At 67.8% G+C, this 56,156-nt stretch carries 52 protein-coding genes and 1 tRNA gene (2 of these 53 cut by a window edge); 35 read left to right on the forward strand and 18 right to left on the reverse strand.

Annotation, left to right across the window (positions count from 1 at the left end; translation table 11 throughout):
* From ACW7G2_RS08260 to secF, 7 genes are all read left to right on the forward strand, one after another.
* Positions 1-1,035, forward strand: partial view of a Fe(3+) ABC transporter substrate-binding protein gene (locus ACW7G2_RS08260; RefSeq protein ID WP_456974618.1) — the 3' portion only. 69 nt of this gene lie to the left of the window's left edge; 1,035 of the gene's 1,104 nt are visible here — the last part of the coding sequence; its start codon lies beyond the left edge, outside the window; its stop codon occupies positions 1,033-1,035.
* A 7-nt stretch (positions 1,036-1,042) separates the two neighbouring features.
* Positions 1,043-2,755: an ABC transporter permease gene (locus ACW7G2_RS08265; protein WP_456974620.1), complete on the forward strand. Its 1,713-nt coding sequence runs from the start codon at positions 1,043-1,045 to the stop codon at positions 2,753-2,755.
* Positions 2,752-3,789, forward strand: coding sequence for an ABC transporter ATP-binding protein (locus ACW7G2_RS08270; RefSeq protein WP_456974622.1), 1,038 nt, complete (start codon positions 2,752-2,754; stop codon positions 3,787-3,789). The genes ACW7G2_RS08265 and ACW7G2_RS08270 overlap by 4 nt, the downstream gene beginning before the upstream one ends.
* Entirely contained in the window at positions 3,786-4,916 is a 1,131-nt protein-coding gene (gene tgt / locus ACW7G2_RS08275) for a tRNA guanosine(34) transglycosylase Tgt (RefSeq protein ID WP_456974624.1), read from the forward strand. Before ACW7G2_RS08270 ends, tgt begins: the two co-directional genes overlap by 4 nt.
* 104 nt (positions 4,917-5,020) lie before the next feature.
* Complete coding sequence (gene yajC, locus ACW7G2_RS08280; RefSeq protein WP_456974626.1) at positions 5,021-5,356, forward strand: preprotein translocase subunit YajC; 336 nt, start codon at positions 5,021-5,023, stop codon at positions 5,354-5,356.
* A gap of 62 nt (positions 5,357-5,418) precedes the next feature.
* Positions 5,419-7,284, forward strand: a complete 1,866-nt coding sequence (gene secD, locus ACW7G2_RS08285; protein WP_456974628.1) for a protein translocase subunit SecD — start codon at positions 5,419-5,421, stop codon at positions 7,282-7,284.
* Positions 7,285-7,300: 16 nt separating this feature from the next.
* A complete protein-coding gene (gene secF / locus ACW7G2_RS08290; protein ID WP_456974630.1) occupies positions 7,301-8,266 on the forward strand; it encodes a protein translocase subunit SecF in 966 nt (321 codons plus the stop codon).
* A gap of 245 nt (positions 8,267-8,511) precedes the next feature.
* Here secF and ACW7G2_RS08295 read toward each other — a convergent pair whose 3' ends face one another.
* Positions 8,512-9,366, reverse strand: coding sequence for an inositol monophosphatase family protein (locus ACW7G2_RS08295; RefSeq protein ID WP_456974632.1), 855 nt, complete (start codon positions 9,364-9,366; stop codon positions 8,512-8,514).
* An 86-nt stretch (positions 9,367-9,452) separates the two neighbouring features.
* On the opposite strand from ACW7G2_RS08295, the gene ACW7G2_RS08300 reads away from it, so the two are divergent.
* The 3 genes from ACW7G2_RS08300 to ACW7G2_RS08310 all read left to right on the forward strand — a co-directional run bounded on the left by ACW7G2_RS08300 (position 9,453) and on the right by ACW7G2_RS08310 (position 13,353).
* Positions 9,453-10,241: an RNA methyltransferase gene (locus ACW7G2_RS08300; RefSeq protein ID WP_456974634.1), complete on the forward strand. Its 789-nt coding sequence runs from the start codon at positions 9,453-9,455 to the stop codon at positions 10,239-10,241.
* Positions 10,242-10,315: 74 nt separating this feature from the next.
* Complete coding sequence (locus ACW7G2_RS08305; protein ID WP_456974891.1) at positions 10,316-11,242, forward strand: phosphate/phosphite/phosphonate ABC transporter substrate-binding protein; 927 nt, start codon at positions 10,316-10,318, stop codon at positions 11,240-11,242.
* Positions 11,239-13,353 carry a putative bifunctional diguanylate cyclase/phosphodiesterase gene (locus ACW7G2_RS08310; RefSeq protein WP_456974636.1) on the forward strand — a complete coding sequence of 705 codons (2,115 nt, stop codon included), beginning with the start codon at positions 11,239-11,241 and terminating at the stop codon, positions 13,351-13,353. The genes ACW7G2_RS08305 and ACW7G2_RS08310 overlap by 4 nt, the downstream gene beginning before the upstream one ends.
* Here the strand turns inward: ACW7G2_RS08310 and ACW7G2_RS08315 are convergent.
* Positions 13,350-13,955 (reverse strand): exopolysaccharide biosynthesis protein, encoded by a 606-nt coding sequence (locus ACW7G2_RS08315; RefSeq protein WP_456974638.1) that lies wholly within the window; start codon positions 13,953-13,955, stop codon positions 13,350-13,352. The genes ACW7G2_RS08310 and ACW7G2_RS08315 overlap by 4 nt on opposite strands.
* A gap of 91 nt (positions 13,956-14,046) precedes the next feature.
* Entirely contained in the window at positions 14,047-15,378 is a 1,332-nt protein-coding gene (locus ACW7G2_RS08320; RefSeq protein ID WP_456974640.1) for a hemolysin family protein, read from the reverse strand.
* A 333-nt stretch (positions 15,379-15,711) separates the two neighbouring features.
* Here ACW7G2_RS08320 and ACW7G2_RS08325 point away from each other — a divergent pair, with 333 nt between their 5' ends.
* The 4 genes from ACW7G2_RS08325 (at position 15,712) to ACW7G2_RS08340 (ending at position 18,653) form a co-directional block, all read left to right on the forward strand.
* On the forward strand, positions 15,712-16,338 hold the full coding sequence (locus tag ACW7G2_RS08325; RefSeq protein WP_456974642.1) for a DUF47 domain-containing protein: 627 nt from the start codon (positions 15,712-15,714) through the stop codon (positions 16,336-16,338).
* A gap of 12 nt (positions 16,339-16,350) precedes the next feature.
* The gene (locus ACW7G2_RS08330; protein ID WP_456974644.1) at positions 16,351-17,478 is read left to right on the forward strand and encodes an anion permease; all 1,128 of its coding nucleotides are present in this window, start codon (positions 16,351-16,353) and stop codon (positions 17,476-17,478) included.
* A 53-nt stretch (positions 17,479-17,531) separates the two neighbouring features.
* Positions 17,532-17,912, forward strand: coding sequence for an MGMT family protein (locus ACW7G2_RS08335; RefSeq protein ID WP_456974646.1), 381 nt, complete (start codon positions 17,532-17,534; stop codon positions 17,910-17,912).
* A gap of 87 nt (positions 17,913-17,999) precedes the next feature.
* On the forward strand, positions 18,000-18,653 hold the full coding sequence (locus ACW7G2_RS08340; RefSeq protein WP_456974648.1) for a rhomboid family intramembrane serine protease: 654 nt from the start codon (positions 18,000-18,002) through the stop codon (positions 18,651-18,653).
* Positions 18,654-18,660: 7 nt separating this feature from the next.
* Here the strand turns inward: ACW7G2_RS08340 and ACW7G2_RS08345 are convergent, their stop codons facing one another.
* Complete coding sequence (locus tag ACW7G2_RS08345) at positions 18,661-20,682, reverse strand: M13 family metallopeptidase (RefSeq protein ID WP_456974650.1); 2,022 nt, start codon at positions 20,680-20,682, stop codon at positions 18,661-18,663.
* Between the two features lie 400 nt (positions 20,683-21,082).
* On the opposite strand from ACW7G2_RS08345, the gene ACW7G2_RS08350 reads away from it, so the two are divergent.
* Positions 21,083-22,411, forward strand: a complete 1,329-nt coding sequence (locus ACW7G2_RS08350; protein ID WP_456974652.1) for a DEAD/DEAH box helicase — start codon at positions 21,083-21,085, stop codon at positions 22,409-22,411.
* A gap of 96 nt (positions 22,412-22,507) precedes the next feature.
* Here the strand turns inward: ACW7G2_RS08350 and ACW7G2_RS08355 are convergent, their stop codons facing one another.
* Positions 22,508-24,547, reverse strand: coding sequence for a bifunctional serine/threonine-protein kinase/formylglycine-generating enzyme family protein (locus ACW7G2_RS08355; RefSeq protein WP_456974654.1), 2,040 nt, complete (start codon positions 24,545-24,547; stop codon positions 22,508-22,510).
* Positions 24,548-24,678: 131 nt separating this feature from the next.
* On the opposite strand from ACW7G2_RS08355, the gene ACW7G2_RS08360 reads away from it, so the two are divergent.
* Positions 24,679-26,040 carry a hypothetical protein gene (locus ACW7G2_RS08360; protein WP_456974656.1) on the forward strand — a complete coding sequence of 454 codons (1,362 nt, stop codon included), beginning with the start codon at positions 24,679-24,681 and terminating at the stop codon, positions 26,038-26,040.
* A 10-nt stretch (positions 26,041-26,050) separates the two neighbouring features.
* Here the strand turns inward: ACW7G2_RS08360 and ACW7G2_RS08365 are convergent, their stop codons facing one another.
* Both ACW7G2_RS08365 and trxA read right to left on the reverse strand, forming a co-directional pair.
* On the reverse strand, positions 26,051-26,500 hold the full coding sequence (locus ACW7G2_RS08365; RefSeq protein WP_456974658.1) for a DUF4442 domain-containing protein: 450 nt from the start codon (positions 26,498-26,500) through the stop codon (positions 26,051-26,053).
* A gap of 8 nt (positions 26,501-26,508) precedes the next feature.
* Positions 26,509-27,396: a thioredoxin gene (trxA, locus tag ACW7G2_RS08370; RefSeq protein WP_456974893.1), complete on the reverse strand. Its 888-nt coding sequence runs from the start codon at positions 27,394-27,396 to the stop codon at positions 26,509-26,511.
* Positions 27,397-27,639: 243 nt separating this feature from the next.
* Here trxA and ACW7G2_RS08375 point away from each other — a divergent pair, with 243 nt between their 5' ends.
* Complete coding sequence (locus tag ACW7G2_RS08375; protein WP_456974660.1) at positions 27,640-27,858, forward strand: helix-turn-helix transcriptional regulator; 219 nt, start codon at positions 27,640-27,642, stop codon at positions 27,856-27,858.
* Positions 27,855-28,436 (forward strand): DUF998 domain-containing protein, encoded by a 582-nt coding sequence (locus ACW7G2_RS08380; protein ID WP_456974662.1) that lies wholly within the window; start codon positions 27,855-27,857, stop codon positions 28,434-28,436. Before ACW7G2_RS08375 ends, ACW7G2_RS08380 begins: the two co-directional genes overlap by 4 nt.
* A gap of 312 nt (positions 28,437-28,748) precedes the next feature.
* Here ACW7G2_RS08380 and ACW7G2_RS08385 read toward each other — a convergent pair whose 3' ends face one another.
* Together ACW7G2_RS08385 and ACW7G2_RS08390 are read right to left on the reverse strand one after the other, a co-directional pair.
* Complete coding sequence (locus ACW7G2_RS08385; protein WP_456974664.1) at positions 28,749-29,000, reverse strand: SemiSWEET transporter; 252 nt, start codon at positions 28,998-29,000, stop codon at positions 28,749-28,751.
* Positions 28,997-29,128, reverse strand: coding sequence for a hypothetical protein (locus tag ACW7G2_RS08390; protein WP_456974666.1), 132 nt, complete (start codon positions 29,126-29,128; stop codon positions 28,997-28,999). The genes ACW7G2_RS08385 and ACW7G2_RS08390 overlap by 4 nt, the downstream gene beginning before the upstream one ends.
* 150 nt (positions 29,129-29,278) lie before the next feature.
* On the opposite strand from ACW7G2_RS08390, the gene leuS reads away from it, so the two are divergent.
* The 6 genes from leuS to rlmH all read left to right on the forward strand — a co-directional run bounded on the left by leuS (position 29,279) and on the right by rlmH (position 35,335).
* Positions 29,279-32,038: a leucine--tRNA ligase gene (gene leuS, locus ACW7G2_RS08395; protein WP_456974668.1), complete on the forward strand. Its 2,760-nt coding sequence runs from the start codon at positions 29,279-29,281 to the stop codon at positions 32,036-32,038.
* A gap of 91 nt (positions 32,039-32,129) precedes the next feature.
* A complete protein-coding gene (locus ACW7G2_RS08400; protein ID WP_456974670.1) occupies positions 32,130-32,630 on the forward strand; it encodes an LPS-assembly lipoprotein LptE in 501 nt (166 codons plus the stop codon).
* A complete protein-coding gene (gene holA, locus ACW7G2_RS08405; protein WP_456974672.1) occupies positions 32,627-33,694 on the forward strand; it encodes a DNA polymerase III subunit delta in 1,068 nt (355 codons plus the stop codon). Before ACW7G2_RS08400 ends, holA begins: the two co-directional genes overlap by 4 nt.
* Positions 33,694-34,368, forward strand: a complete 675-nt coding sequence (gene nadD / locus ACW7G2_RS08410) for a nicotinate-nucleotide adenylyltransferase (RefSeq protein WP_456974674.1) — start codon at positions 33,694-33,696, stop codon at positions 34,366-34,368. The genes holA and nadD overlap by 1 nt, the downstream gene beginning before the upstream one ends.
* A 28-nt stretch (positions 34,369-34,396) precedes the next feature.
* On the forward strand, positions 34,397-34,819 hold the full coding sequence (gene rsfS / locus ACW7G2_RS08415) for a ribosome silencing factor (protein ID WP_456974676.1): 423 nt from the start codon (positions 34,397-34,399) through the stop codon (positions 34,817-34,819).
* Between the two features lie 45 nt (positions 34,820-34,864).
* The gene (rlmH, locus tag ACW7G2_RS08420) at positions 34,865-35,335 is read left to right on the forward strand and encodes a 23S rRNA (pseudouridine(1915)-N(3))-methyltransferase RlmH (RefSeq protein WP_456974678.1); all 471 of its coding nucleotides are present in this window, start codon (positions 34,865-34,867) and stop codon (positions 35,333-35,335) included.
* 9 nt (positions 35,336-35,344) lie between these two features.
* Here the strand turns inward: rlmH and ACW7G2_RS08425 are convergent, their stop codons facing one another.
* Together ACW7G2_RS08425 and ACW7G2_RS08430 are read right to left on the reverse strand one after the other, a co-directional pair.
* Entirely contained in the window at positions 35,345-35,548 is a 204-nt protein-coding gene (locus tag ACW7G2_RS08425; RefSeq protein WP_456974680.1) for a hypothetical protein, read from the reverse strand.
* 14 nt (positions 35,549-35,562) lie between these two features.
* Positions 35,563-36,294 carry an SIMPL domain-containing protein gene (locus tag ACW7G2_RS08430; RefSeq protein ID WP_456974682.1) on the reverse strand — a complete coding sequence of 244 codons (732 nt, stop codon included), beginning with the start codon at positions 36,292-36,294 and terminating at the stop codon, positions 35,563-35,565.
* Positions 36,295-36,417: 123 nt separating this feature from the next.
* On the opposite strand from ACW7G2_RS08430, the gene ACW7G2_RS08435 reads away from it, so the two are divergent.
* From ACW7G2_RS08435 to tldD, 4 genes are all read left to right on the forward strand, one after another.
* Positions 36,418-37,044: a Maf family protein gene (locus ACW7G2_RS08435; RefSeq protein WP_456974684.1), complete on the forward strand. Its 627-nt coding sequence runs from the start codon at positions 36,418-36,420 to the stop codon at positions 37,042-37,044.
* The gene (gene rng / locus ACW7G2_RS08440) at positions 37,041-38,531 is read left to right on the forward strand and encodes a ribonuclease G (RefSeq protein ID WP_456974686.1); all 1,491 of its coding nucleotides are present in this window, start codon (positions 37,041-37,043) and stop codon (positions 38,529-38,531) included. The genes ACW7G2_RS08435 and rng overlap by 4 nt, the downstream gene beginning before the upstream one ends.
* A gap of 21 nt (positions 38,532-38,552) precedes the next feature.
* Positions 38,553-42,392 (forward strand): YhdP family protein, encoded by a 3,840-nt coding sequence (locus ACW7G2_RS08445; RefSeq protein ID WP_456974688.1) that lies wholly within the window; start codon positions 38,553-38,555, stop codon positions 42,390-42,392.
* Between the two features lie 81 nt (positions 42,393-42,473).
* Positions 42,474-43,925: a metalloprotease TldD gene (tldD, locus tag ACW7G2_RS08450; protein WP_456974690.1), complete on the forward strand. Its 1,452-nt coding sequence runs from the start codon at positions 42,474-42,476 to the stop codon at positions 43,923-43,925.
* A 24-nt stretch (positions 43,926-43,949) separates the two neighbouring features.
* On the opposite strand, the gene yjgA is transcribed toward tldD, so the two are convergent.
* Positions 43,950-44,492 carry a ribosome biogenesis factor YjgA gene (gene yjgA, locus ACW7G2_RS08455; protein ID WP_456974692.1) on the reverse strand — a complete coding sequence of 181 codons (543 nt, stop codon included), beginning with the start codon at positions 44,490-44,492 and terminating at the stop codon, positions 43,950-43,952.
* 55 nt (positions 44,493-44,547) lie between these two features.
* Between yjgA and pmbA the strand changes: the two genes are divergently transcribed.
* Positions 44,548-45,951, forward strand: coding sequence for a metalloprotease PmbA (gene pmbA / locus ACW7G2_RS08460; protein WP_456974694.1), 1,404 nt, complete (start codon positions 44,548-44,550; stop codon positions 45,949-45,951).
* Between the two features lie 48 nt (positions 45,952-45,999).
* A complete protein-coding gene (locus tag ACW7G2_RS08465) occupies positions 46,000-46,470 on the forward strand; it encodes a DUF4870 domain-containing protein (protein WP_456974696.1) in 471 nt (156 codons plus the stop codon).
* Positions 46,471-46,516: 46 nt separating this feature from the next.
* On the opposite strand, the gene ACW7G2_RS08470 is transcribed toward ACW7G2_RS08465, so the two are convergent.
* Positions 46,517-47,830 carry a M48 family metalloprotease gene (locus ACW7G2_RS08470; protein WP_456974698.1) on the reverse strand — a complete coding sequence of 438 codons (1,314 nt, stop codon included), beginning with the start codon at positions 47,828-47,830 and terminating at the stop codon, positions 46,517-46,519.
* On the reverse strand, positions 47,806-49,626 hold the full coding sequence (locus ACW7G2_RS08475; protein WP_456974700.1) for a CHASE2 domain-containing protein: 1,821 nt from the start codon (positions 49,624-49,626) through the stop codon (positions 47,806-47,808). The genes ACW7G2_RS08470 and ACW7G2_RS08475 overlap by 25 nt, the downstream gene beginning before the upstream one ends.
* A 334-nt stretch (positions 49,627-49,960) precedes the next feature.
* Here ACW7G2_RS08475 and ACW7G2_RS08480 point away from each other — a divergent pair, with 334 nt between their 5' ends.
* The gene (locus ACW7G2_RS08480; RefSeq protein WP_456974702.1) at positions 49,961-50,731 is read left to right on the forward strand and encodes a class I SAM-dependent methyltransferase; all 771 of its coding nucleotides are present in this window, start codon (positions 49,961-49,963) and stop codon (positions 50,729-50,731) included.
* 78 nt (positions 50,732-50,809) lie between these two features.
* Here the strand turns inward: ACW7G2_RS08480 and ACW7G2_RS08485 are convergent, their stop codons facing one another.
* The 3 genes from ACW7G2_RS08485 to ACW7G2_RS08495 form a co-directional block, all read right to left on the reverse strand.
* Positions 50,810-51,712, reverse strand: a complete 903-nt coding sequence (locus tag ACW7G2_RS08485) for a polyprenyl synthetase family protein (protein ID WP_456974704.1) — start codon at positions 51,710-51,712, stop codon at positions 50,810-50,812.
* Positions 51,705-51,965 (reverse strand): exodeoxyribonuclease VII small subunit, encoded by a 261-nt coding sequence (locus ACW7G2_RS08490; protein WP_456974705.1) that lies wholly within the window; start codon positions 51,963-51,965, stop codon positions 51,705-51,707. The genes ACW7G2_RS08485 and ACW7G2_RS08490 overlap by 8 nt, the downstream gene beginning before the upstream one ends.
* Before the next feature lie 441 nt (positions 51,966-52,406).
* Positions 52,407-52,497 (reverse strand) — tRNA-Ser (locus ACW7G2_RS08495).
* A gap of 124 nt (positions 52,498-52,621) precedes the next feature.
* On the opposite strand from ACW7G2_RS08495, the gene ACW7G2_RS08500 reads away from it, so the two are divergent.
* Positions 52,622-53,026, forward strand: a complete 405-nt coding sequence (locus ACW7G2_RS08500) for a DUF6165 family protein (protein WP_456974707.1) — start codon at positions 52,622-52,624, stop codon at positions 53,024-53,026.
* On the opposite strand, the gene ACW7G2_RS08505 is transcribed toward ACW7G2_RS08500, so the two are convergent.
* Entirely contained in the window at positions 53,023-54,102 is a 1,080-nt protein-coding gene (locus tag ACW7G2_RS08505) for a glycosyltransferase family 9 protein (protein ID WP_456974709.1), read from the reverse strand. The genes ACW7G2_RS08500 and ACW7G2_RS08505 overlap by 4 nt on opposite strands.
* Positions 54,103-54,123: 21 nt before the next feature.
* On the opposite strand from ACW7G2_RS08505, the gene ACW7G2_RS08510 reads away from it, so the two are divergent.
* The 3 genes in view from ACW7G2_RS08510 to moaA are tightly spaced (at most 2 nt apart) and all read left to right on the forward strand, a layout consistent with a single transcriptional unit that may run on beyond the window.
* Positions 54,124-54,876 (forward strand): 3-deoxy-D-manno-octulosonic acid kinase, encoded by a 753-nt coding sequence (locus ACW7G2_RS08510; RefSeq protein WP_456974711.1) that lies wholly within the window; start codon positions 54,124-54,126, stop codon positions 54,874-54,876.
* Positions 54,877-54,878: 2 nt separating this feature from the next.
* A complete protein-coding gene (locus ACW7G2_RS08515) occupies positions 54,879-55,637 on the forward strand; it encodes an MBL fold metallo-hydrolase (RefSeq protein ID WP_456974713.1) in 759 nt (252 codons plus the stop codon).
* Positions 55,634-56,156, forward strand: partial view of a GTP 3',8-cyclase MoaA gene (gene moaA, locus ACW7G2_RS08520; protein WP_456974715.1) — the 5' portion only. 506 nt of this gene lie beyond the right edge of the window; 523 of the gene's 1,029 nt are visible here — the first part of the coding sequence; the start codon lies at positions 55,634-55,636; its stop codon lies beyond the right edge, outside the window. Before ACW7G2_RS08515 ends, moaA begins: the two co-directional genes overlap by 4 nt.

Raw genomic sequence — 56,156 nt, forward strand, 5'->3', positions numbered from 1 at the left:
CTGCTGCTGGCCGCGTGCGGGGGGCAGCAGGATTCCCCGTCCGCAACCGCAACGGGCGGCGCGGACGCCGTCGCTTCCGGCGAGGTGAATCTGTACACCACCCGTGAGCCGGGCCTGATCCAGCCGCTGCTGGACGCGTTCACCGGTAACACCGGCATCGCGGTCAACACCGTGTTCCTCAAGGACGGTCTGATGGAGCGACTGGGCGCCGAAGGCGAGCGCTCGCCGGCCGACGTGCTGATGACGGTGGATACCGGCAACCTGCTGGACGTGGTCAACGCCGGTTACACCCAGGCAGTGGATTCGGATGTGCTTGAAGAAGCGGTCCCGGCCCACCTGCGTGGCGAAGACGGCCAGTGGTTCGCGCTGTCACTGCGTGACCGCGTGCTGTATGCCGACAAGGATCTGGAGCTTGAAGGTTTCACCTACGAGGACCTGGCCGACCCGCAGTGGAAGGGCAGGGTGTGCATCCGTTCGGGCCAGCACCCGTACAACACCAGCCTGTTCGCGGCGATGATCGCCCACGCCGGCGCCGAAGCCACGGAGCAGTGGCTGCGCGGGGTCAAGGACAACCTGGCCCGCAAGGCGGCCGGCGGCGACCGCGATGTAGCCCGCGACATCCTCGCCGGGATCTGCGATATCGGCATTGCCAACGCTTATTACGTCGGCCGGATGAAGAACAGCGAAGAGGGCAGCGAGCAGCGCCAGTGGGGCGATGCGATCCAGGTGGTGCGACCGGTGTTCGCCAGCGCCGAAGACGGCGGCACCCACGTGAACATCAGTGGCGGGGCGATCGCCGTCAACTCGCCCAACCGCGACAACGCGGTGCAGCTGCTGGAATACCTGGTGTCCGACGAGGCCCAGAGCATGTACGCCATGGCCAACTACGAGTACCCGGTGAAGGCGGGTGTGGAACTGGATCCGGTAGTGGCCAGCTTTGGCGAGATGAAGATCGATCCGCTGCCGCTGACCGAGGTGGCGCGCTATCGCAAGCAGGCGAGCGAACTGGCCGACAAGGTCGGGTTCGACAACTGATGCCTGGGTGTCGGGCCAGCGCGGCAGCGGGATGACGCTGGCATCGGCCTGGCGGGCGCAACCGACTTCGCGGTTGCGCCCCGACTTCTGGCAGCCCGCGGCCACGGTGATCGCGGCCGTCATGCTGTTGCCGCTGCTGGCGCTTGGCTGGAGCGCGCTGCAGGGCAGCGACGGGCTGTGGTCGCATATTGCGGTCCATGTGCTGCCGCGCTCCGCGCTCAATACGCTGATCCTGCTGGCCGGGGTGGGCGCGCTGGTGATCGCGATTGGCACCGGCGCGGCCTGGCTGGTCACGGCGTACGAGTTTCCCGGCCGCCGGTTCGTGTCCTGGGGCCTGTTGCTTCCGCTGGCAGTGCCCACCTATATCGTGGCGTTTTCCTACCTGGACCTGCTGCATCCGTTGGGGCCGGTGCAAGGGGTGCTGCGCAGCCTGCTGGGCTACGACAGTCCGCGTGATTTCCGCCTGCCCGATATCCGCTCGCTGACCGGCTGCATCGTGCTGCTGGGCTTCGTGCTCTATCCCTACGTGTATCTCACCACCCGGGCCATGTTCATGACCCAGGCGGCCAGCCTGCTGGAAGCGGCGCGCTCGCTGGGCGCCTCGCCGCTGCGGGTGTTCACCCGGGTGGCGCTGCCGATGGCGCGGCCGGCGATTGCGATCGGCGCGGTGCTGGCGCTGTTGGAAACCCTCAACGATATCGGCGCTTCGGAATTCCTCGGGGTGCAGACCCTGACAGTCGCGGTGTACACCACCTGGGTGACCCGCAGCGACCTGCCGGGGGCCTCGCAGATCGCCCTGGCAATGCTGGCGATCGTGGTGCTGCTGATCCTGATCGAACGCTATGGACGCCGCCGCCAGCGCTACGCCGCCACGCAACGACCGCGGCCCATGCGCCCGCTGCAGCTGCGCGGTGCGCCGGCCTTGCTGGCGCTGGGGCTGGGCGTGGTGCCGGTGTTGATCGGCTTTGCGGTGCCGGCCGCGCATCTGGCCTGGGAAACTTTTGATCGGCTGGGTAATGGCGGGGTGTCGCCGCAGCTGCTGGCCAGCGCCCGCAACACCCTGCTGATCGCGCTGGCCGCAACGGTGGTGACGGTGGTGGCCGGCCTCACGGTGGCCTGGGCGCTGCGCCTTGCCCAGGGGCGCCGGCGCAGCAGGCTGGCAGGGCTGAACCTGCGCATCGCCAGCCTCGGCTATGCCGTGCCGGGCACCGTGCTGGCCATCGGCCTGCTGGTGCCGCTGGCCTGGTTCGATGACGGTGCCAACGTGGTGATCGCCGCCTTTGGCGGTGCCCCGCGCATGGTGCTGATGGGCTCGGCGACGGCGCTGGTGATCGCGTACATGCTGCGCTTCCTGGCGATATCCGCCGGCGGCATCGAGGCCGGGCTGACCCGGGTGCCGCGTTCGCTGGACCAGGCCGCGGCCAGCCTTGGCCATTCGCCGGTGGCGATGCTGCAGCGGGTGCACCTGCCGTTGCTGCGCCCGGCAATGGCCGCGGCGGCATTGCTGGTGTTCGTCGATACCATGAAGGAACTGCCGGCCACGCTGCTGCTGCGGCCGCTGAATTTCGAAACCCTTGCGACCTGGCTGTATGCCGAAGCCTCGCGGGGGACCTATGAGGAGGGCGCGGTGGCGGCCTTGATGATCGTTTTGGTGGGGCTGCTGCCGGTGGTGCTGTTGGCGCGGACCGGCCTGGGCTATGGCCGGGAGCAGACATCGTGAGCGACCAGACACTGCTGCGGCTGGACGATGTGCAGGTGGGCTATCCGACGTCCGCCGGCATGAAAGTGGTGGTGGATGGTCTGTCGCTGGAGCTCCAGGCTGGTGAGATCGGCTGCCTGCTCGGAGCTTCGGGCTGCGGCAAGACCACCGTGCTGCGGGCCATCGCCGGCTTTGAGCCGCTGATTGCCGGAAGCCTTGAGCTGGAGGGCAAGCCGATCGCCGACGCGCACGGCGGCATGGCCCCGGAGCAGCGCAGGGTCGGGATGATGTTCCAGGACTACGCGCTGTTCCCGCATCTGGATGTGGCTGCCAACGTGGCATTCGGTCTGCAGCGCCAGCCGCGGGCGCGGCGCGCTGAGCGGGTAAGCGAGCTGCTGGAGCTGGTGGGACTGGCCGGCTCGGCAGGTGCGTATCCGCATGAGCTGTCCGGCGGACAGCAGCAGCGGGTGGCGCTGGCGCGCGCGCTGGCACCGGAGCCGGCGCTGCTTCTGCTGGACGAACCTTTTTCGAATCTGGATATCGATACCCGCCAGCGCCTGGCTGCCGAACTGCGTGTGCTGCTCAAGGCCACCGGCACGACCGTGTTGATGGTGACCCACGACCAGTCCGAGGCGTTCGCCATGGCGGACCGGATCGGGGTGATGGAGAGCGGTAGGATCCTGCAGTGGGACTCGGCAGTGACGCTTTACCGGCGTCCTGCCGACCGCTTCGTGGCAGATTTCATCGGTCGCGGCAGCCTTGTGTCCGCTGCAGCGGTGGGTCTGGCCGGTGGGGGCGAAGTGCTGCTGCGACCGGAATCGCTGAGCTGCGATTCCGCTGGCGGCATCTGTGGCCAGCTGGTCAGCGTGGGTTTCCGCGGCCCGCACCATACCGGCTGCGTACGCCTGGGTGGCGGCGAAGTGGTGGAAGTGGATCTGTGCGATGAGCACGCGGCCCAGGTGGGCGCCGAGATCAGGCTGTGCCTGGTTGGCGAGCCACTCCTGGTGCCGGCCCGCCCGGCCGCGCAAGGACAGGGAGCCGGGAAGGCGCAATGACTTCACGCATGGATTTTGAACTGCTGGCCAGCGACGGTGCGGCCCGGCGCGGGCGGCTGAGCTTTCCCCGTGGCACGGTGGAAACACCGGCGTTCATGCCGGTGGGCACTTACGGCACGGTCAAGGGAGTGCTGCCGGACCAGGTACGTGCGCTGGGCGCGCAGATGATCCTGGGCAACACCTTTCATCTGTATCTGCGGCCGGGGCTGGAGGTGATCGGCGATCACGGCGGCCTGCACGGATTCACCCGCTGGGACGGGCCGATCCTCACCGATTCGGGCGGGTTCCAGGTGTTTTCGCTGGCGCACAAGCGCCGCATCAGCGAGGAGGGCGTGACCTTCCAGGCACCGACCGATGGCAGCACGGTGTTCCTGGGCCCCGAAGAGAGCATGCGCATCCAGAAGGTGCTCGACTCGGACGTGGTGATGATCTTCGACGAATGCCCGCCGGTGCACGTGGATGGCAAGCCGGTGGAGCGCCAGGTGATCGAGCGCTCGATGGAGCTGTCTCTGCGCTGGGCCGAGCGCTCCAGGCGCGCGCACGAGGGCAACGACGCGGCGCTGTTCGGGATCGTCCAGGGCGGGGTATTCCAGGATCTGCGCTCGCGCTCGGCGGAAGGACTGAAGGCCATCGGCTTCGACGGCTACGCCATCGGCGGTCTGGCGGTGGGCGAGACCGAGGACGAGCGCAACGCCATGCTCGACCACACCTGCCCGCAGCTGCCGACTGACCGGCCGCGCTACCTGATGGGGGTCGGCAGGCCCGAGGACCTGGTGGAGGCGGTGGCCCGCGGGGTGGACATGTTCGACTGCGTGATGCCCACCCGCAACGCCCGCAACGGCCACTATTTCACTTCCACCGGCACCGTGCGGATCCGGAATGCCAAATACGAGCGCGATCTGCGACCGATCGAGGAGGGCTGTGGCTGCGCCGCGTGCGCCGGCGGCTACACCCGCGCCTATCTGCGCCACCTGGTGCGCTGCAACGAAATGCTGGGGCCGATCCTGGGCACCCTGCACAACCTCTGGTACTACCAGCAGCTCATGGCCGGCATGCGCGATGCGATCGCCGCGGGAACCTTTGCCGCCTTCCGCGAGTCCTTCTACGCGAACCGGACCATCGCTTAAGCGGGCTCTCCGGGGTGGCGGGTAGTCCGTCGCCGCGCCCCGCAAGCGCCAACCTCCGCCGCCGTGGCATAATTCCCGGCTGTTTTCCCTTCATGGACTTCCCGATGACCCTGCTCGACTTCTTCATCGCCCCCGCCCACGCCGCCGCAGCACCCGCCGGAGGCAGCATGCTGCAGGCGCTGATGTTCCCGCTGCTGCTGATCGCGATCATGTACTTCCTGCTGATCCGTCCGCAGATGAAGCGCAACAAGGAGCACCGGGCCATGCTCGAGAAGCTCTCGGTGGGTGACGAGGTCATCACCGGTGGCGGGATCGCAGGTGTGGTGCGCGCGATCGGCGACAGCTTCGTGACCGTGGAGATCTCCGAGCGCGTGGAAATCCGCGTGCAGAAGGGTTCGGTCGGCAACGTGCTGCCCAAGGGCACCCTCAAGTCCGCTTGAGCGGACCCCACTTCAAAATCATGACAGGCGCCGGCTGAAAGGCCGGCGCGCAGGGACCCGCAATGCTGGAATTTCCCCGTTGGAAATACGCCTTGATCGTGCTGGTGGCGCTGTTGGGCCTGCTGTATGCGGCGCCGAACATGTATCCGCAGGATCCGTCGGTGCAGGTGACGGCTACGCGCGGTAGCCAGATCAGCCAGGCATTGGGTGACCGCATCCGGGCCCAGCTGGACGAGGCCGGGATCGCGCTCAAGGCGATCGATGTCGATACCGAGGGCGGCAACCTGATGGTGCGCCTGCCCGATCTGGATTCGCAGACCCTGGCATCGGACCTGCTGCGCGAATCGCTGGGCGAGGGCTACACCGTTACCCTGAACCTTGCGTCCACGGTGCCTGACTGGCTCACCCGGTTCGGTGCCAACCCGATGGTGCTGGGCCTGGACCTGCAGGGTGGCGTGCACTTCGTGATGCAGGTGGATCAGCAGGCGGCGCTGGAGCGCCGGCTTGATTCCTACGCCGAGGGCATCCGCGCCAGTCTGCGTGATGCCCGCGTGCGCTACACCTCGGTGGAGCGGCGCGCCGACGGCAGCATCCAGACCGTGCTCGCCGATGAAGCCGATGTCAGCCGCGCCATGCGGCTGATGGCTGTCGATCAGCCCACGCTCAACCGCAGCGTGAGCGGCAACCGCATCACTACCCGGGTGCCGGATTCGGAACTGAACCAGATCGCCATCGACGCGATCGACCAGAACATCACCACCCTGCGCAACCGCGTGGACGAAGTGGGCGTGTCCGAACCGGTCATCCAGCGCCAGGGCGACGACCGCGTTGTGGTGCAGCTGCCGGGCGTGCAGGACACCGCCGAAGCCAAGCGCATGATCGGCGCCACGGCTACGCTGGCCTACCACGCGGTGCTGGACGGCGATGCCTTCGAGGCCGCGCGCACCGGCGTGGTGCCGCCGGACGGGCGGATCTACTACAGCCGGGATGTGGGTATCGACGGCAACCCGATTCCCTACATCCTCAGCCGCCGGGTGATCGCCACCGGCGAGGAAATGGTGAACGCGCAGTCCAGCTATGACCAGAACGGCCTGCCGGCGGTCAGCGTGACCCTGAACGCGTCGGCCGGAAAGCGCATGTTCGACTTCACCAGCATGAGCGTCGGCAAGCCGATGGCGGTGGTCTACATCGAGCGCGTGCCGCAGGTGAGGATGGTCAACGGCGAGGAAGTGCGTACCTTCCGCGACAGCGAAGAGATCATCAGCGTCGCCAACATCTCCGGCGTCTTCAGCCGTGAGTTCCAGACCACCGGCCTGGAAAAGCAGGAGGCCGATGACCTGGCCCGCATGCTGCGTTCGGGCTCGCTGGCCGCGCCGATGGACTTCATCGAGGAGCGCATCGTCGGCCCCAGCCTGGGCGCCGAGAACGTTTCCCGGGGCATCACCGCGGTGGGCTATGCGTTCCTGTTCACCCTGTTCTTCTTCATGCTGTATTACCGGATGTTCGGACTCATCACCAGCGTCGCGCTGCTGATGAACCTGGTTCTGGTAATCGCAGTGATGTCGATCTTCACCGCCACCATGACCCTGCCAGGATTCGCCGGACTCGCGCTGTCGATCGGCCTGTCCGTGGACGCCAACGTGCTCATCAACGAGCGCATACGCGAGGAGTTGCGTAACGGCATGCCGCCCAAATCGGCAATCGCCACCGGCTACGACAAGGCATCGAGCTCGATCCTGGACGCCAACCTCACCGGCATCCTGGCCGGTGTGGCCCTGTACGCCTTCGGCACCGGCCCGCTGCGCGGATTTGCCATCACCCTGGTGGTCGGTATCAGTGCTTCGATGTTCACCGCCCTGGTGGTGACGCGCGGGATCGCAACGCTGATCTATGCGCGTCGCAAGAAGCTCAAGACGCTGGCCATCTGACGGGAGAACCGACGATATGAAGATTTTCCCGATTTCCCTGCTTCCCGCGAACCCGAACATCGACTTCATGCGCATGCGCTGGGTCACGATGATCGCCGGGCTGGTTGTGTTCATCGCCGCAATCGGTGCGATTGCCACCCAGGGCTTCAACTACGCGCTGGACTTCACCGGCGGTACATCGGTCACCCTGCGCTTCGACGAGGCCCCCGATGTCGACGGCGTGCGTGAGCAACTGGCGCAAGCGGGACACGATAACGCCCAGGTGCAGACCTTCGGCAGCGGTGCGGACCTGCTGGTGCGCCTGCGTGCTGAAGAAGAGCAGCTGACCGTGGACGAGAACGTGCAGCTGGTGCAGGACGTGATTGCCGCGGTGAGCACGCCGGACAATCCGGCCACGGTGATCAGCAGCGAGTCGATTGGATCGCAGGTGTCCGAGGAGCTGTCCAGCAAAGCGCTGAACGCGGTGATCTTCGTTCTGGTGGGCTTCCTGATCTACATCGGTTTCCGCTTCGAGTGGAAGTTCGCGGTAGTGGCCAGCGTGACCACGTTCTTTGACGTGATCGTGGTCGCGGGCTTCTGGGCCATGACCGGGCGCGAGTTCGACCTGACCGTGCTGGCGGGGCTGCTGGCGGTAATGGGCTTCTCGATCAACGACACCATCGTGGTGTTCGACCGCGTGCGCGAGAACTTCCGCAGCATGCGCGCCGACCCGCTGACGGTGTTCAACGCCTCGATCAACCAGACCCTCTCCCGCACGATCATCACCTCGGTAGTGTTCCTGCTGTCCGTGACCGCGCTGTACTTCTACGGCGGTGGCTCACTGGAAGGCCTGGCGCTGACCCAGATGATGGGCGCCGTGATCGGTACCCTGTCATCGATCCTGCTGGCCTGTCCGCTGCTGACCGTTGGCTTCCTGACGGTCACCAAGCAGGACCTGCTGCCCAAGGCCAAGGATGAGGAGGCGCTGGCAAGGCGCCCCTGATCCGGCTCAGCCGTTCCAACAAAAAAGGCCGCGCACTGCGCGGCCTTTTTTGTGCCGGGTCCACCCCGAGGCCAAGCCCCGTCGTGGCCGGGAGGCCTTCGCAGCGAAGTAAAGGAGGAAGCATCCGCCGCAGGCGGATGCCGGGGGACATGAGCAGCGAAGGCCTCCCGGCCGCGACGGGGCCCCTCAGGTCACCCCGCGGTCAAACGAAGCACAGCCCCGAACGAAGCACAGCCCCGTAAGAGTCAGTCCGAAACCACGGTCGCCAGGCCGGTGAATGCCGCCGCATAGCCGGAGGAAACGATGATCTTCTGCAGCGGCTCGGTAACGCGTACGTTGCCCGCCAGCAGCTGGCGGCTGGCCGTACCGCGGTCATCCATCGGACCGGTGGCAGCGTTCTTGAAATCCGCCACCCGGCCACCCGCTTCGCGCACCAGCAGCGCGCCCGCGGCGATATCCCAGGGCTTGAGTCCCGCTTCGAAATACGCGTCCAGGCGGCCGCAGGCCACGTAGGCCAGGTCCAGCGCCGCGGAACCGCTGCGGCGCACATCTTCCGCGTCGCGAAGCACCTGGCGCACGCATTCAAGCTGCGCACCGGCGCGGGCACGCTCGCGTGGGGCAAAGCCGGTACCCACCAGCGCGCCGGAGAGCTCGCGGCGATCGGCAACCCGGATCCGGCGCTCGTTGAGCTGCGCGCCGCCGCCACGGCTTGCGGTGAACAGCTCGTTGCGCAGCGGATCGAAGATCACCCCGTGCTGCGGCTCGCCGTCCTCGACCAGCGCGATCGACACACACCAGTGGGGAATGCCGCGCAGGTAGTTGCTCGTGCCATCAAGCGGATCGATCACCCACGTGGAGCGGCTGGAGCCGCGGTTGCCCTTCAGCAGGCCGCTCTCCTCGCCCAGCACGGCATATTCGGGGTTGGCGCGGCGCAGCTCCTTGATGACCTCGGCCTCGGCCAGGCCGTCAACCTCGCTGGCATAGTCGTACCGGTCCTTCTCAACCACGTTCAGCGCATCGAGACGGTGCATGTGGCGCAGCAGCACGTTGCCGCCTGCGCGGGCCGCCTTGATCATGATGTTGACGGCAGGTTTTAGCATCGCGACGGGCTCCGGGCGCTTGGGGGAACAGCAGGGGGAAAGAACGGGCAGCGCTGTTGGCTGGCCGGACAGTTTAACATCCGCGCATGGCACACGATCCGATCGAACTTGAACCCTCCGCAGCACAGTCCGGTGCGTCCAGCAGGATCCGCATCGTGCTTGTGGGCACTCAGCACCCCGGCAATATCGGCGCCGCGGCGCGGGCCATGCTCACCATGGGCCTGGCCCGGCTGGCGCTGGTGGCGCCGCGCCATTTCCCGCACGCGGAGGCCGAAGCCATGGCTGCCGGCGCCGATTCCGTGTTGCAGCAGGCCACCATCCACGCGGACCTGGCCGAAGCGGTGGCGGACTGCCACCTGGTGCTGGGCTGTACCGCCCGTGATCGGCGGATCGCCCTGCAGCAGCTTGCTCCGCGCGAAGCGGCGGCGCAGACCGTAGAGGCTGCGCAGTCTGCGGAAGTGGCGCTGGTGTTCGGGCGCGAGCGCACCGGGCTGGAAAACTCCGAGCTGCAGCTGTGCCACCGGGCCATCCATATCCCCTCCAATCCCGGCTACAGCTCGCTGAATCTCGCTGCGGCGGTGCAGGTGATCAGCTACGAGCTGCGCTTGGCCCTGCTGGAGCGGAGCCAGGCAGGTCCGGTGCTCGGGACGGCCAGCGGGGACCAGCTGGCCAGCCATGCCGAAGTCGAGGGATTCTTCGGCCAGCTGCACGACACCCTGGACGAGATCGACTTCCACAAGGGCCGCAACCCGGATGCGGCCATGCGCAAGCTGCGCCGCATTTTCGTGCGCACGGACCTGAACGCTGGCGAGGTGCGCCTGCTGCGTGGAGTGCTGGCTGATTGCCAGCGCATGGCCCGCCTGGCCCGCGACTAGATCGGGACGAAGGTTACTGTCAGGCGCGTCGGGATTGGGCTAGTCTCGATTCCGGTCATCCGGGGGACAACCATCTGAGCGCCGTGGCCCGCAGCCTTCTTTTTCTCCTGTCCGGTGCTTTCGCCGTGCTGCTGGCCGCGTTGCCCGCCGCCGCCGAGGGCGGTGACGAGCTGGTGCTGGGGCGGATCAGTGATGATCCGGCCAGCCACTATGCCCAGCTCAAGCCGCTGCTGGACTACGTGGTTCCGCGGATGGCCGACGTCGGAATCCGCGAGGGCCGGATCCTGATGGCGCGTGATACGCAGCAGATGCTCAGCTACCTGCGCCGTGGCCGGGTGGACTGGGTCACCGAGACCGCTGCCGCTGCGATGCTCTTGGAAAGCCTGGCCGGCGCAGAACCATTGCTGCTGACCGAGCGCAGCGGTGTAAGCCGCTACCGCACACTATTTTTTGTGCGCCGCGACAGCGGGATCCAGACCCTCGAAGCGCTGCGCGGCCGCAGCGTCGCCTTCCAGAACCGCTCCTCCACCAGTGCCTACTTCGTACCCGCCACCGAGCTGCTCTCGCGCGGCCTGTCGATGGAGATCCTGCTTTCGCCCGTCGACCAGCCGTCGCCGGACTCCGTGGGTTACCTGTTCGCCGGTTCGGAGTCCAACATCGCCACCTGGGTGCACAAGGGGCTGGTGGATGCGGGCGCAATGAGCGACCTGGACTGGAACAACCCCCGGGCCACGCCACCTGCCTACCGCCAGGACCTGATATTGATCCACGAGACGCCGGACTTTCCGCGGGCGCTTGAAGTCACCCGGGCCGGCATGGACCCGAAGGTGCGCGAACGGCTGCGCGATGTGCTGGTGGAGGCCGCCGGGGATCCGGAGGCCGCAGAGGCGCTGCGGCATTTCTTTGGCACCACCCGCTTCCTGCCGATTGACGGGCAAGCCACGCAGCAGCTGCAGTATCTGCGCGCCGCGGTGCTGCGGGTCAGCGACGAAATCGAATGAAGGTGCGCTACGGCCTCCAAGCCAGGGTTTTCACCGCGCTGCTGGCGGCTCTGGTGATCACGCTGACGGTGATGGCCCTGGTGCTGCAGCGGCAGGAGGCAATGCGCGAGGACATGCTGGACGGTGCCCGCGACGCCATGAATGCGCTGGTGCACAGCAGGCTGCAGGCCAACGTCCAGGCCAGCGTGGACCGGCTGGCCGGGGATCTGGTGAATCCGCTCTACTACTTCGACATGGAAGCGATCGGCAAGACCATCGCCAGCGTGCAGCGGCAGGCCGACGTTGAATACGTGGTGGTGTATTCCCCGACCGGCGAAGTGCTGCATGACGGATCGCGTGAGATCGCCACCTTCGGCCAAAGTGTGGATGAAGCGCTGGCTTCCGGCGCGATCGGTGCCGAGGAAAGCCAGGGGGCCGGCGCAGGCCGCGGATTCGAGGTATCGGCGCCGATTACCATCGGCGACCAGGGCCTGGGCGGGGTACGGGTGGGCTATTCGCTGGACTCCGTGCGCCAGGACGCGCGCCAGGCGACCGGCGGTTTGCGTGCGGGCCTTGAGGAGATTGCGAGCCGCCACGGAATCGCGATCGCGGCGCTGTTCTCGTTGCTGGTGGTGGTGGCCGCAATCATGGTGCTGCTGGCCCAGCGCACCCTGGTGCGCCCGGTGCGCCGCCTGGCCGAAGTGGCGCGCGAGATCGAATCGGGGAACTTCGATGTCAACGTGCCCGACAGCCGCCGCAACGACGAGGTGGGCGAGTTGGAACGCGGCTTCCGCCGCATGAGCGAGAGCATCGCCCGTCACGACCGCGACATCCGTCGCATGGCCTATACCGACGCCCTGACCGGGCTGCACAACCGGCTGGCGTTCCGGGAAATCCTGGACCAGCGCATTGCTGCTAACGGCGCTGGCGGCAACATGGCCCTGCTGTTTGCCGATATCGACAACTTCAAGCGGATCAACGACACCCTGGGCCACGATGCCGGGGATGAAGTGCTGGTGCAGTTCGCAGAGCGCATCCGCGACGTGGTCGAGCGCCATGCTGCGTCGGCGGTGGTGGCCAGGTTTGGCGGTGACGAATTCGTGGTGTTGCAGCCGGTCCCGGCCAGTGCCGATGCGCGCCAGGCGGCCGGACAGCTGGCCGGGATCCTGGTCGAAGAGGTGGGTCGGCCGCTGATGGTGGCAGAGCGGCCGGTGTTTCTCGGCCTGTCGATCGGCGTGACGCTGTTCCCCGACGATGCGGCCAGTGCGGCGTTGCTGATGAAAAACGGCGATATCGCCATGTACCAGGCCAAAGTGGCGGGCAAGAACTGCCATCGCTTCTACAGCCGGGCCATGGACCAGGCGGTCGAGCGCCGGGTGCGCATGGAACAGGACCTGCGCGGCGCCTGGGAGCGCGGCGAGCTGAGCGTGGTGTACCAGCCGCTGTTCAACATGGCGGACCACCGCCTGGTGGGTGCCGAAGCGCTGCTGCGCTGGCGCCACCCGACCCAGGGCATGGTGGCGCCATCGGTGTTCATCGACGTGGCCGAACAGAGCGGTTTGATCGAGGGCCTGGGCGTGGCGGTGCTGGCGACCGCGTGCAAGGAGGCCGTGGGCTGGCAGGAGCGCGCCGGGCCGGAAGGCATGTTCGTCTCGGTCAACGTGTCCCCGCGCCAGCTGCGCAGCGGCGATCTGGCCCAGCAGGTGGAAGACGTGCTGCGCCAGACTTCCCTGCCGCCCGCGCGACTGCACCTGGAGCTGACCGAGACCGCGGTGCTGGGCGATGAGCTGCGCACCGACCGGCCGCTGGCGCGCCTGCGCGAGGCGGGGGTCAAGGTATGGCTGGATGATTTCGGCACCGGGTTCTCGGGGCTGAGTCATCTGCGGCGGATACCCATCGATGGGGTGAAGATCGACCGCAGTTTCATTGCCGACGTGCTGCGCGATCCGGACGATCTGGCCCTGACCACCGCGATCATCGCCATGGCCCGTTCACTGGGTATGACCGTGGTGGCCGAAGGGGTGGAGCGGGAAGGGCAGTTCGAGCTGCTGCGTGAGCGCGGCTGCGACCTGGCCCAGGGTTACTGGCTGGGCCACCCGGTCAGCGGCGAAGAACTGCGCATGCTGATCTAGCCCGCGCCCTGGAGCAGGGGCGCCAGCCAATGGGCCGCTGCGGCAGCCAGGGCGCCGCTGGCCACGCCGAACACCGCGATCGCAATCAGCCCGGCTGCCCAGCACAGCAGCATCAGCGCACCGTCGCGCTCCAGCAGCGCCAGCGCGTAGGCCATCAGCAGGGCGCCGAACAGGTAATTGGTGAACGGGATTGGCAGTGCCAGCAGGATGCCCAGCAGCACCACCAGCAGGCCGGTGAACGAGGCCGCGAGGCGGTGGTCGAGGACTCCCCCCATGCGCGGCCTGATCCTGCGTTCGATTCGCGCCAACAGCGGCGAAATGCGTCGTTCAAAGCCGATCAGGGTGTGCCGGTAAGGGCCCCGACGAGACAGGAAACCGGGCAGCCAGGGCCGTCGGAAGCCCAACAGCAGCTGCACGCCCACGACCACGGTGAGCGGCCCGCTGATCGCCCCGGCCAGGCCCGGGACCGGAATGAAGGCGGGGATCGCGGCGATCACCAGCAACATGCCGAAGACCCGCTTGCCCAGCCCGGCCAGCAGGTCATCAAGGCGCAGCGGCTCGTCGGGATCACCTACGGTGTAGGCGGCCAGCAGGGCCCGCACGCCTGCCTCCCGGCGGTGCTTCCTGCCCCCGCCGGCGCCGCCCCCGCCGTCCCCGTCCCCGTGGGCGCCGGCAGGTCCGGAGCCGGTGGCGTCAGTCGTCATCGCCGGGGGCAGGTTCGGGCAGCTTCTGCAGCAGCAGCTTGTCCACGCGGGGGCCGTCCAGGTCCACCACTTCGATCCGCCAGCCGGCCCACTCGAACCATTCGCCGGTATTGGGGATGCGGCCGAAGTGCGCAATCACCATGCCGGCGGCGGTGTGATAATCGTGGTCCAGCTCGTCGGGCAGGCGCGCGCCAAGCAGTTCGCGCATGGTGTCATTGGTCACGCCGCCGTCCACCAGCAGGGACCCGTCGTCACGGGTGATCACCAGGGGGGTCGCGCCCTCACCCTCGCCGCTGCGGGTGCGGCCGATCACTGCTTCCAGCAAGTCATTGACCGTGATCAGGCCGGAAATGTCGCCGTATTCGTCTACCACCAGGGCCAGCGACTGCTTTTCCTCGCGGAATATTTCCAGCAGCTTCAGCGCCGGCGTGGATTCGGACACGAACAGGGCCTTGCGCAGGTTGGTGAACAGGTCGAAACCGCCCGAATCGAGCCGGTCCAGCAGCGACTTCACTTCCAGCACCCCGATCACCTCGGCGTCGGAATCGCGGTAGACCGGATAGCGCGAGAACGGCGTGGCCCGCATGCAGGCCATGTTCTCCTCGAAGGTTTCGGTGTCATCCAGCCAGACGATCCGGGTGCGCGGCGTCATGAGGCTCTCGGCGCTGCGGTCACCCAGCTGCAGCACCCGGTTCATCATGTTGCGCTCGTCGTCGTCGATCACGCCCTGCTCATGGCTTTCACTGACCAGCAGCAGGATCTCCTCTTCGCTCACCTTGGCTGCTTCGGTGTCGGAAAGTCGCAGCAGCCGCAACGCCGCATGCACGCTGGAACTGAGCAGCCACACGGCAGGCTTGGCCACCCGCGAGACGGCGTTCATGGGTAGGGCAATCAGCGAGGCGATGCGCTCGGGGGCCAGCAGGGCCAGGCGCTTGGGCAGCAGTTCGCCGAAGATGATGGTCAGGTAGGTGATCAGGCCCACCGCCAGCAGCAGCCCGGTGGTGTCGGCCCAGTTGGCCTCCATGAACGGGACCGTGGCCGCCAGCCCCGGCGCCGCCAGGAGCAACTGCTCGCTGATCGACTGGCCGATCGCCCGACCACCGAACATGCCGGTCAGGATGCCGATGAGGGTGATTCCCACCTGTACCGTGGACAGGAAGCGCTCGGGCTCGTTGGCCAGCTCCAGTGCCTTGCGGGCGGCGCGGCTGTCGCCGGCGCGCTGCCTGAGCCGCGACTTGCGCGAGGTCACCACCGACATTTCCGACAGCGCGAAGAACGCGTTGCAGGCGATCAGCACCAGCACGATCAGGAATTCCAGCATCAGGAGAGTTCCCGTGCCGGGGCGGGGTGGAGCGGGGCGGGCTGGCCGGCAGCGCGGAGGGCGGTGCGGCGGGGCGGTAGGAGAATGTCGTCCATGGGATCTTCAGCGCAACAGCGCGGAGCAGGATGATACCAGCCAGCGTGTGTTGGCGGCCCCTTTGGGGCCGGGTGCCGCGACGGTTTACCGGTGCCGTCACGGACCCGGCCGGGCCACCCGGGGCCACACCCCGCTGTACGTAAAGTGTGACAACTAGGCGAAAGCGTCTTCAAACCGTCATAATCCGCTCCCCGTAGACGCCGGGCATCCGCCGCTGGCATTTGAAAAGGTCTCCAGATGTTTTCCCTGCAAACCATCTTCGGCCGGGGCAACCGGTTCTATTCGCTGCTCGAGGACGCGGCCGTGTCCGCCCAGGATGCTGCCCAGGCCCTGCACCTGATGCTGCGGGAAGCCGATCGCCAGCCTGCGCTGGATGCATTCCGCCTGGCGCGCACGCGCACGCGCGAAACCTCCAGCCTCATCAGCCAGGAGCTGGTGGACAGCTTCATCACCCCGATGGAGCGCGAGGACATCGAGGCGCTGGGGTCGGCGTTGTACCGGATTCCCAAGCAGATCGAGAAGTTTGCCGATCGCTATGCGCTGGCCGTGCAGAACCTGGAGCATATTGATTTCGCCCCGCGCGCGGCCATGCTCGAGCAGGCCGCCGGCGTGGTGGTGGCGATGGTGCGCCTGCTGCCGAAGATGAAGCTGGAGCCGATGAAGGCGCTCAACGACGAGCTGCGTTCGATCGAAAACGAGGCCGACCGGCTGATGCTCGAGCTCTACGGCGACATCTATTCGGGCAAGCTCGATCCGCTGCACATGTTCCTGCTCAAGGAGTTCTTCGAAATCCTGGAAAAGGCCATCGACCGCTGCCGCGAAGCCGGCGTGGTCGCCTACGAAATCGTGCTCAAGAACTCGTAAGGGACCGTCGGGATGCTTACCCTTGTCCTGATCGTGGTCCTGACCGCGCTGGTGTTCGAATACATCAACGGTTTCCACGATACCGCCAACTCGATCGCCACCGTGGTGGCGACCAAGGTGCTCTCGCCGATGCAGGCGGTGGGCCTGGCGGCATCCATGAATCTGCTGGGCGCCCTGGCCGGTACCGCGGTGGCGCAGACCATCGCCTCGGGCCTGATCGACGCCGGCGTGGTGGAAGTTGGATCGCAGCTGATCCTGTGCGCGCTGCTGGGCGGCATCATCTGGAACCTGATCACCTGGTGGTTCGGGCTGCCTTCTTCGTCCTCGCACGCGCTGATCGGTGGCCTGATCGGTGCAGCGCTGGCCGCGGCCGAGATGAATTTCGACGTGGTGATCTGGTCCGAGCCGACCGAGCCGGTGTGGCGCAGCGCCGGGGTGCTGTGGAAGGTGGTCATCCCCATGGTGGGCTCGCCCGTGCTCGGCTTCGCCTCGGGCTTCCTGATGATGGGGGTGCTGTTTTTCATCATCGCCATGTTGGCGCGCGCGGGCGGCGTGTTCGCGCGCATGGTGCGTCCGCGCTGGGTCAATGCTTTCTTTGGCAAGAGCCAGATCGTGTCCGCGGCCGGCATGGGCTTTGCCCACGGCTTGAACGACGCGCAAAAGACCATGGGCATCGTGGCCCTGACCCTGGTCAGCGCGGAAGCCACTGGCGCGCTGGACAACTTGCCGGCCCTGCTGGGTTTCCTGCATCCGTCCGAGGAAGCCCTCAGCGAGGGCGGTATCGACCTGTGGATCAAGATCACCTGTGCGGTGGTGATGGCGGCCGGTACGGCTGCCGGCGGCTGGCGGATCATCAAGACCCTCGGCCACAAGCTGGTCAAGTTGCATCCCATCCACGGGTTCGCCGCTGAAACCAGCGCCGCCTCGGTGATCCTTGGCGCCTCGGCGCTGGGTATCCCGGTCTCGACCACCCACAACATCTCCTCGGCGATCATGGGCGTGGGCACTGCCAAACGCCTGAACGCGATCAAGTGGGGGGTGGTCAACAAGATGGTCTGGGCCTGGATCCTCACCATCCCGATGTCGGGCGGCATGGCCTACGGAATGTTCCGCGCCCTGCAGGCGCTGGGTTGGGCGTAAGCCCGGGTTGCGGCTTGCCCTCCCCGGAGGAGCGCGCCCGCTATGCTGCTCCGATGGATTCGGAGGCAGCCCGCAAACGGATACTGGCCGCAGTGCGTGCCATCGGCCACGGTCGGACGGCGGGTTATGGCGAGGTGGCCCAGCATGCCGGGCTGCCGGGCCGGGCACGCCTGGTGGCTCGCATCCTGGCAGGCAACGATGACCCGTCACTGCCCTGGCACCGGGTGCTGCGCAGCGACGGCCGGATCGCGTTCGAGGCCGGCAGCGCCAGCTGGGTTGAGCAGGTGCAGCGCTTGCGCGACGAGGGTGTCGAGGTGATGGATGGGCGGGTTCGCCGGTCGTCGCCCGCGCGCGGCGAGCGGCTGGACCAGCTGCTCTGGGGACCGGGCAGCGGGGCAAAGCCAGCCGGCCCGCGACGCCGCCGCAAGGCATGATTCCAGATACCGGCGGCGTAATCCCGTCGTAACCGCCGACAGCCCCGGGCCAGGCGGTTATGATGGCCAGTCATCTCAGGAGTGCGGATGTTCTCCAACCTTCCCCCAGTCACCAGGGCCCTGCTGGGCATCAACGTAGTTGTGTTCCTGCTGCAGGCCCTGATCGGGAATCAGCTGTTCTACTCGTTCATGCTCTGGCCGCTGGGTGGCAGCGAGGCCGGCGGCCTGCCGTTCCTGCCCTGGCAGCTGGTGAGCTACGGCTTCCTGCATGCCGGCCTGTTCCACCTGCTGTTCAACATGGTGGTGCTGTTCATGTTCGGTGCGCCGCTGGAGCACACCTGGGGGCCGCGCCGCTTCCTGACCTATTTCCTGGTCTGCGTGGTGGGTGCCGGGCTGTGCCAGCTGGTGGTCGTCTCGTGGTCACTGGCGCAGGGCGGACCGCCGTATCCCACCCTTGGTGCTTCGGGCGGTGTGTTCGGGGTGTTGCTGGCCTTCGGCATGCTGTTTCCGAACCAGCGGGTGATGCTGATGATCCCGCCCATCCCGATGAAGGCGCGCACCCTGGTGATCGCGCTGGGCGTGATTGAACTGGTCGCCGGCATCAGCGGCACGCGTTCTGGCGTGGCCCATTTCGCCCACCTGGGCGGCATGCTGTTCGGCTGGCTGCTGATCCAGCAGTGGCGCGGCCGGCCGCCTTTCAGCAGGCGACCGGGCGGTGGCGGCAACGTACGCCGGTTCTAGGTGTAGCTCAGCGCCAGATGCTGACCTGTTCCGCCTCGGCGCGCTGCATTGGCGTGCCGGGCTTGCAGTCGAAGGCCTCGCCGAAGGCGGGCAGGTTGGCCAGCGGGCCGTTGGTGCGCCACTGGCCCGGCGTCTGCAGCTGGCTGGCCGCGGCGACGGTGGCCGCATCCGGTGACATCTGCTGGCGCCAGAGGCCGGCCCATCCGCGGAAGAACCCCTGTGACGCTTCCTCCGAGGGGGCGTCTTCCGCCGTCTGGAAGGCGGCCCAGGCCAGCTCCAGCCCGGCCAGGTCGGCTGCGTTGGCGTCGCGGCTGCGGGTGCCGTCCACCATGGTGTCGGACGCGCCGGGGAACACATACCCGTGGTACTGGGTGGCCAGACCGTGGGTGCGTTCGGTCCAGGCGGTCTGATCGGCCAGTGCCCACCAGTCGCGCAGATTGCCGTCGGCATCCACGTTGCGGCCGAGGATATCGATGCTGCGGCCCAGCTCGTGGCCCACCAGGGCACCAAAGCTGCCGTAGTGACTGGCTGGGTCGGCAGCCATGTCCAGTACCGGCGGCTGAAGCACGGCGGCCGACACGATCAGGCGGTTCTGGGCCAGGTCATAGCCCAGCGCCGGCTGCTGCGGGAGGACATCCCAGCGCTGGGACACGTTGGCCTGCCCGATCCGGCGCATCTCCTGGGCGTGGCGCCAGGTGGAGGCAATCAGCATGTTGGCGCCAAAGCTGTCGCGGCCCATCGGCTGCACGCTGAAATCCAGATCCTGGACCGGCGCACCGATCTCGATGCGCAGGCCCTGCAGTTTGCGGGCCGCCTCGGCACGGGTAGCGGGTTCCATCCAGGAGTTGTCCTGCAGGGCTGCCGAAAGGGCATCGCGCACCTGCCCGGCGATCCGCTCGGCGCGGGTGCGGGTGACGTCAGGCAGGTGGCGGGCAACGTACTCGCGGGCGAGCATGGGGCCGGCGGCCTGGTTGATCGCGGCGAGCACCTGCTCAGGACGCGCGGCAGGCGCGGTTTCGCCGCGCAGCACCTTGCCGTGGAACTCGAACTCCGCGTCGCGGAAGCTCTGTGACAGGTACGGCGCCATCGCATTGCCCACGTGGAAGCGCAGGTACGACTGCCACTGGGAAGCCGGGGCATTGGCCACCAGATGGTCCAGCAGGCCGAACAGCTCAGGGTTGGCCAGTGACACCTGTTCGCTCTGCACACCCTGTTCGCCAAGGAACTGATCCAGCCGCAGCTGGCGGAACTGCTTGCGCAGTCCGGCCGTAGGAACCGGGGCGTAGTTGATGCGCGGGTCCCGCATTTGTTCCGCTGAGCGCCAATGGCCTGCGATCTGTGTTTCCAGGTCCACCACTGCTTCGACCTGCGCGTCCAGGGCGTCTTCAGTCACCCCGGTCAGGGCCAGGATGCTGCGCACGTACTGGCGATAGCGCTCCATCAGGGCGCCGGTTTCATCGTCATCCCGGCTGTAGAAGTCCGCGCCCGGCAGACCCAGGCCGCCCTGGGTGAAGTAGCCGATGTGGCGGTCGAGATCGGCAAGGTCCACGTCGGCGTTGAATCCGAACGCCACCGGGATACCCACCTGGTGCAGGGCGGTGATGGTGGGCGCAATGTCACGGGCACGGCGGATGCCATCGATACGGGCGAGCAGCGGGGCGATGGGCGTGGAGCCGTCGGCTTCCACAGCGGCCTCATCCAGCCCGCTGGCCCAGAAGTTGCCCAGCAGCTGCTGGATTTCGTTCTGCGGCGCATTCATGGCCTGGTCCAGCAGCTGCCGCTGCTGCCGCGCAGCCAGGTCGCGCAGCTCCTGCAGCGCAGATGCCGAAGCGATGCCCGGGCCGGGCAGTGCGTTCGCTTCCAGCCAGTCCTTGTTGCTGAAGGCATAGAAGTCGGTGCAGGCGGTCGGCGCGGCTGGTGCTGTGGCACGGCGCTGTGCGCTGGCGTCAGCAGCCAGGCCGGCGAACAGGATCGTGGCAAGTGCGAGGGCGGTCGGACGCAGGAAGGCGCGGGACGGGTCGAACGGCATGTGCTGGCTCCTTTGGGGCGGACCGGAGTGACAGGGCCGCGACAGCGCGGAAGTTTAGCAAGCACGCAGGCATCCGGCCCGGCCTTCCACCGCGTGAACGACATGGAGGTAAATGCGCGCCAGGCCGCGTTTTAACGTAGACTTGCCCTGTTCTGCAAAACGGCTGCCCCCTGCTTTCAAGCAGTGACGATCCTGGTATGCCCGCCTCGGCTCCGGCCCGGCTTCTTATCCCGCACGTCCTTTTCGTCGCGCAGACACGGCCCGGAACCTCCGGCAGCCGTCACAAATTTGCCTGCAGCGCGGTATTGGATAGCTCCGGGCAAGCCAAAGATCAGACCGGTCAACGGTGCGCAGCTGCGTGCCGCCTCCGGCGCGATCGCTTTCTCGGAGTAATACAACAATGACGTTTGAAACCCTCGGCCTGTCGCCGGCACTGCTGCGCGCGCTGAATGAAACCGGCTACAACATCCCCACCCCGATCCAGGCCCAGTCGATCCCCGGCGCGCTGGAAGGGCGTGACGTGCTCGGTGCGGCCCAGACCGGCACCGGCAAGACGGCTGCCTTCGGCCTGCCGCTGCTGCAGCGCCTGGCCAAGGAGACCCCGCCCAAGGGCCCGCGCAAGCCGCGCGCCCTGGTGCTGGTGCCCACGCGTGAGCTGGCGGTCCAAGTGGCCGACAGCATCAAGGCCTACGGCCGTCACCTGCGCCTCAACGTCACCATGATCTTTGGTGGCGTCGGCATGCAGCCGCAGATCGACAACCTGCGCCGTGGCGTGGATGTGCTGGTCGCCTGCCCGGGCCGGCTGCTGGACCATCTTGATTCCGGCCACGTGAAGCTGGATGCCATCGAAGTGCTGGTGCTGGACGAAGCTGACCGCATGCTCGACATGGGCTTTCTGCCCTCGATCAAGCGGGTGCTCTCGCGCGTGCCCAAGCAGCGCCAGACCATGCTGTTCTCGGCCACCTTCGAGCCGCGCATCCGGTCTTTGGCCATGGAACTGCTGGACCGGCCGGTGGAAGTGCAGGTGGCTACGCAGAACACGATTGCCGACACCATCGTGCACCGCGTGCATCCGGTTGATTCGGCCCGCAAGCGCGATCTGCTGATCGACATCCTCGCAGCACGCCACACCGACCGGGTGCTGGTATTCGGCCGCACCAAGCACGGCTGCAACCGCCTGGCCGAACAGCTTGGCGAGGCCGGCCTGCCGGCGGTGGCGATCCACGGCAACAAGAGCCAGGCCCAGCGGCAGAAGGCGCTGGACGCGTTCAAGGCCGGCCGCGCACGGATCCTGGTGGCTACCGACGTGGCCGCCCGCGGCCTGGATATTCCCGACCTGCCGCTGGTGATCAACCACGATCTGCCGATGGTGGCCGAAGACTATGTGCACCGGATCGGCCGCACCGGCCGCAACGGCGCGCAGGGTGAGGCGCTGTCGCTGGTCGCTCCCGAAGAGGGTGGCCTGCTGCGCGACATCCAGCGCGTGCTCAAGGCCGAGATCGCGTTGGAGACCGTGCCGGGCTTCGAGCCCAGCCAGCCGCTGCGCATGGATGCCAGGCCCGCTCAGGGCCGTGGTGGACGCGGTGGTGGGCAGAGGCCCGACGGACAGCGCCCGCCGCGCAAGCCGGGTGCCCGAGGACACGGCAAGCCGCAGCAGCGTGGTGCTACCCCGCACGCGGGTCCCAAGCAGCACCGCGGTGGCGGCGGACGGACGCGCCACACCGCCTGACGGCGGACTCTGAAGTAATCAGCATGACGGGCGCAATTGCGCCCGTCATGCTTTCTGGTGTCCGGTTCCTGGCCCGGAAAGCCGGGTTTCCGAGCCTCAAGGTTCGCGCACCAGGCGGAAGCCCACGTCGTCGTAGCCGCGCTCGGTCGAGCGCGGGCCGGCGCCGCTTCGGCGCCAGCTTTCTCCGGCCACGGCGCGGGCGCGGCAATCGCCATTGCAGTCCAGCAGCCACTCCGCCACCGCCTGTACGCCAGCGGTGACTGGCAGCGCGCCGGCTTCACCGGCAGTGGGCAGGCGGTAACGGGCACCGTTCTGCTGACCCAGCCAGCGTGCGTAGGCGTCGGCATCATCCCAGGACACGCAGACCACGGCGTCACTGCCGGATTGTTCGAAGCCGGGAGACGTCCAGTCACGGGGTGACAGCATCCTCAGCAGTGAGGCGCGCTCGCGGCACAGGGCAGGCTCGCGCCCGGTGGCTTCAGCAAACCGGCTGTATTCATTGCGGCTGATGTGCAGCCGGGTCAGTGCGTACGCCCCATCGCCGCCACGCTGCACGGTCATCCGGCCCGGATCCCCCGGCACCACCTGGCCAACCGCGGGGATGGCCCGGACAAGTCCGGCCAGGCGCTCTCGGGCGGTGGTGTCCAGCCCGATCGCCGCTACCGGCTCGAGGCTGCGCTGGGCCGCTTCGCGATCGAACTGCCGCGCGGCTTCCCGCACCCGCGCCTCGATCGCCGTGGCCAGAGTGCGCCGAGCCGATTCCAGTTCTGCTTCCGCGGCGGGGGCCACCAGCTCACCGATCCGGCTGGCCCGTTCCAGCGCGGCGACGGTCCCCGAGGTGTCGCCGGCCTGGAGCCTGCGCGCGCCTTCCTTTCCTAGCGCACTGACCAGCGCCGCTGCCGTCGGGGCGAGTTCAAGATGCTCGGTGTCCTCTGCGATGGCTTCGAGCAGTGTGTCGTAGGCGTTATCACCGGTTGGAGTGGTCAACCGACGGGCCTGGATCTGGCGCTGGGCGTCGGCGATCAGGTGCCCGACCCGCGATTGCGGTGCGGCCGCGTCGCCCACCGGGGTTCCGTCTTCCGCGGTCGTGGCGCCCAGCCGTGGCCGGGTGTCCGACGCTGTTTCCGCGCCAGCACGGAAGAAGCGCTCTGCCGGAGTGCCTGGAACGCTGCCATAGCGCTGCAGGCCCAGGCCCAGCAGCGCGGCCAGGACCAGGCCGCCAATGATCCAGGCATAGCCGGGTACGTGCCGCGGTCTGGAGACGGCGGCCCGCAGCCAGGCGCCCGGCGCGAGGCGTCCCGGGCGGCCGGGCAAAGGCACCTGTTCGATCGCCTGCAGCATGTCGTTGGCGTCGTGGAAGCGCTTGAGGGGGTACTTGGCCAGCGCCCGGTCCATGAAGCGCTGCCAATGGCGCAGGTGCGGCGGCAGGCGCGGGATCGGGTCGCGGGCGTGCATCACCGCCATCGCCAGCGCGTCCTGGGCCTGGTAGGGCAGTTCGCCAGCCAGCATTTCCCAGGCCAGCACGCCCACGCTGTACAGATCGGCGCGCGGATCGACTTCTTCGCCCCGTGCCTGCTCCGGGGCCATGTAGGCGGTGCTGCCCACGGCCAGCCCGGCGCTGGTGACGCGGCTGCCGTAGCCCCGGCGCAGGGCGATGCCGAAGTCCGCCAGCAGCGGGCCGCCGGCGTCGTCAAACAGGACGTTTTCCGCCTTGACGTCACGGTGGATCACCCCGCGGCCGTGGGCATACGCGAGTGCGGAGAGCAGGCCGCGCAGGACTTCGCGTGCGCCTGCTTCGTCGTTGCGGAAATCACGCTGTCCCAGGTGGCCGTTGGCCAGGTAGGGCATGGAGTAATACGGCAGCCCCTCGGTGGTACGGCCGATGTGGAAGATGCCGACGATATGCGGGTGATCCAGCCGGCCGACGGTACGGATCTCGTTCTCGAACCTGCGTCGGCTCACTTCATCGGCCAGCGCATCCGGACGCATCACCTTCAGCGCCACCTGGCGGCCGAGTGACTCCTGCTCGGCCAGATAGACGATCGAAGTGATGCCCTCGGCCAGCACGCGCAACAGCCGGTAGCCCACGATGACCGGCATGGACGCGCTGTTCTGTGGCGATGGCTGCATCGTCATCACATTCCCCCCTGGAACTGCCCGCAAGCATACGGTGCCCCGTTCGCTGCGTCGTGTGAAATGGCCTACGGTTATGGAGAATCAGTGGCCAGGTTGGTCGTCGGGGAGAGCAGGGAATGCGGAGATGGGGGTTGCGGATCGGAATCGTGCTGTTGGCGTTGATTGTGCTGGTGGCAGTGCTGTGGAGTATCTCGCGGGTGCGGGGGGGCAGCCCGGAACAGCGTGCGGCGCTGGAACTGTTCGAGCAGATGCCAGAGCCATCCGGACGTAATGCCTGGCCGCTCGCGTGGCTGTTGCAATGGGATGTGCCCGCGTCCGAAGTTGAGGCGGTGGCGGCGGAGGACGCCGCCCGCTTCAACGCGCTGCCACCGTTTGGGGATGCGGAGCGGGAGGCAGCGGTGGCGGCGCTGGAAAGCGTGGCTGCAGGGCGCTATCGCGACCTGGGGCCGACACTGGTCGACGGGCCGGCGTCATGCGGCTTGGGGGGCGGCCCGGGGGCCGGCGGTTGCTTGGCGCATGTGCGCGACGATCGTGACGCACATGCCGCCCGCTTGGCTGGGGCCAACGATCTCGTGGACCGGGTGGAAGCGCTCGCCGATTATGACCACATGTACAGCCTGATCTCGCCGGTGTTGGATGCGAGGCTGCCGCGGCTGCAGTGGCTGGGCCTGCCGACGACACGCCATGCGCTGTGGTTCGTTGATGGCGAGCATGACCGTGCGCTGGCCGGCAGCTGCCGGGCCATTACCGGCTACCGCAGGCTGGCGACCAATTCAGACACCCTGCTGTTCTCCACGATGGGTTTCGCGGTGATCGGGGGCCAGAGCGCACTGCTTGCCGAGATGCTGGCCGAGCTGCCGGTCGGGCACGTGCTCCCCGGTGAATGTGATGAAGCGTTGGCGCCATTACAGCCTGAGGAGCTGGGTACCTGCCGGGCCATGCGGGGCGAGTGGGCCTGGGGTGCGGAGGCGAGGAACTGGATGGCTGGCACGATGTCCCCGGGCGGCCAACTGGTATATGACCCCGGCACGACCGACGCGCTCATTGCCGCGCATTTGGCCTGGCCTTGCAGCGATGAAGCCGGCCGCCTGCGCGCGCAGGACCTGCCCGTGTCGATTCCGGAACTGCCTGCGGGTCTGGGACGGCTGGAGTGCTGGGCCAACCTGGTCGGCTGCGTGCTCTCGGATATCGCGGCACCGGCGTACGTACATTACGAAGACAGGGCGCTGGATGCGGCTGCAAAGATCCGGCTCCTGCAGACCCTGGCGTGGATGCGCGAACAGGCCAGCGCCGGCGACATCCGCGATGTGCCTGCATTGCTGGCCCGCAGCCCGCATCTGCCACAAGAGGGGGATCGCAGCTTCGAGGTGGGCCCTGACGGCACCCATTTGCGCATGTCGCTTTCGCACATGCCGTTCTCCGATGACGGCAGGCAGACGCACTGGACGATCCCGCTGCCGCCGGAGCTGCACGTGACAGCAGCAGCGCACTGAGGCCTGAGCCTCAGCGACCCGGCTTGCGCCTGGCGTAGACCTGCTTGCGGACCCGGGCGACGACGTCGCCTTCAGCGTCGATCACTTCGGTCCCGAACCAGTGCAGGTACTTCGCGCCGCCAGCGGTGGCCTCACGGATGGTGTCCAGGGTGGCGTCGTCCAGCTCGAAGCTGGCGTGCACGGTGCCGCGGCCGGGCTTGAGGAACTCGATTTCGCCGGCCTGGTCCCAGACGTAGTGGTCGCGGCCGAGGCGCTCCTTGACCAGCATCATCCAGAACGGATCGGTCATGGCAAACAGGCTCCCACCGAAGTGGGTGCCAACGTAATTGCGGTTCCAGGGGCGCATGCGCAGCTCGACCCGGGCGCTGCGCCAGTCGTTCGCGATCGCCGCCACGTGGATGCCGGAGAACAGGAACGGGGGCCACAGGTTCATGCCGTGGCGCAGGGTGGACGGCTTCATGCCGGGCCTCAGAACAGCAGCGAGGCCATCTTCCTGCGGTAGCGGCCCACCACGGCGGGATCCTCGACGATCTGGAATGCGTCGATCAATGCCTTGCGGGGCAGCCCGTCCTGGTAATCGCGGTCACGCTGCAGCATCTCGATGAACTGTTCCAGGCCTGCTTCGGCATCGCCGCCGACGATCAGATGCACGCCGAGCAGATGGCGGGCGCGCAGGTCAGCCGGGTCAGCCGTGATTGCCGCTTCCAGGTCAGCGGGCACCGGCGCGTCGGCCAGCAGGGCGGCGAATTCAAGGCGCGCGCGCGCAGCTACCGTGCGGTCATCGGTGGCCAGGTTGGCAGGGAGGGCGTCGAGCAGCTTGCGGGCCTCATCGGTGGCACCGGTGCGCAGCAGGGCCAGTGCCAGGTCGAGCTTGTGTTCCTCGCTGTCCGGCTCGGCCTCCACCTGTGCCCGCACGCGCGCCACTTCGGCGTGCGGATCGGCCGGTGTGGCCGGTGCGCCAGGGGCTGGGTCGCCATCCTGCGGCTCAAACCCTTCCAGCGCAGGCGCGGCGGGCTCGATACCGTTGCGCTTGAGGAACTCGCGCACCTCGCCCTCGGCGACCGCGCTGGCGAATCCATCCACTGGTTGGCCGTTGACCAGCAAAAATACGGTGGGGATCGAGCGGATCTGGAACGCGGCGGCCAGCTGTTGCTCCGCCTCCACATCCACCTTGGCCAGTACGAAAGCGCCGTTGTACTCGCCCGCCACCTTTTCAAGGATCGGTCCGAGGGTTTTGCACGGGCCGCACCATTCGGCCCAGAAATCGATCAACACCGGAACCTGCGTGGATTTCTGCAGGACGTCGGTCTCGAAATTGGCGGTGGTGGCGTCAAAGACGTGGGGCGAAGAGGGCAGCTGGTTCATTGGGGAATTCCTGATGCGATGCCGCAAGCATGGTGGCGGCGGTTCATGAATCCAAGCCGATGTAAAAAGAAGTTGACATTCGGGCGCTTCAAAGTAAAAGATACTTTACGTTTAGTCCGGTTGAGTTGACATCATGACGATCCAACGATGGGGCTGGGGTGGACTGCTCGGGGTGGCGGGCATCGGCCTGTGGCTGCTGCTGGGCAGCGGACGCGCGTACTGGCGGGACCGGCATTGACCGGCACGCCGATCGCCAATGAAATCCGCCGCCTGCGCTTCGAGCACGGCGAGATGACCCAGCAGGCGTTGGCCGATGCCTGCGGCGTCACCAGGCAGACCATCATCGCGCTGGAGGCGGAGCGCTACGCGCCGTCGCTGGAGCTGGCGTTCCGCATCGCGCATGCGTTCGGGGTGGGTGTGGAAGAGGTATTCCGCTGGGAGGGAAAGCGATGAGCCGATGGATGCAGATGTCCGCCTGGTGCGCGGTGCTGTGCTGCGTCGCAGCTGCGGTGGTGGCCGGGTCGGCGTTGGAAGGCTATTCGCACGGGCTGTATCCGCTGGGCCTGCTCGGTGCCGATGGAGTGCCCGGGGCGATGGCTTTCAACGTGGTGGGGTTCGCGGTGCCGGGCCTTCTGGCGGCGGTGGTGGCGCATGGGCTGTATCTCCGGCTTCCCGCAAGCGCCGGCTGGCTGGCGCGCATTGGTGCACGGATGCTGCTGCTGTCCGCGCTCGCCTTTGCCGCCCAGGGGCTGTTGCCGCTGGATCCCCAGGACCTGGACGCGCCAGCCAGCGGCCTGCATGCCAGCGCCTGGCTGGTGTGGTGGATCGCCTTCGCCGCCGGCGCGCCGCTGCTGGCCGTGGGCATGCCGAGCGTCCGCGCCATCACCGGCGCAGCGGTGGGCACGGTGCTGGCCATGATGTTCATCCCTGCGACGGTGCTGGAGCCACCCATCGCCCAGCGCATCGCGCTTGCCGCCTGGCTGCTATGGCTGGCCCTCGCCCCGTGGCTGGCCACCCGGAACCGGAGCTGATGTAGGAGCGTGCCATGCGCGCGAAGCCGCGTGAATTTGCCCCCCGGGATCGCAGCGAATGCTGAGGGGCCGGTGGGGCATTCCCGGGCGGGACTATCGGCGCCATGGACGGCGCCGATAAGCCTACATGGACGTATTTACGTGCGTGTCCCGTCCGGGAATGCCCCGCCGGCCCGCCCGCGTCAGGGTCACGCGGCTTCGCGCGCATGGCGCGCTCCTACTGGGGGCAAGACGCAGTGGGTACCGCAGTCGCGGGTATGCCGGGAGCGTCCGCGCGGTCAGCACTCGATGACGTTGACCGCCAGTCCGGGCTCAGCCGTGTCGCAGCTTCAGCACCAGGATGGTTCCGGCCAGGACGAAGGTGGTGATGTTGGCGAGGATCATTGGCCAGGAGCCCAGCGCCAGCCCGTAGGCGAACCAGAAGCCGATGCCGACGGTGAAGATCACGTACATCCCCAGCGAGATGCCGCTGGTGTCGCGGCTGCGGATGGTCTTGACCGCCTGTGGCACGAATGCGATCGAGGTCAGGATCGCCGCGGCGTAGCCGAGCCACTCGACGCTCACGGCGCGTCCGCGTGCTTGAACACCGTGCCGTCCTTCATCACGAAGCGCACGTCCATCAGCGCTTCCAGGTTTTCCAGCGGGCTTTGGCTTCGCTGGCGGCGAAAGCAGGGCAGGGCAGGGAACGCCACCAGCTCGCGATCAGGAGTCTGTGCATGTTGGTTCCCCGGTCCAGAATCCTTCCATTAGAAGCACGACCGGTCCGGACGGCAAGCCGCCCCGGCCAATGGCGGGACTTTGTGGGCTGCGGTAGGCTTTCCGGTCCCCTTGCACAGTTGTCCATGCCCGTGTCCGAATCCTCTTCTGCCGCCGCCGACCAGGCCGGCTACCAGCCCGCCAGGGTTGAATCCGACGCCCAGCGCTTCTGGGATGAAACCCGCGCCTTCCAGGTGACCGAGGATCCGGACAAGCCTTCGTTCTTCTGCCTTTCGATGCTGCCGTACCCCTCGGGTGCGCTGCACATGGGGCACGTGCGCAACTACACCATTGGCGATGTGATCAGCCGCTACCAGCGGATGACCGGGAAGAACGTGCTGCAGCCGATGGGCTGGGACGCGTTCGGGCTGCCGGCCGAGAACGCCGCGATCCAGAACCGGACCGCGCCGGCCAAGTGGACCTACGCCAACATCGACCACATGCGCCAGCAGCTCAAGGCGCTGGGCTACGCGATCGATTGGAGCCGCGAGTTCGCCACCTGTTCGCCGGATTACTACGTGCACGAGCAGCGCATGTTCGTGCGCCTGATGAAGAAGGGCATGGCGTACCGGAAGAACGCGGTGGTCAACTGGGATCCGGTGGACCAGACCGTGTTGGCCAACGAGCAGGTGATCGATGGCAAGGGCTGGCGCTCCGGCGCCACGGTGGAAAAGCGCGAGATCCCGCAGTGGTTTCTGAAAATCACCGATTACGCCCAGGAGCTGCTGGACGGGCTGGACACGCTGGATGGCTGGCCGGAGTCGGTCAAGACCATGCAGCGCAACTGGATCGGCCGCAGCGAAGGCCTGGAATTCGGCTTCCGCGTCGATGGCGAGGACGAGCTGCTGCGGGTCTACACCACCCGTCCGGACACGCTGATGGGCGTGACCTTCATCTCCATCGCCGCCGAGCACCCGCTGGCGCAGAAGGCCGCGAACGGCAATCCCGAGCTGGCGGCCTTCATCGAGGAGCTGCGCAAGGGCGGGGTGTCCGAGGCCGATCTGGAAGTGCAGGAAAAGCGCGGCATGGCCACCGGCCAGTGGGCGATCCACCCGGTGACCGGCGAGGACGTGCCGATCTACGTGGCCAACTTCGTGCTGATGGGTTACGGCACCGGGGCGGTGATGGCAGTGCCGGCCCACGACCAGCGCGACTGGGAGTTCGCCAAGCAGTACGGTCTGCCGGTGCGGCCGGTGGTGGTGCCGCCTGCGGTGCACGATGCGCTGGACGAATTGGTGCGCGACGTGGCGGCAGACGTGGACCCGTTCCAGGCCGCGCTGTCCGGAACGACCGTGGACGCATACGACACCTCGGCCGCGGTGGCCGTGGTGCGCGAGTACCTGGAGCACATCGAGCAGCAGGGCGCCTACGTGGAGCAGGGTCACCTGATCAACTCCGCTGAATACAACGGCATGGATTTCGATGCGGCTTTCGACGCGCTGGCCAAGCGCTTCGAGGACGAGGGTATCGGCCAGCGCAAGATCAACTTCCGCCTGCGCGACTGGGGCGTGAGCCGCCAACGCTACTGGGGCTGCCCGATCCCGGTGATCTACTGCGACGCCTGCGGCGCGGTGCCGGTGCCGGAAGACCAACTGCCGGTGGTGCTGCCCGAGGACGTCGAAGACGCCTTCGCCTGCGGCACCGTGCAGTCGCCGATCAAGGCCGACCCGGAATGGCGCCGGACCACCTGCCCGCAGTGCGGGGGCGCGGCCGAGCGCGAGACCGACACCTTCGACACCTTCATGGAGTCCAGCTGGTACTACGCCCGCTACACCTCGCCCGGCGCGGGCGACATGGTGGACGGCCGGGCCAACTACTGGACGCCGGTTGACCAGTACGTCGGCGGGGTGGAGCACGCGATCCTGCACCTGCTGTACTTCCGCTTCTTCCACAAGCTGCTGCGCGACCAGGGGCTTGTGGACAGCGACGAGCCGGCCCGGCGTCTGCTCACCCAGGGCATGGTGATCGCCGACACCTATTTCCGCGAGAACCTCGATGGCTCGAAGACCTGGTTCAACCCGGCCGAGGTCGAGGTCACCCGCGACGACAAGGGCAAGGTCACCGGGGCCACGCTGACGGCCGATGGCCGGCCGGTGGGCATCGGTGGCATCGAGAAGATGTCCAAGTCCAAGAACAACGGCGTCGACCCGCAGGCCATGATCGACCGCTACGGCGCCGATACGGTGCGCCTGTTCTCCATGTTCGCCTCGCCGCCGGAACTGTCGCTGGAGTGGAGCGAGGCCGGGGTGGAAGGCATGGCCCGGTTCCTGCGGCGGCTGTGGGCGCAGGTGCAGAAGCATGCCGATGAAGGCCCGGCGCCGGCGTTGGACAAGGCCGCGCTGGATGACGCCGGCCGCGCCCTGCGCCGCCAGCTGCACCAGACGATCCAGAAAGTGGGCGACGACTACGGCCGGCGCTACAGCTTCAACACCGCGATTGCCTCGGTGATGGAACTGCTCAACAGCGTGGCCAGATACGACGACCGGTCCGCCAACGGCCGGGCGCTGCGTCACGAGGTGTTCAGTGCCATGGCGCTGCTGCTCAACCCGATCACCCCGCACACCAGCCACGCGCTGTGGCAGCTGCTGGGCCATCCTGAAGCCCTGCTGGAAGACGTGCCTTTCCCGGCGGTCGATGCCGATGCACTGGCCAGTGAGACGGCGACGCTGGCGGTGCAGGTCAACGGCAAGCTGCGCGGCACCATCGAAGTGGCGGCCGATGCCGACCGCGACGCCATCCAGGCACAGGCGCTGGCCGAGCCCGCCGTGGCCCGCTTCCTGGAAGACAAACAGGTGCGCAAGGTGATTGTGGTGCCCGGACGGATCGTCAACATCGTGATCGGCTGAACCCCACCCCCACCGGCGGCGGGCCACTGCGTGCACCCGCCGCCGGATTGCTAATCTTGTCGCCCGCCGACCGCTCAGCCACACTGCCCACATGATCCGAGCCGCAACCGCCCTCATTCTTGCCCTCATCCTTGCCGGCTGCGGGTTCCAACTGCGCAGCGCGTTGAGCCTGCCACCCGACCTGGGGCCGATCCAGGTGGAGGGGCAGGGGCGTTACAGCCCGCTGGCCGATTCGCTGGCCCAGGCCCTGATCCGCTCCGGCGCTACCGTGGTCGAGGGCCGCGGCCGCAACGATGAGGTCGCCCGCCTGCGAATCCTGTCCGAGCGTTGGGGCAGTACCCCGATCAGCATCGACGCCCGCGGCCGTGCCCAGGAATACACCCTGCGCTATGCGGTGGTGTTCGAGCTGGTGCGGGCCGATGGCGAAGACCTGGTCCCCCAGCAGGCCGTTGAGCTGGCGCGCGACTACATCCAGAGTCCGTCGGACCTGACCGGCGCGGACAGCGAGCGCGAACTGCTCAGCCGCGAAATGCGCCGCGACATGGTGGTCTCGATCGTGCGCCGGATCGACGGCGCGTCGCGCGCGCCTTGAGCGCTTCCGGTCGAGGACGCGCGCAGGGCCGGAGCCGCGAGCTGGCCCCCGAGGAGCTGATCCGACAGCTGCAGGCCGGCACCCTGCATCCGGCCTACCTGATCGCCGGTCCGGAAACATTGCGGGTGCTGGAAGCCGCCGATGCGGTTCGTGCCCAGGCCATTACCCAAGGCTATACCGAGCGCGAGGTATTCGAGGCCGATGGGCGCAGCTTTGATTGGGCCGCGCTGGAAGCCAGCTTCCGCGCGCCGAGCCTGTTTGCCTCCCGGCGCGTGATCGAGGTGCGCCTGCCCAGCACCAAGCCCGGCAAGGAAGGTGCGGCAGTGCTCAGCGCGTTCTGCGAGCAGCCGCCGGACGACGTGCTGCTGCTGGTCACCGGCGGGGAATGGAGCCGGCAGCACGGCGGGAAGTGGAGCGAAGCAATCGCCCGCATCGGCTGCCTGGTGGTGGCCTGGGCGATCAAGCCGCACGAGATTTCCAGCTGGATCGAGCAGCGCCTGCGCAGCCGCGGCGTAGCCGCCGACCGTGACGCGGTGCAACTGCTGGCCGACCGGGTTGAAGGCAACCTGCTGGCGGCGGCGCAGGAGATCGACAAGCTGGTCCTGCTGGCCGGTGACACCCGCCTGGACGTGGGCAGGATGCAGGAGCTGGTGGCCGACGCGGCCCGCTTCGACGTGTTCCGCCTGATCGATGGCGCCCTCAACGGCCAACCCGCCCAGGTGGCGCGGATGCTGGCCGGCCTGCGTGCCGAAGGCATTGCAGTGCCCGCGCTGATGGGCATGGTGGTGATGGAACTGCAGCGGGCGGCCGCGCTGGCACGGGTGGAAGCGCGCGGCGGCAACCTGGTGTCCGAATTTCGCACTCTGCGCGTGTGGGAGGCCAAGCAGGCGGTATTCCGCCGCGCCCTGCAGCGCCATGGCGCCGCCCGCTGGGAAAAGTTCCTGGCCGAGGCCGGCCACATCGACCGCATGGCCAAGGGGCGCGCCGCTGGCGACCCCTGGCAGGCGCTGGAGCGCCTGCTGCTGGCGGTGGCCGACCGACGCGCGCTGCCAATGCTGGCGTGATGGCACAGGCCGACCTGCTTGTCCTGTACGGCGGCACGTTTGATCCCGTGCACAACGGCCATCTCGCCATTGCACGTGCGGCCTGGCAGACACTGGGCAGCCCGATACGGATGATGCCGGCGGCCGATCCGCCGCACCGCCCCCCGCCTGGCGCCTCGGCCGATGAACGGGCAGCCATGCTCGATCTGGCCGTGGGCGATGAGCAGGGTCTGTGCGTGGACCGTCGCGAGCTCGAGCGCTCCGGCGCCAGCTATACCGTCGATACGCTCCGCGAACTCCGCGCCCGGCAGCCGGACGTGCCGGTGGCCCTGCTCCTGGGCGCCGACAGCTTCCTCGGCCTGCCCGGGTGGAAGGATTGGCGCGAACTGTTCGGCCTGGCGCACTTCGTGGTGGCCGCGCGGCCGGGGCAGGACAGCGTGCTGGATCCGCTGCCCGAGCCACTGGCCGGAGAGGTCCGGGAGCGCTGGGTGGGGACCGCGGACGCCCTGACGGCGACCCCGGCCGGCAAGGTGTTGCGGCTCGGCCAGCCGCTTCATGATGTCTCGGCTACCGGCCTGAGAAGCAGGATTTCAGATGGCCGTCCCTGGAAACACCTGCTGCCGGCGTCGGTTGCTGCCAGAATCGAAGCCCGCGGCCTGTACCGCGACGCTGCCAACACGGCGTCTTCGCTATAATCGGCGCAAATCCCACGAGCCGACCCTTTTGAGCAACCCCGCACAAGTCATCAAGACCCGCCTTCCCGATCCCCCGCCGGCCGCCGACGCGCTGCTCCGGCAGGTTCATCTTGCCCTTGAGGAGCTGAAAGCCAAGGAGGTGACCGAGATCGACGTGCGCGGCAAGACCAGCGTGTGCGACTTCATGGTTGTCGCCTCCGGCACCTCCAGCCGCCACGTGAAGTCGATTGCCGATGAAGTCGTGCGCCAGGCCAAGGTGCTTGATGTGCGGCCGCTTGGCGTCGAAGGGCAGCAGGAAGCCGAGTGGGTGCTGGTGGATCTGGGCGACGTGGTAGTGCACGTGATGCTGCCCCGGGTGCGCGAGTTCTACGCGCTGGAGCGGCTGTGGTCGGTGGGCGATGACGCCGCGCCGGAGTCGGACGGCCCCGCTGGCGACGATGCCGCGCGCTGAGCGCGGCAAATCCGGTCCGGCTGAAGGCCGGCATCCCCTGCATAGATGAAAGCGCGCCTGGTTGCCGTGGGCGACCGCGCACCCGCATGGGTGGCGGAAGGCTTTGCCGAATATCGCAAGCGGCTGTCGCACTGGCTGCCGCTGGAGCTGGTGGAAATCAGCCCCGGCATGCGCGGCAAAGGCCGTGATCCTGCCAGGGCGATCGATGACGAAGGCCAGCGCGTGCTGGCGGCATTGCCGCGGGATATCCACGTGGTGGCCCTGGACGGGCGCGGTCGCGAGTGGGATTCAGAAGCCCTTTCCGTGCGCCTGGAGCACTGGCGCGGCCAGGGACGCGACCTCGCATTCCTGATCGGCGGGCCCGAAGGCCACGCCGATCAGGTGCTGGAGCGGGCCGATGAGCGCTGGTCACTCGGACGCCTGACCCTGCCGCACATGCTGGTCAGGCTGCTGGTGGCCGAGCAGCTCTACCGCGCCGCGGCCATGCTGGCCAACCACCCCTATCACCGCGCCTGAACAGTCCGCTCAGTCGTCATCGCTGGCCGGGTCTGCGCTGTCCCCCGGTTCGCGGTCCAGGCCGCCGTCGTCCGGATCGCGAGGCTGCTTGCCGTCCGGGTTGCGGGCGTCCTCCCGGTCGCGCGGGGTGCGCTCGGGATAGCCGGACTTGTCGTCGTCGCGTCGGGCCGGGATGGTCCTGTCGTGCGGTGTGGTGCGGTGTTTTCCAGTCATGGGGCTCCGGCCGTTCAACGGCCCAGTTCGAAGACCACGTCCAGATTGACCGACAGGGTGCTTTCACCGGGTGAAACCGGAGTCGACTCGTAGCTGTCCATGGCCCGGGAGGCCATCATCTGCATCGGGGGAGGCATGAAGCCGCCGCCTTCGCTGATGCTGACGATGCGCCGCACTTTCAGGCCCAGCTCATCGGCATACAGTCCGGCGCGGGAACGGGCGGCGTCCAGTGCGGCGCGGCGGGCTTCGTTGTAGGCCTCCTCCGGCTCACCGATCTCGAATTGCGGGCCGTGGACCTGGTTGGCACCACTGGCCACCAGCACGTCCAGCACCTGGCCCAGCTTGCTGATGTCGCGCACGGTCACATTGACCGTATTGCGGGCCTCGTAGCCGCTGATCTGCGGAGTTTCGTCCTCGGTATGCCGATATCGGGGGGAAATGCTGATTCCGCTGGTGCGTATATCGCGCTCGACAATGCCGGCGTCGCGGATGGCCGTCATGACGCGGTTCATCTGCTGGGCGTTGGCCTGCATGGCGGCGCTGGAATCCGCCGCCTGCGTCACAACCCCGGTCGACAGTGTCGCCACATCGGGAACGCGCTTGCTCTCACCCTGTGCCGACACAGAGAGCAAGGTGCCGTTCTGGCTGGCTGGGGTAGCTACGGCCGGCTGCTGGGCATGCGCGCCACCAGCAACGGTGCCCACGGCAAGGGCGAGAAGGGCGGCGGGAACAAGAAAACGGGCCATCGGAAGCTCCTGAAAGAATCGGGTTAAGGATTGTCGTCGTCCAGTGAACGGCCCGTGAGCCGGAACGGGGTCGGGGCCGGCTGCGCTCCGGAGTGACGAGGCCTGGAGGGTATCCTTGTCCAGATGCTCTATCTGGCTTCCAAATCCCCCCGCCGCCGCGAACTGCTCGCCCGCCTGGGCGTGCCGTTTTCCGTGCAGGCGGTGGATATTCCGGAAGTGCGCGCCGAAGGTGAGACTCCGGAGGACTACGTGGCCCGGGTTGCGGATGAAAAGGCCGTCGCGGCCCTGGGCCAGCTTGGGCGCGATGCCGGCACATGGGTCCTGGGCTCGGATACCGAGGTTGTGCTGGATGGCGAGGTGTTCGGCAAGCCTGTCGATGCCGATGACGCGGCGCGGATGCTGGCGCGGCTGTCCGGCCGCGAACATCGGGTGCTCACCGCGGTCTCGCTGCGCGCTCCCGATCGAAGCCTCCAGGCCTTGTCGGTGACCGTGGTGGAGTTCGCGCCGCTGACTCCGGCGCAGATCGATGCGTATGTGACTGGCGGCGAGCCCATGGGCAAGGCCGGCGCGTATGCGATCCAGGGCGGGGCCGAGGCGTTCGTCGTGCGCCTGTCGGGAAGCTATTCGGGCGTGATGGGCTTGCCGCTGTACGAGACGGCCTGCCTGCTGCGCGAAGCCGGCATTGAAGGCGGGCCGGCGGTGGGAATGGATACGGAACGCGGGACGGTTCCGCAGGGGGCACAGGCATGAGCGAGGAAATCCTGGTCAACGTCACCCCGCGCGAGACCCGCGTGGCGGTAGTTGAAAACGGCATGCTGCAGGAGCTGTACATCGAGCGCGGCTGGAACCGCGGCGTGGTCGGCAACATCTACAAGGGCAAGGTGCAGCGGGTCATGCCCGGCATGCAGGCGGCGTTCGTGGACATCGGCCTTGAGCGGGCCGCGTTCCTGCACGCCAACGATGTCATGCGGCCGCTGCCCGAGCCGGCCATGGAAGCCGATGCCGCCGGACTGCCGGCGCCGGCCCCGGTGCCGCCGATCACCGAGCTGCTGCGTGACGGCCAGGACATCGTGGTGCAGGTGGTGAAGGAGCCGATCGGCGGCAAGGGCGCGCGCATCACCACCCAGATCAGCATTCCGTCGCGCTTCCTGGTGCTGCTGCCGCATTCGAGCGTGATCGGCGTTTCGGTGCGCATCGAGGATGAGCAGGAGCGGACCCGGTTGAAGACGATCGTGTCCGGCCTGTCGGCCGCGGGCAGCGGACACGGATACATCGTGCGCACCAATGCCGAGGGCCAGTCCGAGGACGCGTTGACCGAGGACACGGCCTATCTGGCCCGTGTCTGGGCGCTGGTGGAACAGCAGTCGCGGGAGACGAAGGTCGGCAGCTGCATCTACGAAGACCTGACCCTGCCCATGCGTGCGGTGCGCGACCTCATGCGCCATGACGTGGAAAAGGTGAAGGTGGACTCGCGCGAAACCTGCGACCGCCTGCGCGCGTTCGCGGCCCAGTACGTGCCCGGCCTGGCGGAGAAGATCGAGCACTACGGCGGTGAGCGCCCGGTGTTTGACCTGTACGGGGTGGAAGACGAGATTGCCCGCGCGCTGAACAAAGAGGTGCCGCTCAAATCCGGCGGTTACCTGGTGATTGACCAGACCGAGGCGATGACCACGGTGGACGTGAACACCGGCTCTTTCCTGGGCCAGCGCAATCTGGAGGAAACCGTCTACCGCACCAACCTGGAGGCGGCCCAGGCGGTGGCCCGGCAGCTGCGCCTGCGCAACCTCGGCGGGATTATCATCATCGACTTCATCGACATGGTGGAGGCCGAGCACCGGCGGCAGGTACTGCGCACGCTGGAGAAATCCCTGGCCCGCGACCATGCCAAGACCACGGTGTACGACTTCTCGCCGCTGGGCCTGGTGGAGATGACCCGCAAGCGCACTGTGGAAAGCCTGCAGCGCCAGCTCAGCGAGCCCTGCGGCGCCTGCGGCGGGCGCGGCATGCTCAAGACCGCCGAAACCGTCACCTACGAGGTGTTCCGCGAAATCACCCGCGCGGTGCGCCAGTTCGATGCCGAGCGGCTGTTGGTGATCGCATCCCCCCCCGTGGTCAACCACATCACCGAGGATGAATCAGTGGCAGTGGCGGAGCTGGAGGAATTTCTCGGCAAGTCGATCCGCTTCCAGGCCGACGACCAGTATCCGCAGGAGCAGTTCGATGTGGTGCTGCTCTGATTCCGTGAGCGGATTGGCGCGGTGAATGCCGCTGCACGCACTGGCTTGCGGATAACGCGGCGGGCGCTCTGGTATGCCCTGGCCGCGCTGCTGGTCCTCATGGCGCTGGGTGCGGTGGTGGCCAGCCGGCTGCTGCCCGCGCTGGAGCGAAATCCGCAGCGGGTGGAGGCGTGGCTGACTGATCGCACCGGGCATCCGGTGACATTTGACGGCCTGCAGGCGGAATGGACCCGGCGTGGGCCTCTGCTGCAGCTGCGTGGCCTGCAGGTGGGCCAGGGCGTAGGCGCGGTGACCATTGGCGAGGCCGAAATGCTGGTGGCCCAGTACAGCGGCCTGCTGCCGGGGCGTTCACTGACCGAACTGCGGCTGCGCAACCTTGACCTGACCCTGGAGCGTGATCCCGACGGCCGTTGGCACGCGCGCGGCCTGCCTGGCCAGGGGAATGGTGGGGATCCATTCACGGCCCTTGAGCGTCTGGGCGAACTGCAGGTGATTGATGCCAGTCTGACCGTGGACGCGCCGGACCTGGCGCTGTACGCCCGGGTCCCCCACATCGACCTGCGCCTGCGTGTCAACGGCGACCGCGTGCGTGCGGCAAGCCGGGCCTGGATATCGGCCGATGACGCCCCGCTGATAGCGACCGCGCGATTTGACCGCAACAGCGGCGATGGGCAGCTGTACGCAAGCGTGGATGGGGCCAATCTCAACGCCTGGTCGGCGCTGCTGCAGCTGGCCGGGGTCCGCCTGGAGCAGGGTCATGGCCGGATCCAGGCGTGGGCTGACCTGCACGACGCGCGCATTGAATCGGTGACGGCGCGCGCTGCGCTGGAAGACGTGGGCCTTGCCCGCACCGCTGACGACGCCGCGCCAGCGCGGATCGGATTTAACCAGCTGGACGCGGAATTCCGGTGGCGCCAGGCGAACGATGGCTGGCGGATCGATGTTCCGGAGCTGCGCCTGCGGCGCGCCGGACAGGACTGGCTGACCACGGGACTCGCGGCCCGGATCGGCAGCGATTTTGCCCTGGCGGCGAATCGGATCGAGGCGGCTCCGCTGCTGGAAATCCTTGCCCTCAGCGACAGGCCAGGCACCGGGCTGCGTGCATGGCTGGACCGGGCAGGCGCCAACGCGGTACTGACGGATGTGGAGCTGGCGGGCGTGCGCGGCGGGCCGCTGCGGGCGCGGGCGCAGATTGAAACGCTGGCATTCGATGCCGTGGGTGACGGGCCCGGGTTGGCGGGCCTTCGGGGCGAACTCGTGGCGGATTCCCAAGGCCTGGTGTTCACCCCCGACCCCGAGGCGCGGGTGCAGTTTGACTGGCCCAGCGGCTTCGGCGAGGTGCATCTGGTGTCGCTGGCCGGCGATGTGGTCGCGTGGGTCGAGGACGACGGCTGGCGGGTGCAGACCCCCGCGCTGCGCCTCGAGGGCGACGGCTACGGCGTCGATGTGCGCGGCGGACTGGCTTTCCTGGGCGACGGCCGCCGCCCGCGGATCGATCTGGCCGCACGCCTGGACGAGACCCGGATTCCGGTGGCCAAGAAGTTCTGGGTCCGCCACAAGATGTCGGAGAAGACGCTTGCATGGCTGGATGCGGCCCTCGTTGAAGGGCTGGTGCGCAACGGGCGCGCCGTGCTGTCCGGCGACCTCGATGACTGGCCTTTCGACGAAGCCCCGGGGCGCGCCGGCACCGGTCTGTTCCACGCCGAAGCAGAGCTGGTGGATGCCACCCTCGCGTTCCAGCCTGATTGGCCGGCTGCGGAACGGCTGCAGGGCCAGCTGCGCTTCATCGGCTCCGGGTTCGACTTCCACGGCACGGGCGCGATCGCCGACGTGGCGGTGGAGCAGCTTGAGGCCGGCATCCCGGAATTCGGACGCGCCGAACTGGCCATTACCGCCAGGACCGCGCCGGACACCGACGCCGGCGATGCCATCGCAATGCTGCAGCGCAGTCCACTGGCGGTCGCGGCGTTGGAAGGGCTGCAGGCCGGGGGTCCATTGCGGGCCGACTTCGCCATGCTGCTGTCTTTGCACGGCGGTGGAAGCAGGCCGCGAATCGAGGGCAGCGCTGGTCTGACCGGGGTGCAGGCCGCCATTCCGGAGTGGGGGCTTTCCTTCCATGACCTGCGCGGCGAGCTGGTGTATGACCAGCATGGCTTCCAGGCCCGATCGCTCAGCGCCCGGGTCGACGGGCATCCGGGCCGGGTGGCGTTGCGCGCCGGCACGGGGCACGTGGTGGATGCGAAGACCCTGTTTGAAGGCGAATTCAGCAGCGTCCTGGACGCGCCCGGGCTGCTGGCCCGCGCGCCGCAGTTGGACTGGCTGCGGCCGCACCTGCACGGTCGTTCAGCCTGGACGGTTGCCGTGACCGTGCCCGGAAACAACGCCGAGGCGACCGCGGCGCGGCTGACCCTGGAGTCCGATCTGGTGGGCACGACGCTGGAGCTGCCTGCGCCGCTGGCCAAATCCGCGGCCCTTGCGCTGCCGGCGCGGGTAGCCATTCCGCTGCCGTTGGGCAGTGGCGATGTGGAAGTGCAGTTCGGCCAGCGGATGTCGCTGCGCGCGCGTGCGGGCGATGGCCCACCTGCCGTAAGGGTGAGCATGGGGGGCGCAGTGGCTGGCGTACCCACTGCGGGCCTCGTGATTGAGGGCCGTACGCCCGAGCTGGCCGCGCTGGAGTGGGCCGGCCTGGTGGCCGGGGACGGCAGCGGCGAGGCGGACGGCCTGGCGTTGGCCGACGTGGATCTCCAGGTCGAGCGGCTGCAACTGGCTGGCGGCAGCTTCGGCAGTGTCCATGTCCGCGCCGGGCGCGACGATGAAGGGACGCGCCTGGACTTCAACGGTGAGGCGATTGCCGGCACGCTGACCCTGCCCGAGGGTGAAAGCACCGCGTTGGCAGGGCACTTCCAGCGACTGCACTGGCACTGGCACCGGGGCCATGGGCAAGGCGCCGCGACTGCGCCTTCCGACGTCCTGGAGGACGCCGTCGTGGCCGGAGAGGGACCGGATCCATCGCGGATCCCACCCATCCGCTTATCGGTCGAGGACCTGAGAGTGGATCAGGCACAGCTGGGAACCGCCACCCTGGTCACCAGCCGGACAGCTGGAGGCATGCGCATCGAGCAGCTGGAAACCCAGTCGCCTGTCCATCACGTGGTGGCCAGCGGCGACTGGACGGGCCGCGGCGGCGCGGCGCATACGCGGATGGAAATGCGCGTGGCCAGCGCCAATTTCGGCCAGCTGCTGGATGGGCTCGGCTACCACGGACACGTCAACGGCGCAGACGGGCGCCTGCAGCTGGCTGCGGCATGGCCTGCAAGCCCGGCCGGCTTCAAGGCTGAACTGCTGGATGGAACGCTCGGCCTGCGGCTGCGCGATGGCCAGCTGCTTGAGGTACAGCCCGGGGCGGGGCGACTGCTGGGGCTGCTCAGCATCGCTGAACTGCCACGCCGGCTGTCGCTGGATTTCCGCGATTTCTTCGCCAAGGGCTTTGCCTTCAACCGCATCGAGGGTGAAGTCCAGGTGGTGGCCGGGCAGGCGCGCAGCGAAAGCCTGGTAATGGACGGGCCTGCGGCCCGGATCCAGATCTCGGGCCAGGCCGACCTGCGTGCGCGTACCTACGATCAGACCGTTGAAGTGTTGCCCAAGTCTGGCAATGTGCTGGCCGCGGTGGGCGCGATTACCGCGGGCCCGGTGGGCGCTGCGGTCGGCGCGATGGCCAACGCCGTGTTGCGCCGGCCGCTGAGCGAACTGGGATCCACCACCTACCGCATCAGCGGTCCGTGGAGCGAGCCGGAGGTGGAGGTGGTCCGCCGCGAAGCCCCGCGCGTGGCCGAGCGTGACCGCCCGCCGCCGCAGCAATAGCCCTGGCGCTGGTACCGTGCCACTGCCAATGGTGGCCGCGCCCGCTTGGCCTTTGACCTTCCCGCCCCAATCAAGGACATCATGACCAATACCGCCGAACCGCTTGCCATCGCCCACAGCCGCCTGCTGCAGCCCGCCGGGCTCGACAGCGGGGGGCTGGAGCGCGCCTTTGGCACCCTGATGGGGCCGGGCATCGACTTTGGCGATCTCTACTTCCAGCACATCCGGCGCGAGGGCTGGGCGGTGGAGGATGGCATCGTCAAGGATGGCGCGCATGCGATCGAACAGGGCGTCGGGGTACGGGCGATCTCCGGCGAGAAGACCGGCTTTGCCTATTCCGATGAGATCGACGCGCAGGCGCTGCTGGCTGCTTCCGGATCGGCACGGGCCATCGCCCGCTCCGGTGACGCCCGCGCCCCGCATCCGCTGACCGCTGGCAGCGGCCGCCTGCTGTATCCGTCCGATGACCCCATCGATGCGCTGGACAGCCAGGTGAAGGTGGAAGCGCTGCGCCGCGTGGACCAGTTCCTGCGCGCTGCCGATCCGCGCGTGTTCCAGGTGATGGTGAACCTGAGTGGGGCCGTTGAAACCTTCCTCGTGGCACGTTCGGACGGCTTGCTGGCCGGCGATGTCCGGCCGCTGGTGCGGATGAACATCCAGGTGATCGTGGAGCAGGGCGGACGCCGCGAATCCGGCTATGCCGGTTTTGGCGGGCGCTATTCCTACGCCGAATTGCTTGGCGATGGCCGCCCTGAACATTTCGCGCGCGAGGCCCTGCGCCAGGCCCTGGTGAACCTGGAGGCCGTGGACACCCCGGCCGGAGTGATGCCGGTGGTGCTGGGCGCCGGCTGGCCGGGCGTGCTGCTGCACGAGGCCGTCGGTCACGGGCTGGAGGGTGACTTCAACCGCAAGGGCACCAGTACCTATGCCGGGCGCATCGGCCAGCGCGTGGCCGCGCCCGGCGTGACCATTGTCGATGACGGCACCCTGGCCGGTCGCCGCGGCTCGCTCAATATCGACGATGAAGGAACGCCGACCCGCTGCACCACCCTGATCGAGGATGGCGTGCTGGTGGGCTACATGCAGGACACCCACAACGCCCGTCTGATGGGGGCCGAGCCGACCGGTAACGGCCGGCGCGAGTCGTTCGCCCATCTGGTCATGCCGCGCATGACCAACACTTACATGCTGGCCGGGCGCCATACGCGCGAGGAAATGATCCGATCGGTGAAGAAGGGGCTGTACGCAGTCAACTTCGGCGGCGGCCAGGTCGATATCACCAGCGGCAAGTACGTGTTCTCGGCCACCGAGGCCTACCTGATCGAGGACGGGCGGATCACCGCCCCGGTCAAGGGTGCAACGCTGATCGGCAACGGCCCGGAAACCATGCAGCGGGTGACCATGGTCGGTGACGACTTCGCCCTGGACGACGGCGTGGGCACCTGCGGCAAGGACGGGCAGAGCGTTCCGGTCGGCGTGGGGCAGCCGTCGCTGCTGATTGACCAGCTGACGGTGGGCGGCACCCGGGCCTGACCCGGCGCGTCGGCGACGCGGGATCTACTCGCCGTCGGCGCTTTCCTCCGGCTGCTCGAGGATCCCGCGCAGCAGCCTGAACAGTTCGCGGAAGGCGCGCGGTGGTTTGTTTTTCTTGCGCTCGGCCTGCACGTTGCGCACCAGCTGGCGCAGCTGCTGGGGTTCGGCCTGCGGGTGTTCGGCGATCAATGCGGCCAGGGCTGCATCACCTTCTTCCAGCAGCCGCTCGCGCCAGGCCTCGACCCGGTGCAGCAGGGCGGTCTCCTGCCGGGACGCCTCACCGCCGGCATCCAGCGCATCGCTGATCGCGTGCAGGGTTTCGTCGTCTTCCCGTCGCATCTGCTTGGCCAGGAACTGCAGCTGGCGCTTGCGGGCGATGTGGGAGGTGATCTTCTGCGTGTCGTGGATGTGCGGCAGCAGCTGATCGGGAATGGGCAGCCGGGCCAGCCGGGCCGAGGACAGTTCCACCAGCGCTTCAGCGAGCGTGCGCACTTCCAGCGCATCACGCCGTTGCTGGCTGCGGCTGGGGCCGCGGTATTCGCCGGTTTCTTCATCGATGCCGCGCATCGGGACTCCTGGATCGTTGGAATGCTGCGACACCGGAATGGCCGGATGGGCGAGAATGGCGCCAGGCAGCGGACTTGCAAAGGATAATCGATTGACGACCCCGACCCCCGTGGCAGCGCAGACCGATGACAGCCGGGAGCGGCTGGTGCGCCTTGAGCAGCTGGCCGGGCGCCTGCTGGAAGCATGCAGGGCCGCCGGCGCCGACCAGGCCGAGGTGAGCTGCTCCGAAGAGCGTGGGCTGAGTGTGGGCGCGCGCATGGGCGAGGTGGAGACCGTTGAGGCCACCCGTGACCGCGGGATCGGAGTGACCGTGTACTTCAACCAGCGCAAAGGCAGCGCGAGCACCGCCGATCTGCGCGAGGCGAGCCTGCAGGCCACCGTGGAACAGGCCTGCGCGATCGCCCGGGTGACCGAACCGGATCCGGCATCCGGCCTCGCCGATCCCGCCCGCATGGCGACCCGGTCGCTCGACCTGGACACCTGGCATCCCTGGGGGCTGGACGCTGAGCGCGCGGTCGAACTGGCGCTGGCCTGCGAGGCAGCCGGGCGGGACGCGGATCGGCAGATCACAAATTCCGATGGCGCCTCGGTGGGCAGCGGACAGTCGCTGGGGGTCTACGCCAACAGCCACGGCTTCGTGGGCGCCGAGCGCGATACCTTGCACAGCATCTCGTGCGCGCTGATTGCAGGGCGCGGCGAAGCCATGCAGCGAGCGGGCTGGTACAGCATCGGCCTGGCCGAGTCCGACCTGGAGCCGGCGGCCGCGATTGGACGCCGCGCCGCATTGCGCACCGTCGGCAGGCTTGATCCACGGCCGCTGGCAACGGGCGAATACCCCATCCTTTTCGATGCCCCGGTGGCGCGCTCACTGATCGGCCACCTGCTGGGCGCAGTGTCCGGAGGGGCGCAGTACCGGCGTTCCAGCTTCCTGCCCGACAGCGTGGGCGAGCAGCTGTTTCCCACATGGTTTGCGCTGCATGAGCAGCCGCATCTGGTCCATGGCCTGCGTTCGGCCTGGTTCGACGGCGAGGGCGTCGCCACCCGTGACTCGGCGCTGGTGGAAGGCGGCGTGCTGCAGCGCTACGTGCTGGGCAGCTACTCCGCGCGCCGGCTGGGCCTGGAAACGACCGGCAACGCGGGCGGCGTGCGCAACCTCCAGGTTGCTGCAAACGCCGGCGGGCAGGACGAGCTGCTGCGCACGATGGGCCGCGGGGTACTGGTGACCGAGCTGATGGGCCAGGGCGTGAATCCGATCACCGGCGATTACTCCCGGGGTGCCGCCGGGTTCCTGGTGGAAAACGGTGAAATCGTGCATCCGGTGGACGGCATCACCATCGCCGGCAACCTGAAGGACATGTTCCGCAATATCGAGGCGGTGGGCAGCGATGTCGACCCGCGTTCGCACACGCGCACCGGCTCGATCCTCATCGGCCCGATGACCGTGGCCGGAAGCCAATAACGCTATGCTTGCGCTCGTTGAGGCCATCCGGGCCTGGAAGGAGGGGACATGACTGAACCAAATCAGGGCGCCACGCCGCCACCGCCACCATCGCAGCCACCGCCGCCGCCGCCGGCTTCCGAGCCACCGCTGCATCCCAGTGGCGTCAGCGCCGAGGAGCGGCAGTGGGCGATGTTCGCGCACCTGTCGGCCCTGCTGGGAGGGCTGGTCACCGCGGGCTGGGGCGCCAGCATCGGCTGCTTCCTGGGCCCGTTGATCATCTGGCTGGTGAAGAAGGAAACCATGCCGTTTGTGGCCGACCAGGCCAAAGAGGCGCTGAACTTCAACATCACCCTGGCCGGGATCATGCTGGTCCTGTTCCTGTTCGGCCTGTTGACCCTGGGGCTCGGATTCCTGCTCGCGCTGCCGCTGATGTTCATCATTGGCATCACCGGGCTGGTGTTCATCATCATCGCCGCGATCAAGTCCAACGACGGTGTGCTGTACCGCTATCCGTTTGCCATCCGGTTGATCAAGTGATTCCGGCGGGCGGCGTGCGCCATGCGCGCCGCCCCGCCGTCCTGCTTCAACGGCTCCGCTCCCCAACCCTGTCCAGACGGTCCATGCGTTCGTCCAGCGGCGGGTGGGTGCGGTAAAGCTGGGCCAGGCGGGCCGGACGCTCGCCAAACGAAGCCATCTTCTGCAGCACCGAATAGAACGCCAGCGGATCGAAGCCGGCGCGCTCCAGGTAGATGCCGGCAGCATGGTCGGCACGATATTCGGCCTCCCGGTCCAGTCCGGTCAGCAGCACCGCCGCGCCGTGCTGGTCCACATAGTCGCGGGCATAGGCCGCCGCGCCGGGGACGTTTACCTGTGACAGCAGGGCGTCCTTGCCGGCCTGGCGCACCTGCTGTTTGCGGATGACTTCGAAGTGATCGCGCTGCACCACGTGGCCGAGCTCGTGCGCGATCACTGCGGCCAGCTCGGCGTCGTCGGCGAGCAGCTCATACAGGCCGCGGGTCAGCATGATGTAACCGCCAGGTGCGGCAAACGCGTTGATTTCGCCGTCATCAATCACGGCAAAGCTCCACGGCAGGTCCGGGCGCGAGGTCTGCGATGCCAGCCAGCGGCCGACGAGATTAACCCGGCGCTGCGCGGCGTCATCTTCCCAGAAGGGCGCGACGCCAAGCACGCGCCCGGTCACCGCCGGACCCAGTGCGCGCTCTTCTTCCGCAATCTCCTGGTCGGACTTGCCCATGGCCCGGTCGGCAACGCGGGTGGCCTGGTTGGCCAGCATGCCGCCCCCCACCCGTGACAGCAGGCCGCGCGCGCTGGACAGGGCGCCACGCTTGTCCGCCTGGGTGGCCTGGACGCCAGAGGTGTCGAGCTCTGAAGCCTCCGCCGGCCAGCGCACCGTGCGGGCCTGCCAGCCCTGGGCCTGCGCATGGGCGGCCGCGCTGGCGGCGTCCACGCGATAGGACTCCATCCGCGCCAGGCTGGCTTCGTCGTGGCGGCCGGCGGCCAGGTCGCTGGCGTCAATGCCGCGCACGGTCGCGGTTTCGGTGACTCGCCCGCGACCGGCGTTGCCCTGCAAAAGGGCGCCGCGGGCGGCATCGGGGGTTTCCGCGCCGGCATAGGCCATGCGCACCTCGTTGACCCGCACATAGCCGCTGCGTCCGTCCTCCAACAGCAGCGCGTACCAGAGGCCTTGCTGGTCGCTGATCCAGACCTGGGTGTCCCGGCTGAGCGTGGTGATCGCCGGCGCCGAGAAATCCGGCGCCTGGCGGACTTCAACCGAGCGCTTGTGGACTACCGCGGGCATGCCGGCTGCCAGCGCTGCGCTGGTCATGAGGGCGCTGGCCAACAGGGCCAGGCTCAGGTTGCGGAAGCTGCTGCGCATGGAACGATCTCCTCGGGTGGATCCAACAGAAAGGGCAAAGGGTTATTGGCTGACAGCGGGCGCTGCGGCAGGCGCTCCAGGTCCTGGCCGAGCAGGGCGCGCAGGCGCAGTCGAAAGACGCTGTGGTCATCGACCTCGCCAGCATTCAGGCAGGTGCTGGTTGAGCACACCATCACCCGTCCACTGCCTTCCAGGCGCTCGCTGTCAGTGTTGAGGGCGGCGTACAGCGCATCCAGGTCGTGTCCGGCCCGCGCGTTCACTGCGGCATGTGTGCTGCCGGTCCAGGTCAGCAATACGAGGTCATCAAGGATCGGCTGCATCCAGTGCTTGCGCTCGATCACGCCTTCGATCATCACAATGTCCGGGCTGGTGTAGACCAGCTTGCGCAGCACCCGGCGGTACTCCCGGCGTCTGCGTTTCACCTGCTGTGCGGACAGGCTTGGGTCGGGTTCGAAACGCAGCCGCACCAGCAGCAGCCAGGGCCGGGCGATGGGATCGTATCCAGGCCGATAGTCCGAGTTGCCCTCGGCGCGTCCGCGCTGGACCGCCGAGTATCCCCGGCACAGGCCGAAGCAGAGTGCGCCGTAGCCGAGGCTGGCAAAGATGTCGATGAACCAGCCGAAGAAGGTGAGCCCTGCGAAGGCGATCGCAAGCAGCGTCAGGTTGAGGGCCACGAACACCGGGTCCACGTCGGTATGCGGCTCGCCGCGCCAGAACACCAGGCACGACAGCAGTACCAGCAGGCTGGCCAGCGCGTACTTCAGCCAGCCCGGGGGCATGCGAATCCAACTGTCCGTGGCCAGCGCCTCGACGGCTTCGGCCAGGATCGCCACGCCCGGCATGGCCATGTCCACCGGGGTGGGTTTGGCATCGTTGATGCCCGCCGCGGTGTGGCCCACGACCACCAAGGTATCCTGCAGGGCCGGCAGCGCTTGGCCGCACACCGGCATGCCTTCGATCAGGTCGGCGGCGCTGGCAAACGGCAGCCCACTGCGCTCGCGCCAATTGATCCGCAGTTCTCCCCCACGTGCAGCCACCGCCGCGTCGACATCGGCGCCGCCCGCCTGCGCCAGCCGCAGCGCCAGGGAGGGCAGGGCCCATCCCCACGCGGCTTCGTAGAGACGCATGTCGCGCAACACGCCATCGCGGCCGCGCTGGATGTTCACCAAGCCCGAGTGGCGGGCCATGGCCTCGCCATAGGGCTGGATCATGGCCACGGTTGGTCCGGGCGCCGGAACATTCGCATCCAGCCGGAACGCCCCGGGCACCCGGCTTGCGCGCAGCGGTGAGGCCGCGTCGAAATCGGGATGCAGCCGCGTGGCGGCGAAGATGAAGCGCCCGTTGCCACCCTCGGCCACGGCATCCAGCAGCGTGTCGCCGGCGGGATCATGCGCCGCGTGGTCGGCAAAGAGGATGTCGATGCCGGCTGCGCGCACGCCCGCCCGGTCCAGCGCATCCAGCAGGTCGGCGTGGCGCTCACGACTCCAGGGCCAGCCGCCTTCGCCGCGGGCGCGGTAGTAATCGATCGAGCAGTCGTCGATCTCCACCACCACGGTGCGTCCGCTGGGAACGGGTTCAACCAGCCGCCAGCTGATGACCCGATCGAACACCGCGTCTTCGGCCTCGGCCAGCGACTGGCCGTGCTGCAAGTCCCAAGCCAGTGCGCCCACCATCACCAAGGCAAGCAGCGGATAGAAGCCGAAGCCCAGCCGCTGAGTGATCCACGCCAGCGGCCGCCGGTAGGCGCGTTCCACCACTGCCCAGGCATCGATGAAGCGCACGCTGGCTGCGGCCATGGCCGAATCCACGGCCCCCGCCAGTCGGCCCCCGATCTTTCCCGCCACTGCTTTCCCTGTGTTGTCCGCTTATCCCCTCCATACACGCCAAACGGAGACGTCGACGGACAGGGTCAGTGGGAGCGGTGGATCGCCAGCTCTGCCAGAGCGCGCAGTGCAGCGGCGCGCAAGTCCAACGACGGTGCGCTTTACCGCTATCCGTTCGCTGTGCGGCTGATCAAGTGATGTGGCCGGCTGACGGGACATCCTCATGCAGGGCGATGCTACGGCGGAAGCTGGCCGGTTCGCCGCGCGGTTCCCGTGAAAGCAGGAAACACATGCCGCGGACGAGGGGATGAACAGCCACATGAACGGCCAGCGGGACGCCGAGGCCCGCGTTAGGGCGGAAGCCGAATTCCACGATTCCCGGATCCAGGGCGAGGACGAAGGCCGGCGTGGTCTCGGGTACGTCTACGCTTCTGTTGCGGACGTCTATGCGTTCGGCTCGGTCCCTGCGGATTTCCTCGACGGCACCGTCCTGGAGATCGGGTGTTTCCGAGGCGACCATGCGTCCGCGCTCCGCAGGTTCCGCGGCCGCTACGTGGGCATCGACATCAGCCCAGCCGCCATTGACCACTGCAGGGAGCTCGGCTTGCCGCCCGCGTTCGAATTCCGCGTCGATGATGCGAACGTGCTCGGCAGTATGGCCGACGGCGAGGTGGACTTCGCGTTCGGCCACGGCGTTCTGCATCATCTGGACCTGCCGCGTTTTGCCCCGGCACTGGCCAGGAAGCTCTCGGCGCGGGGGGTCGGGCGATTCATCGAGCCGGCGCAGGGCAACGTGCTGGTGCGCGCCTTCCGCAGGCTGACGCCGCAGTTGCGCACGCCCGACGAATACCCCTTTGACCACGCGGCCATCGAACTGCTGCGGCGCCATTTCGAGGTGCAAATCGGTTACCAGGCCCTGATGCGCCCGTATGCGCCCATGCTGTTCTTCAACAGCAGGCCTGTCATCCGTGCCTCGCGCTGGGTTGATGACCGTCTGCTGCGCCACCGCTTCTTTCAGGACCAGGCGTGGCTGCTGCAGATCGAGCTGCGCCCGCGCCGGGATGCGGTTGCGGTGTAACCGGTCAAGCAGTGCCGGTGAAGGACCGCTTGCTGGAGGCGGAAGCGGGTCCCGGTCCCACGGCGTCCCTGGGTCCGATCAGTGGGAGCGGTGGATTGCCAGCTCCGCAAGAGCGCGCAGCGGGGCGGCGCGTGGCCCCAGCGGATCCAGCGCGCACGACATGGTGTCGGCCAATTCAACCAGCCGGGAACGCGAGGCCTCGACGCCGATCAGGGCCGGGAACGTAGCCTTGTCCTGTGCCGCGTCCTTGCCGGCGGTCTTGCCCAGGGTTTCGCTTTCACCTTCCACGTCGAGCAGGTCGTCGCGGATCTGGAAGGCCAGTCCGAGCGTATCGGCGAATACGTCGAGCTGTTTGCGCTGGTCATCGTCGGCCCCGGCGGCGAGCGCTCCCATGCGGACGGCGGCGCGGATCAGTGCGCCGGTCTTGAGCGCATGCAGTCGTTCGAGATCCTCCAGGCTGGCCTCGGCGCCCTTGCCGGTGGCCGCGAGGTCCAGGGCCTGGCCTCCGCACATGCCTATGGCGCCGGAGGCCACCGCCAGTTCGCGCAGCATGGCCACGCGCCGGTCGCCTGTGACAGGCGTGTCGGCCAGCACCTGGAAGGCGAGCGATTGCAGGGCGTCGCCCACCAGGATGGCGGTTGCTTCATTGAAAGCCACGTGCACCGTGGGCTGGCCGCGGCGCAGGTCATCGTTGTCCATTGCCGGCAGGTCGTCGTGCACCAGGGAATAGGCGTGGATCAGCTCGATCGCAGTCGCCGGCCCGTCCAGCGCATCGGGATGGGCCCCACAGGCATAGCCACTGGCGTGGGCCAGCAGCGGCCGCATGCGCTTGCCGCCCAGCAGCACGGCGTGGCGCATGCCGGCAGCCAGGCGCGACTCCGCGCCGATGGCCAGATCCAGGGCATGTGCAAGGGCGCTGTCGATTCGCGTGCGCCACGCATCAAGCAGCAGCGCGGGATCCGCGCCGGAGATGTCAGCCATCGTCTGTCGTTCCGGGGAACGGCACGGCGTCTTCTGGCCTGTCGGGGTCGCTGAGCAGTTTTACCCGCAGCTCCGCCTGTTCCAGCGCCTGCTGGCAGCGCCGGTACAGGCCCACGCCGCGCTCATAGGCTTCCAGGGACTTTTCGAGGCTCAGCTCGCCCCGCTCCATGGTGTCGACGAGGGATTCGAGCTGTTCGAGGGATTTCTCGAAATCAGCGACGGGAGAGGGTTCGTTGGCGGGATCTTTTGGCATGCGGGAAGTTTAAGCGATCGTGTTGGGTTAGGACGCGGGTGAAGCCTTGGGCTGATACGGCGCGGGGCGCCGGGTGCCGAGGCTCTTGAATGCGAATGTCCCCCGGCGTCGGCCTGCGGCCGCCACCTCCTCCTTTATTTCGCACTCAAGACCTCGACACCCTGCGAGACGGGTGCGCGGTGGTTCAGGAGCAATGCCCGGGCTCCGGCGGACTGAACGCTTTTTCGTTCCGCAAGCCAAGGCCTGTCGTGGCCGGGAGCCTTCGCGGCGAAATAAAGGAGGAGGCATCCGCCTTGGCGGAGGCCGGGGGACATTCGCAGCGAAGGCTCCCGGCCGCGACGGGGCCCGTCAGGTCGCGCCGAATCGCATCGAAGCCGGTATCCAGCGTTTCGACTGGAAGAAAAGCCACAAAAAAGCCCCCTTGCGGGGGCCTTTCGAAACTGGCGGAGAGGGGGGGATTCGAACCCCCGAGGCGCTATAAACGCCTGCCTGATTTCGAGTCAGGTACATTCAACCACTCTGCCACCTCTCCGGTGGTTTTCGCCGCCAGCCGGCAGCGAAGTCGGACATGATAAGCGGCGGCCGGGCAGGGAACAAGGCGCCCGGCGGCCTTGCGGTTAAACTGCCGTTCCCAGATCACACCGGTGCCCAAGCCCATGCCTGAAGTCCAAGTGCCCGTTTCCTTTGGCGAACTGCTCGACAAGATCGCCATCCTGCAGATCAAGTCCGAGCGGATGCAGGACCCCGGCAAGCTGGCCAACGTGCGCAGGGAGCTGTCGGCGCTGGAAAGGACCTGGATGGCGCACCCGGCGGCCGGTCGCGACGTGGTCCGCCTGCGCGCCGACCTGAAGTCGGTCAACGAGCGTCTGTGGGAGATCGAGGACGAGATCCGCCTCCAGGAAAAGGCGGGGGCGTTCGACGAGGAATTCGTCCGCCTGGCGCGCAGCGTGTACTTCGAAAACGACGAGCGGGCTCGGATCAAGAAAGAGATCAACCTGGCGCTGGGCTCGTCCTTCGTGGAAGAAAAGTCCTACCAGGACTACCGCGGCGAGAGCGCCTAGCCTTTCGCCCCGGGGTCGTCGGCGCGGAAGCGCTCGAACGCGGCGATCGCGTCGTCCACCGTCACCAGCTCCATCACCCCGTCGTGCTCGATCTTGGTGCCCCAGCGCAGCTCTGCCGCCGGACGTTTGAGGTATTTGCGGGCGGCGGCGTCATAGCGGTCCACGCAGTAGCGCCGGTCCGAATAGGGCCCGCTGCGGGCGGGATTGCTGGCCGCGTGCAGGCCCAGCACCTTGGTGCCCATGGAGTTGGCGATGTGCATCGGGCCCGAGTCCGGGGTCATCACCAGGTCGGCGCGGGCCAGCAGGGCCGGCAGCTGTTTGAGCGTGTCCTTGCCGACCAGGTCGATGAGCGGCGCCTGGGTCCCGGCGGCGATGGCATCGGCGGTCTCGCGTTCCAGCGCACTGCGGCCCCCGCACAGCACCACCCGCCAACCCGCAGCCGCGGCATGGTCGGCCACGGCGGCGTAGCGGTCGGCGTACCAATTGCGGCGCACGTGACTGGAGCAGGGCGAAATCACCAGCGTGCGCACGTCATCCCTGGGCCATTGGGCGCGCGCCCACTCGTGCGCATCATCCGGTACCGGCAGGTTCCACACCGTCTTGCCGCGCGCCAGCCCCAGCGGCTCGCAGAAGCTGCCGATGGCGTCGAGCACGTGGATGCCGGGGCGATCGGCGATGCGTTCATTGATGAACAGTCCGTGCAGATCTTTCGAGCGCGCACGGTCGTAGCCGATCCTGCGCCGTGCCGGGATGAAAGCCGACAGCAGGTTGGCGCGGCCGGCCACTTGCAGCTGCAGCAAGGCATCAAAGCGGCGGTTCCCGAGTTCCCGGCGCACGGCGCGCATGCCGGCCACGCCGGACTTCTTGTCGTACACCACAAACTGCACCCCCGGCAGGCCGTCCAGCAGGCGCCGCTCGCCCTTGCCGATCACCCAGGTAAGCGAAGTTTCAGGCCAGGCCGAACGCAGGGTGTGCACCAGCGGCAGCACGTGGGTGACATCGCCAAGTGCCGACAGCCGCAGCAGGCAGATCGACCCCGGGACCGGGGTGCGGGAAGGCGGCGGTGGAAGTGGCATAAGGCTTGTTAGACTCGCTGGATGGTGAGATTCGACGCCACTGAAAGCCTGACGCCGTTCCGCGATGAAGGCGGCGGGTTTGGATCGATTCTGAGCGATGCCGCGATCGTGCGGCAAGTCGAGCAGGGCTGGTTCGACCCTGCCTGGTGGGGAGATGCTGCGCGCCGGGTGACCAGCGGCGGACGTGGTGGGGCGTGGTTCGTTGACAGCCCTGTCGGCCCGGCGGTGCTGCGCCACTACCTGCGTGGCGGGCTGGTGGCCAGGTTGAATCGCGACCTTCATCTGTGGCGGGGCAGCGAGCGAGTGCGCAGTTTTGCCGAATTCCGCCTGGCCCGCGAGCTGCACAAGAATGGGCTGCCGGTGCCCGAGCCGATCGCCGCCTGCTACCTGCGCCGTGGCCTGTTTTACCGCGCGGCCATCCTGGTTCAGCGGCTGAAAGACGTCGTCAGCCTGGCTGACCTCGTCAAGGCAGACAGCGCCGCCGCACCCTGGGAGCAGACCGGCGAGCTGGTGTCACGATGCCACCGCGGAGGACTCGACCACGTCGACCTGAACGCCCACAACATCCTGTTTGGAAACGACGGTCGCGGCTGGGTGATCGATCTGGACCGCTGCCAGCGTCGCCTGCCGCAGACCGGGTGGCGCATGCGCAACCTGGCGCGGCTGGAACGCTCGCTGCTCAAGCTGCATGGCGGACGCCCCAGGGCCGAGGTGCAGGCTGGTATCGCCCGTCTGCGCGCCGCCTATGACGCGCGCTGGGACAAGGGATATTGAGCATGGGCTGGGCGCTGCGATTTCACGGGGTTGGCAACGCCGACGCGGTCGAGCTGGGTAATTCCATGGCGACCATCGAACGCGATGGCGAGCCGTGGCTGACCATTGACTGCGGCAGCGAGGGATTGAGCGCGTACCTCGCCCATTACGGCCAGCCACCGCGGGCGCTGTTCATCACGCATACCCATATGGATCACGTGTCGGGGTTCGAACGGCTGTTTTCGCGGATGTATTTCGATCCGCAGCGGCGCGGTCGCGTGCCCGTTTACGTGCCGGCCAGCGTGGTGCCACTGCTGCACCAGCGGGTTGGTGATTACCCCAATGCGCTGGCTGAGGGCGGGGCGAATTTCTGGGAGGCATTCCAGCTGATCCCGGTGGGAGACTGGTTCTGGCATGACGGGGTGCGGCTGGAAACCTTTGCCGTGCGTCATCACTGGCCGCGCACCGCGTTCGGCCTGCGCCTGCCGGGCAGCCTGGTGTGGAGCGGGGATACCCGCCCGATCGCCGAACTGTTGAAGGTCTATGCGGCTGCCGGCGAAACCGTGGCCCATGACTGTGCCCTGCACGGCAATCCGTCGCACGCGGGATTGGACGAGCTGGAGCGTGAATACCCGCCCGAGCTGCTGGAACGCTGCGTTCTCTACCACTACGCAAGCGCCGCAGACGGCGACGCCATGCGGGCGCGCGGGCATCGGGTGGCCGCACCCGGCGAAATTTTGGCGTTGCAAGCGCCAACGTCGGGCATCATGGAGCAGTCATGAGTGCCGCTCCTGTCCCGAACCAGACTCCGCTTCCGCTCGACCGCCTCGGGCGTCCGCTGCGTGACCTGCGGCTGTCGGTGATCGAGGCCTGCAATTTCCGCTGCGATTACTGCATGCCGGCGGATCGGGTGCCCGACGACTACGGGTTTGATTCGGCGTCGCGGCTGTCGTTTGACCAGATCGAAACCCTGGTGCGCGGCTTTGCCCTGGCCGGCATGCGCAAGCTGCGCATCACCGGTGGCGAGCCGCTGTTGCGGCGCAACCTGCCCGAACTGATAACCCGGCTGGCTGCGGTCCCGGGCATCGAAGACCTGGCCCTGACTACCAATGGCAGCCTGCTGGCCCGCCAGGCGCAGGCGCTGCGTGATGCCGGCCTGCGGCGGTTGACCATCAGCCTGGATGCGCTGGAACCGGAGGTGTTCCGCCGGCTCAGCGGCGGGCGCGGCGAAGTCGCCCGGGTGCTGGAGGGCGTTCGCGCCGCGGAAGCGGCCGGATTTGAATCAATCAAGTTCAACTGCG

The organism is Luteimonas sp. A277, assembly GCF_054052045.1.

Coding starts and splice junctions, on each gene's coding strand:
- tgt (WP_456974624.1), top strand. CDS start 3,786: ATGACTTCACGCATGGATTTTGAACTGCTGGCCAGCGACGGTGCGGCC.
- yajC (WP_456974626.1), top strand. CDS start 5,021: ATGACCCTGCTCGACTTCTTCATCGCCCCCGCCCACGCCGCCGCAGCA.
- secD (WP_456974628.1), top strand. CDS start 5,419: ATGCTGGAATTTCCCCGTTGGAAATACGCCTTGATCGTGCTGGTGGCG.
- secF (WP_456974630.1), top strand. CDS start 7,301: ATGAAGATTTTCCCGATTTCCCTGCTTCCCGCGAACCCGAACATCGAC.
- ACW7G2_RS08295 (WP_456974632.1), bottom strand. CDS start 9,366: ATGCTAAAACCTGCCGTCAACATCATGATCAAGGCGGCCCGCGCAGGC.
- ACW7G2_RS08300 (WP_456974634.1), top strand. CDS start 9,453: ATGGCACACGATCCGATCGAACTTGAACCCTCCGCAGCACAGTCCGGT.
- ACW7G2_RS08310 (WP_456974636.1), top strand. CDS start 11,239: ATGAAGGTGCGCTACGGCCTCCAAGCCAGGGTTTTCACCGCGCTGCTG.
- ACW7G2_RS08320 (WP_456974640.1), bottom strand. CDS start 15,378: ATGCTGGAATTCCTGATCGTGCTGGTGCTGATCGCCTGCAACGCGTTC.
- ACW7G2_RS08325 (WP_456974642.1), top strand. CDS start 15,712: ATGTTTTCCCTGCAAACCATCTTCGGCCGGGGCAACCGGTTCTATTCG.
- ACW7G2_RS08330 (WP_456974644.1), top strand. CDS start 16,351: ATGCTTACCCTTGTCCTGATCGTGGTCCTGACCGCGCTGGTGTTCGAA.
- ACW7G2_RS08335 (WP_456974646.1), top strand. CDS start 17,532: ATGGATTCGGAGGCAGCCCGCAAACGGATACTGGCCGCAGTGCGTGCC.
- ACW7G2_RS08340 (WP_456974648.1), top strand. CDS start 18,000: ATGTTCTCCAACCTTCCCCCAGTCACCAGGGCCCTGCTGGGCATCAAC.
- ACW7G2_RS08345 (WP_456974650.1), bottom strand. CDS start 20,682: ATGCCGTTCGACCCGTCCCGCGCCTTCCTGCGTCCGACCGCCCTCGCA.
- ACW7G2_RS08350 (WP_456974652.1), top strand. CDS start 21,083: ATGACGTTTGAAACCCTCGGCCTGTCGCCGGCACTGCTGCGCGCGCTG.
- ACW7G2_RS08355 (WP_456974654.1), bottom strand. CDS start 24,547: ATGACGATGCAGCCATCGCCACAGAACAGCGCGTCCATGCCGGTCATC.
- ACW7G2_RS08365 (WP_456974658.1), bottom strand. CDS start 26,500: ATGAAGCCGTCCACCCTGCGCCACGGCATGAACCTGTGGCCCCCGTTC.
- ACW7G2_RS08380 (WP_456974662.1), top strand. CDS start 27,855: ATGAGCCGATGGATGCAGATGTCCGCCTGGTGCGCGGTGCTGTGCTGC.
- leuS (WP_456974668.1), top strand. CDS start 29,279: ATGCCCGTGTCCGAATCCTCTTCTGCCGCCGCCGACCAGGCCGGCTAC.
- ACW7G2_RS08400 (WP_456974670.1), top strand. CDS start 32,130: ATGATCCGAGCCGCAACCGCCCTCATTCTTGCCCTCATCCTTGCCGGC.
- nadD (WP_456974674.1), top strand. CDS start 33,694: ATGGCACAGGCCGACCTGCTTGTCCTGTACGGCGGCACGTTTGATCCC.
- rlmH (WP_456974678.1), top strand. CDS start 34,865: ATGAAAGCGCGCCTGGTTGCCGTGGGCGACCGCGCACCCGCATGGGTG.
- ACW7G2_RS08425 (WP_456974680.1), bottom strand. CDS start 35,548: ATGACTGGAAAACACCGCACCACACCGCACGACAGGACCATCCCGGCC.
- ACW7G2_RS08430 (WP_456974682.1), bottom strand. CDS start 36,294: ATGGCCCGTTTTCTTGTTCCCGCCGCCCTTCTCGCCCTTGCCGTGGGC.
- ACW7G2_RS08435 (WP_456974684.1), top strand. CDS start 36,418: ATGCTCTATCTGGCTTCCAAATCCCCCCGCCGCCGCGAACTGCTCGCC.
- rng (WP_456974686.1), top strand. CDS start 37,041: ATGAGCGAGGAAATCCTGGTCAACGTCACCCCGCGCGAGACCCGCGTG.
- tldD (WP_456974690.1), top strand. CDS start 42,474: ATGACCAATACCGCCGAACCGCTTGCCATCGCCCACAGCCGCCTGCTG.
- yjgA (WP_456974692.1), bottom strand. CDS start 44,492: ATGCGCGGCATCGATGAAGAAACCGGCGAATACCGCGGCCCCAGCCGC.
- pmbA (WP_456974694.1), top strand. CDS start 44,548: ATGGCGCCAGGCAGCGGACTTGCAAAGGATAATCGATTGACGACCCCG.
- ACW7G2_RS08465 (WP_456974696.1), top strand. CDS start 46,000: ATGACTGAACCAAATCAGGGCGCCACGCCGCCACCGCCACCATCGCAG.
- ACW7G2_RS08470 (WP_456974698.1), bottom strand. CDS start 47,830: ATGCGCAGCAGCTTCCGCAACCTGAGCCTGGCCCTGTTGGCCAGCGCC.
- ACW7G2_RS08475 (WP_456974700.1), bottom strand. CDS start 49,626: ATGGCCGCAGCCAGCGTGCGCTTCATCGATGCCTGGGCAGTGGTGGAA.
- ACW7G2_RS08480 (WP_456974702.1), top strand. CDS start 49,961: ATGAACAGCCACATGAACGGCCAGCGGGACGCCGAGGCCCGCGTTAGG.
- ACW7G2_RS08485 (WP_456974704.1), bottom strand. CDS start 51,712: ATGGCTGACATCTCCGGCGCGGATCCCGCGCTGCTGCTTGATGCGTGG.
- ACW7G2_RS08490 (WP_456974705.1), bottom strand. CDS start 51,965: ATGCCAAAAGATCCCGCCAACGAACCCTCTCCCGTCGCTGATTTCGAG.
- ACW7G2_RS08500 (WP_456974707.1), top strand. CDS start 52,622: ATGCCTGAAGTCCAAGTGCCCGTTTCCTTTGGCGAACTGCTCGACAAG.
- ACW7G2_RS08505 (WP_456974709.1), bottom strand. CDS start 54,102: ATGCCACTTCCACCGCCGCCTTCCCGCACCCCGGTCCCGGGGTCGATC.
- ACW7G2_RS08510 (WP_456974711.1), top strand. CDS start 54,124: ATGGTGAGATTCGACGCCACTGAAAGCCTGACGCCGTTCCGCGATGAA.
- ACW7G2_RS08515 (WP_456974713.1), top strand. CDS start 54,879: ATGGGCTGGGCGCTGCGATTTCACGGGGTTGGCAACGCCGACGCGGTC.